A 40,411-nucleotide genomic window follows, 5' to 3' on the forward strand; every position below is an offset into this window, starting at 1 on the left:
CCGGGCCGGCGCCCCCGCGGCCCCCGCCCTGCCGCCGATCACCCCGCGCGACACGCCCCCGGTCACCTCCTTCGGCCAGGACCGGATCTGGTTCCACCACCAGCTCGACCCCGGCACCACGCTCTACAACCTCCCGATGGTCAGCCTGATCAGCGGCCCGCTCGACGTCGACGCCGTCCGCGGCATGTGGCACGACCTGATGCTGCGCCACGAGGTGCTGCGCTCCAACTTCGCCGAGGAGGACGACGAGCCGGTGCTGCGCATCCGCCCGGAGCCCGGCGACTTCTTCACCTTCCATGACGTCTCCGCGGATCCGGACCCGCTCGCCGCCGCCCGCGAACTCGTCCGGCAGGCCGCCGAGCACCGCTTCGACCTCGCCCACGACCCCCTGGTGCGGGTGCTCGTGGTCCGGACGGCCCCCGAGCAGCACGTGCTCCAGGTGACCATGCACCACGCCGTCAACGACGGCGCCTCACCGCGGATCTTCGAACGCGAGCTGCCCGAGCTGTACGCCGCCCGCCGCGAGGGCCGCCCGCACCGGCTCGCACCGCTGCCGGTCCAGTTCGCCGACTACGCGGCCTGGCAGCGCGAACTGGTGGCCGGCCCGGCCCTGGACCGCGAACTCGCCTACTGGTGCGAGACCCTGCGGGACGCGCCGGTGCTGCGGCTGCCCACCGACCACCCGCGCCCGGCCCGCAAGGACCACGCCGGCGACCTCGCGGTGTTCACCGTGGACGCCGCCCTGATGCGGGAGCTGCGGCGGCTCGCGGCCGACCGCTCCGTCACCCTCTTCGTGGTCCTGCTCGCCGGCCTCTACCTGCTGCTGGCCCGCCGCAGCGAGCAGGACGACCTGGTCGTCGGCATCCCGACCACCGGGCGCAACCGGCCCGAACTCGAAGGCCTGATCGGCTTCTTCAACAGCACCGTGGCGCTGCGCGCCGACCTGTCCGGCGCCCCGTCGGTGACCGCCTTCCTGCACCGGGTGCGCGCCGTGGTGCTGGAGGCCCTGGAGCACCAGGAGATCCCCTTCGACCGGGTCGTCCAGGCGCTGACGGACGAGCGCGATCCGGGCCGGAGCCCGCTGTTCGACGTGTTCTACGTGCACCAGGAGCTGCCGCCGATCCAGCAGATCGAGGGCACCTCGACCGGGTACTTCGACATCGGCCACAGCGCCGGCAACCTGTTCGGCGGCCTGCCGGCGGGCACCGCCAAGTTCGACCTCACCCTGATCACCTCCGACCGGGTCGGCGACGACGCCATGACCGCCTGCCTGGAGTTCAGCACCCAGTTGTTCACGAGCGAGACGGCGGCCGCGTTCGTCGAGGAGTACACCGAGCTGCTCCGTGAACTCGCCGCCGCCGATGGCGAGTTGCCGATCTCCCGGCTGTGGGCCGGGGCGCCGGCGGCCGTCTCCGCCGACGCGGTCCCGACCGCCCCCGCCGAGGTGCCGGCGGGCGGCCCGCCCGGGCCCGTCCGGCTCGACGTCCCCACCGACCGCCCCCGCCCGGGCCGCCCCGACTACACCGAGCGCAGCGTCACCGTCCCGGTCGACGAGTCGCTGCGCGGCGCGATCGCCCGGTCCGGCCCGCACCCCGACCGGGTGCTGCGGGCCGGCTGGCTGGTGCTGCTCTCGTGGATCTCCGGCCAGGACGAGGTGGCGGTCGGCCTGCCCGGCGGCGCCCTGCTGCGGGCCGACCTCGCCGACGAACCCGCCTTCACCGACCTGCTCGGACGGACCACCCCCGACGGGACGGCCGGCCCCGGAGTCGAGCCCCCGGTCCGCTCCCGGGGCGACAGCGACGGCGGTGGCGGTGGCGGTGGCCACGGCGTCGGCCCGCGCGGGGCCGAACTCGACCTGGGGTGGCGGGCGGAGAACGGCGCCGCCCCCACGGCGCTGACCGTGCACTACGCCCCCGAACTCTTCGATCCGCCGACCGCGACCGGCTTCGCCACCGGCCTGCGCGAGCTGCTGCGCGGCCTGCTCGCCGAGCCCGACCGCCCGGTCCACGACGTGGCGGCCGACTACGCCGACTACGCGGACCGGGCCGACTGCGCGGACCACGCCGACCACGCCGACGCGCCCGAGAGCGTGACCCCGCACTCCGACGACGACACCGTGAGGGCCCTGTGAGCAGCTCCACCGCCACCCCGCTCGACGCCGCCCGGCGTGCCGTCCTGCGGGACACCCCGTCCCTGCCCGCCGACTGCGTGGCGCGCCTGGTCCGCTTCGAGGGCCCGGTCGGGCCGGACCGGCTGCGCCGCGCCGTGGCCCGGGCCCTGGCCGAGCGCCCGGACCTGCACACCGGCTACCGCGCCGCCGCCGGGGGCGGCCGCGGCCTGCTCCGCCCGGCCGACCCGGCCCAGCCGCCCGCCGTCGCGGTGATCGACCTCGACCCGGAGGAACTGGACGGCTGGCTCGCCGCCGAGCTCGTCCGCCCGCTCGACCTGCTCGGCGGGCCGCTGGTGCGCCACGTGCTGATCCGCCGGTCCGACGGCGGGCTCAGCTGGTTCCAGCGCCACCACCGGCTGGTCGACGACGACGCCGGGCTGGCCGCGCTCGTCCGCCGGGCCGGCGAGCTGTACGCCGAGGACGGTGGGACGGCCCCCGCCTCCCTCGGCACCCCCGCCTCCCTCGGCACCCCCGTCCCCGCCCCGGACCCGGACGCCGACCGGGCGTACTGGCGGGAGGTCCTGGGGGCCGCCGGCCCCGAGCCCGCCGCCGCCCGCCCGGCCGGTGCCGTCGCGCCGCCGGCCGAACTGCCCTGGTTGCCGGTGGCCGACCCGGCCGCACTGGCCCGGGTCGCCCGGGCCGGCGGCGCGGGCCCCGCCGCGGTGCTGCTCGCCGCCGCCGCCGTCCACGCGCACCGGCTGACCGGCACCCGGGAGCTGCTGCTCGGACATTGGAGCCCGGCGCCCGGCCCGGGCGGCCGCGGCCTGGTCGTCCCGGTGCGCCTCGCCCCGGCCCCCGGGCTCAGCTTCACCGCCGTCCTCCGGCAGGCGGGCCGCGCCCTGCGCGCGGCCCGCCGCCACGGCCACCGGCCGGACCTCGACCTGCCCTGGGGCCCGTCCTCCGGGTACGGCCTGGTCACCGGGATCGCCGACAGCGCCGAGCGGGTGGCGTACGGCCCCGGTACGGTCGCCGTCCTGGCCCGCGCCTGGGGCGAGCCGCTGCCCGGCCTGTTCCTGCGCGCCGACCCCACCCCCGGCCCGGCGGACCCGGACGGGGCGTGGCGGGTCGCCGCCGGCGGCCACGGCGCCGACCCGGCGGCCCACCGCCGACTGGTCCGGCTGCTGGCGCGGCTGGCGGCCCGGCCCGACGAGCCCATCCACTCCTTCGACCTCGCCGGCGAGGACGAGCTCGCCCTGCTGCGGAAGGCCAACGCCACCGGACACGCGGTGCCCGAGACCACCGTGCCCGCGGCGTTCGCCGCCCAGCTGGCGCGGACCCCGTCCGCCGTCGCGGTGCGCGGCGGGGGCGAGGTGCTGGACTACGCCGAACTGGACGGGCGCTCCGAGCGGATCGCCCGGTTGCTCGCCGGTCTCGGCGTCGGCCGCGAGGACGTCGTCGCGGTGCTGCTGCCCCGCACGCCCGCCCTGGTCGCGGCCGTGCTGGGCGTGCTGAAGGCCGGCGCCGCCTACCTCCCGGTCGACCCGGGCCACCCGCGCGGCCGGGTGGAGTTCGTGCTGGCGGACGCCCGTCCCCGGGTGGTCCTGACCACGGCGCAGCTGGCCGCCGCCGTGCTTCCGGAGCCGGCCGCCGACGGCCCGTCCGTCGTCCTGCTGGACGAGCCCGCCGCCGTCGAGCCCGCTCCCGTCGAGACCGCCGGCGCCGCTCCCGCCGAGGCGAAGCCCACCGGCCCGCTGCCCGGCAACGCGGCGTACGTCATCCACACCTCCGGCTCCACCGGGACGCCGAAGGGCGTGGTGGTCACCCACCGGGCCGTGGCCAACCTCGCCGCCTGGGCGGCGGCCGAGCTCGGCCCCCAGGCCCTCTCCCGGGTGCTCGGCTCCACCTCGCTCTCCTTCGACCTGTCGGTCTTCGAGCTCCTGGTGCCGCTGTTCGTCGGCGGCAGCGTCGACCTGGTGGACAACCTGCTCACGCTGCTGGAACGCCCGGACTGGTCCGGCAGCCTGGTCAACACCGTCCCGTCGGTGTACCAGCAGGTGGCCCGGGCCGAGTGGGTGCGCGAGCGGGCGACGACCTACGTGTTCTGCGGCGAGCCGCTGCCCGCCGCGCTGGTCCGCCAGGTGCACGCCCGCAACCCGGACGCCCGGGTGTTCAACCTTTACGGCCCCACCGAGGCCATCGTGTACGCCACGGCCGGGGCGTGCCCGCCCGGCGCGGACGGGGAACCGTCGATCGGCGTGCCGATCGGCAACGTGCGCGCCCACGTCCTCGACCCGGCCCTGCGGCCCGCGCCGGTCGGCGTCACCGGCGAGCTCTACCTGGCCGGCGACTACCTGGCCCGGGGCTACGCCCACCGGCCGGGGGCCACCGCCGAGCGCTTCCTGCCCGACCCGTTCGGCCCGCCCGGCGCCCGGATGTACCGCACCGGGGACCTCGCCCGCTGGACCGCCGCCGGGGAGCTGGAGTACGCCGGCCGCACCGACCACCAGGTGAAGATCCGCGGCCACCGGATCGAACTCGGCGAGATCGAGGCCCGGTTGACGGAGCTGGACGGCGTCCGGCGGGCCGTGGTGGTCGCCACCGACGACGGCGAGGGCGACCGCCGCACGACGGCCTTCCTGGTCGCCGCCGAGGGTCGCCCGGCCGATCCGGAGGCCGTCCGGGCGGCGCTGCGCGAGGTGCTGCCCGCACCGGTCGTCCCGGCCGCCCTGGTCTTCCTCGACGACCTCCCGACCAACGCCAACGGCAAGACCGACCGCGGCGCGCTCGCCGCCCTGGCCGCCGGAGCCGCGCCGGGGACCACGCCCGAGCCCCCCGCCGTCCCGGCCGCCGGCCCCGTCGAGGTGCTGCGCGAGCTCTTCGCCGGCGTTCTCGGCCTGCCCGAAGTCGGCCCGGACGACAGCTTCTTCGCCCTCGGCGGCGACAGCATCCGCTCCATCAAGCTGCTCCGCCGGGCCCGGCGGGCCGGGCTGGCGCTCGCCCCGGAGGACGTGTTCGCGCACCCGACCCCGGCCGGACTCGCGGCCGTCGCCACCGTGCTCGACCCCGCCGACCAAGGCGCCGGCCGGCCCGCCGACGGCGAACTGCTCCCGCTGGACGCCGCCGAACGCGCCTGGTTGCGGGCCCGGTTCCCGGGCCACCGGGACGTGCTGCCGCTGACACCGCTCCAGGAGCGGCTGCTCTTCCCCACCCAGCACAGCCAGGGCGGCGGCGGGGCCTACGTGATGCGGCTGTGGATGCTCTTCGACGGGCGGCTCGACCCGGTGGCGCTGCGCCGCGCCGTCGAGGCGCTCTGCCGCCGCCACCCGAACCTGGCGGCCGGGTTCGTCCGCCTCCCCGACGGCCGACCCGTCCAGGTCGTCCCGGACCGCCTGCCGCCGTTCACGGAGCTGGACCTCAGCGGCCTCACGGCGGCCGAACAGGAGGCGGAGACCGAGCGGTTGGCCGCCGAGGCCAGGACCACCCGGTTCGACCCGGCCGACCCGCCGCTGATCCGCTTCACCCTGCTCCGGCTGGGCCCCGGAGAGGGCGTGGGAGCGCAGCGGTACCGGCTGGAGGTGGTCGCCCACCACACCCTGATCGACGGCTGGTCCAACCAGCTCCTCCTGCCGGAGCTGTTCGCCCTGTACCGCGACCCGGCCGGACTGCCCGAGCCGGTGCCGCTGCGCGCCCACTTGGCCTGGCTGGCCGGCCGGGACCACGAGGCCGCCCGCCGGGCGTGGCGCGAGGCCCTGGCCGCGCCGATCGAACCCACCCTGGTGACGCCGCCCGGGCTGCCGCCCGCCGACGGGTGGCCGGGCCGCCGCTACCGGCCCCTGGGCGAGGAGCGCACCGAACGGCTCGGCGCCCTCGCCGCTGGGCTGGGCATCACGCTCAACACCGTGCTCCAGGCCACCTGGGCGCTGCTGCTGGCCGAGCGGACCGGCCGCCCCGACACCGTGTTCGGGATCATCGTCAACGGCCGCTCGCCGGAGCTGCCGGGCTCCGAGTCCGTCATGGGCTTCCTGATCAACACCCTGCCGCTGCGGATCACCCTGCGGCCGGAGGAGCCGCTGGCCGGGCTGCTGACCCGGGTCCAGCGCGAGCAGGTCCGGATGATCGCCCACCAGCACCTGGGAATCCCCGCGATCCAGCGGGCGACCGGCCTCGGCGAACTCTTCGACACCGTCATGGTGTACGAGAACTTCCCGCAGTCCGGCGACCAGGGCGACGCGCTCCCGGGGGTGCGGATCACCGGCTCGGGCAGCGAGACGGCCGCGCACTACCCGCTGTCGCTGATGGCCATCCCGAGGGACGGCGGACTGGAACTCGACATCCTGCACCGGGAGGACGCCGTCGACGCCGAGGCCGCCGACGCCCTGCTCGTCCGGCTGCTGGGGCTGCTCGACACCCTCGTCGCCGAGCCGGACACCACCGTCGGCGCCCTCGGCCTGCTCGACTCCTGGCCCGCGACCGCCGGGCCCGCCCGCACCCCGCTCCCCGCCGACGCCACCGCCGACGCCGCCGAGCCCGCCCCGCCCGCGGACGGCCTGGAGTCCATGCTGGCCACCCTGCTGCCGCTGCGCTCGACCGGCACCGGCGCGCCGCTGTTCTGCGTGCACCCGGCCGCCGGGATCGGCTGGACGTACGCGGCGCTGCTGGGGCCGCTCGGCGACCGGCCGCTCTACGTCCTGCAGTCCCGCGGCCTCGACGGCCGGGGGCCGCTGCCGGCCAGCCTGGAGGAGGTGGCCGAGGACTGCGTGCGGGAGATCCGCGCCGTCCAGCCCGACGGGCCCTACCACCTGCTCGGCTGGTCGTTCGGCGGCCTGGTCGCCTACGCCGTGGCCGCCCGGTTGCAGGAGCAGGGCGCGGAGGTGGGCCTGCTCGCGATGCTCGACAGCTACGTGCTCGCCGACCTGCCCGCCCGCTCGGAGGCCGAGGTGCTCGCCGAGCAGGGCCACGTCCGCAACGCCCTGCTGCGGCTGACCGGCGTCGACCGCCCCGCCGACGCGCCCGCGCCGACCGCCGAGGAGTTCCTCGCCCTCGCCAAGGACTCCGACTCGCCGCTCTCCGTCTTCTCCGAACACCACCTGACCGCGCTCGCCGAGGTCTACGACAACAACGTCCGGCTCGGCCGGGCCTTCCGCCCCGGCGGGTACCGCGGCGACCTGCTCCTCATCGAGGCCGTCCCCGAGACCAGCGGGCCCGTCCAGGACCCGGAGAGCTGGCTGCCCCACCTCGACGGCGGCCGGCTGCTGCGGCACCGGACCGACCACGGCCACCAGGAACTCGGCGGCCCGGCCGCCCTCGTCGACCTCGCCCCGGCGCTGCTCGACCGACTCGGCGACCCGGCCGGGCCACAGGGTCCGCAGGGGCCGCACCAGCCGCACGAGCCGGAGAGGAGCTGAACCGGATGTCCGCCATGCCCGCCACGCCCGCCACGCCCGCCCGACGACGGCCGCTCACGGCCCCGCAGTCGGGAATCTGGTTCGGCCACGAGGCCGACCCCACCCGGCGGCGGTTCACCGCCGGCCAGTACGTCCAGTTCCATGGCGCGATCGACGAGGAGCTGTTCGAACGCGCGCTGCGGGGCGTGGTGGCCGGCAGCGAGAGCCTGCGGGCGCGCTTCGAGCCGACCGCCGACGGCGCCGTCCAGATCATCGAGGACGCCGCCGACTGGCCGCTGCACCGGCAGGACCTGCGCCACCACGAGGACCCGGCCGCCGCCGCCCGCGCGTTCCTCGCCGCCGAACTCGCCCACCCCTACGACCTGACCGCCCGCCCGCCCTTCGACCACTTCCTGCTGCGGACCGGCGAGGCGGAGTACCTCTGGTACCTCCGGATCCACCACATCCTGTGCGACGGCGTGGGCGGGGCCGGGCTGATGCGCCGGGTGGCGGCCGAGTACACGGCGCTGCACGCGGGCGAGCCGCCCTCCACCGGCGTGCACGACCCGCTCCAGGCCCTGCTGGACGACGACGCCGCCTACCGCTCCTCCGCCCGGTTCCGCACCGACGCCGCGTTCTGGGCCGAGGAGTCGGCCGGCCTCGGCGACCCGCCCCGCCTCGCGGGCGGGCGCAGCGCCCCGACCGGCTCGGGCCCGCGCCCGCCGGTCGCCGTCCGGACGGAGCTGTCCGCCGAACGCTGGGCCGCTGTCCGCGAGCGCGCCGGCGCGGGCTGGACGGCGCTGTTCCCGGCCGCGCTCGCCGTCGCGCTGCACGCCGACACCGGCGAGGGCACGGCGGTGATCGGCCTCGGCGTCCGTGGCCGGGACGCCGCGCTGGCCCGGCGGGCCCTCGGCATGACGGCGAACGTCGTCCCGCTGCGGCTCGCCGTCGACCCGGCCGCCACCGTCGGCGGCCTGGTGGCAGCCACGGCGGACCGGGTCCGGGCCGCGCTGCGCCGCCAGCGGTACCGCTTCGAGGACCTGCTCCGCGACACCGCCGCCGCCCGGGGCGACCGGCCGCTGATCGGCCCCACCCTGAACCTGCTGCCGCTCGACCTGGGCCTGCGGTTCGGCGGGATCCCGGCCACCGTGCACGAGGTCTCGCCGGGCCTGCCCGAGGACTTCGCGCTCGGCGTCTACGACAACGGCCGCGCCACCCTGCCGGTGTTCGCCGACGCGGTCGGCGACTACCCCGAGGACACCGTCCGGGCCCACCTGGACCGGGTGCTCGACCTCGTGACGGCGCTGGCCGAAGCCCCCGAGGGGCTCCCGGTCGGCCGGCTGCGCACCGGCAGCGCCGTCGCCCTGCCCGCGCCGCGGCCCGCCCCCGCGCCGGCACCGGACCGGACCGGCCAGGACGGCGACACCCTGGTCTCGCTGTTCGAGCAGCAGGCCGCCACCCGCCCGCGGGCACCGGCCGTGGTGCTGGGGGAAACCGTCCTCACCTACCGCGAACTCGACCTGCGCGCCGACCGGTTGGCCCGCCGGCTCGCCGCCCGGGGCGTGCGCCGCGGCGACCTGGTGGGCGTCGCCCTGCCCCGCTCGCCGGACCTGGTGGTCGCGCTGCTCGGCGTCCAGAAGGCCGGCGCCGGCTACCTGCCGCTGGATCCGGACTACCCGGTCGAGCGGCTGCGCGCGACCATCGAGGACGCCGCGCCCCGGCTCGTGGTGACGGACGACTCCGCCCGGGCGGCGCTGCCCGACGGCGTCGAGACCCTGCCCGTCGACGGCGCGGACGAGCCCGCCGACCGGACGCGGCCGCAGCGCCCCGGCCCGGACGGTGTCGCCTACGTCATCCACACCTCCGGTTCCACCGGCCGCCCCAAGGGCGTCCTGGTCACCCACCGCAACGTCACCCGGCTGCTCGCCACCACCGCCGACCGGTTCGGCTTCGGACCGGACGACACCTGGACCCTGTTCCACTCCTACGCCTTCGACTTCTCGGTCTGGGAGCTGTGGGGAGCCCTGCTGCACGGCGGCCGCCTGGTCGTCGTCCCCCGGGACACCGCCCGCTCGCCCGAGGAGTTCCTGCGCCTGCTCGCCGACGAGCGCGTCACGGTGCTCAACCAGACCCCCTCGGCGTTCACCCAGCTGGCCGCCGCCGACGCCGCCCACCCCGGCCCGAGCGCCCGGCTCGCCCTGCGGTACGTCATCTTCGGCGGTGAGCAGCTCGAACCCTGGCGGCTCGCGGACTGGTACCTGCGGCACCCGCAGGACGCGCCCCGGCTCGTCAACATGTACGGCATCACCGAGACCACCGTGCACGTCACGGCCGGCGACCTCGACGCCGCCGCCGTGGCCTCGGGCGCCGCCACCATCGGCCGCCCGCTGCCCGACCTGCGGGCGTACCTGCTGGACGCCGCCCTGCGGCCGGTGCCCGACGGCCTGCCCGGCGAGCTGTACGTGGCCGGCCCCGGCCTGGCCCGCGGCTACCTCGGCCGCCCCGCGCTGACCGCCGCCCGCTTCACCGCCGACCCGTACGGCCCGCCCGGCAGCCGGATGTACCGCAGCGGGGACCGCGCCCGCCGCCGCCCCGACGGCGAACTCGAACACCTCGGCCGCACCGACCGGCAGGTGAAGATCCGCGGCTACCGCATCGAGCCGGGGGAGATCGAGGCCGTGCTCGCCGCGCTGCCCGGCATCTCCGGCGCCGCCGTCCTCGCCACCGAACGGGAGCCCGGGCACAAGGCGCTGACCGCCTACCTGCTCGGCACCGAGGAGGCCGTCCGCGCGGCCGCCGACCACGCCCGCGCGTCGCTCCCGGACCACCTGGTGCCCGCGGCCTTCGTCGCCGTCGAGGCCTTCCCGCTGACCGCCAACGGCAAGCTCGACGAGCACCGGCTGCGGGCCCTGGAGGCCAGGGCGGCGGACGGCCGGGGCCGGGCGCCCAGCGGCGAGCACGAGACCCGGCTGCACCGGCTGTTCGGCGAACTCCTCGGGGCCGAGAGCTTCGGCGCGGACGAGAGCTTCTTCGCCCTCGGCGGCGACTCCCTCTCGGCGAACCGGCTGGTGGTCCGTGCCCGGGCCGAGCTGCCCGCCGAGCTGTCCGCCGGACTGACCATCCGGGACGTCTTCGCGACCCCCACCGTGGCCGGCCTGGCCGCCCGGATCGGCGCCCGTGGCGCCGCCCGCAGGGGTGAGGCGGCGGCCGGCCGGGAACTCCCGCAGCGCCCGCAGGCCGGCCCCCGGCCGGAGCGCATCCCGCTCTCCCACGCCCAGCGCGGCCTGTGGTTCCTGCACCGGCTCGGCGAGCAGGCGTCGACCTACCACATCCCGCTCGCCGCCCGGCTGACCGGGCCGCTCGACCTGGCCGCGCTACGGGCCGCCGCCGGCGACGTCCAGCAGCGGCACGAGAGCCTGCGCACCGTGTTCCCGGCCACCGACGGGCAGCCGTACCAGCGGATCCTCGACGACCCGCCCCTCCCGCTGACCGTCCGGCAGCTGGACCCCGCCGGCCTGGACGCGGCGGTGCACGAGGAGGTCCACCGGCCCTTCGACCTCGAACAGGGCCTGCCCTGGCGGCTGGTGGTGTTCACCGCCGGGCCCGGCACCCACCTGCTGCTGATCGTCCTGCACCACATCACCGCCGACGAGCAGTCGCTGGGCCCGCTGACCCGCGACCTCGCCGTCGGCTACGCCGCCCGGGCCCGCGGCCGGGCCCCCGAGTGGCCCCGACTGCCGCTCCAGTACGCCGACTTCACTCTCTGGCAGGGTCGGGAACTCGGCCCGGCCGACGAGCCCGACAGCCCGCTGGCCACCGAACTGGCGCACTGGCGTCAGACCTTGCACGGCGCGCCGGAGCGCACCGCGCTGCCGGTGGACCATGAGCCGCCGCCCGGCGCGGCCCTGCGCGGGGCCGCCGCCGAGTTCCAGTGGGACGCCGAACTGGTCGCCGCAGCGGCCGAATTGGCGGCCGGCCGGGGAGCCACCCTGTTCATGGTGCTGCACGCGGCCGTCGCCTGCCTGCTGGCCCGCTCCGGAGCGGGCGCCGACCTCGTCCTCGGCACGGTCACCGCCGGCCGCGCCGACCCGGCCCTGGACGACCTGGTCGGCTACTTCGCCCAGCCGCTCGCCCTGCGCACCGACCTCTCGGGCCGCCCGGGCTTCGCGGAGCTCGTCGACCGCGTCCGGCACGCCGACCTCACCGCCTTCGCCCACGACCAGGCGCCCTTCGACCGGGTGGTGGACGCCCTCGCACCCGACCGGGAACTCGGCCGCCACCCGCTGTTCCAGGTGATGATCACCCTGCACGGCGGACGCCGACCCGCGCTCACCCTGCCCGGACTGTCCGGCGCACCGCACCGATTCGAGCGGGTGATGGCCAAGTTCCCGCTGCTCTTCGAGTTCGCCGAACAGCCGGACGGCACGGTGCGCGGCGTCCTGGAGTACAGCACCGGCCACTTCCGTCCCGAGACCGCCGACCGCCTGGCGCAGGGCCTCGGCCGCCTGCTGGCGGCCGCCCTGGCCGACCCGGCGGCACCCGTCGACACCCTTGGCCCCCTCGACCTGCCCGGCAGCCTCGACCTGCCCGGCACCCTCGACCTGTCCGACACCCCGGGCCCGGCCGGCCGCCCGCTCCCGGCGTCCGTCGCCGCCCGCCCGCAGCCTGTCACCCGCCCGGAGGGCGGCTCGCCCGCCGAGGAGCAGTTGCGGACCCTGTTCGGCAGCGTCCTCGGCCGGTCGCGGCCCGGGCCGTCGGAGGGGTTCTTCCGGCTCGGCGGGGACAGCATCCTGGCGATCCAACTGGCCACCCGGGCCCGGTCGGCGGGCGTGCTGATCACGCCGAAGGACGTGTTCACCCACCAGACCCCGCGCGCCCTCGCGGCCGCCGCGGCCGTCGTCCCGGACGGTGTCCGTGCCCCGGCCGCCCGCCCGGCGGTGCCCGCGCCCCCGGGCGGGGTGCTGCCGCCCACCCCGATCGCGGACTGGCTGGCGGCCCGCGGCGGACCGATCCACGGCTACGCCCAGTCCCTGCTGTGCGAGGTGCCGCCCGGCGCCACCGAACACACCCTGAGCGCCGCCCTCCAGCAGCTCGTCGACCACCACGACGCGCTGCGGACCCGCCTGACCGGGGCCCCGGGCGAGCCGCTCGCCTTCGAGATCCGGTCCGCCGGGACCGTCCCGGCGGCCCCGCTGCTGCACCGGATCGACCTCGCCCGCGAGGGCCTGGCCACCGCCCCCGGCCGCGACCCGGCGCCCGCTCTGCTGGAACTCGTCGCGGAACAGCGGCACGACGCCCGCCGCCGCCTCGACCCCTACCGGGGCGAACTGCTGCGGGCGGTCTGGTTCGACGGCGACCAGGGCGGCCTGCTGCTGATGGTGATCCACCACCTCGCCGTCGACGGCGTCTCCTGGCGGATCCTGCTCGACGACCTCGCCCGGGCCCACCGGGCCGCCGCCGACGGCCACCCGGCCGACCTCGCCGCCGTCCCCGTCACGGCCGCCGACTGGGCCCGCGCGCTGCGGGCCGCCGAGGCCGACCCGGCGGTCGCCGCCGACCGCGACCACTGGCACGGCCTGCTGACCGCCGGCACCGGGACCATCGGTACCCGGCCGCTGGACCGCACCCGGGACACCGTGGCCGGGGCCGCGACCCTGCGCACCACCCTGGGCGGCGGCCCGACCGCCGCCCTGCTGACCGACCTGCCCGACCGACTCGGCGCCGCCGTACCGGAGATCCTCCTCGGTGCGCTCGCCGCCGCCCTGCGCGGCTGGCGCGCCCGCGGCGCCGACGGCCCGCTCCTGGTGGACGTCGAGGGCCACGGCCGCGACCCGGAACTCGCGGCCCTCGACGGCCTCGACCTCTCCCGGACGCTGGGCTGGTTCACGGTCATCCACCCCGTCCTGCTGGACACCGGCCCGGCCGGACCCGACACCGGGGGAGCGGCCCGCGCTGACGACCCAGCCCGCGTCGACGACCTCGCCCCCGCCGACGAACTGGCCCGCGCCGTCGCGGCCGCGCGGCGGCGCCTGCGCGCCACCCCCCACCGGGGCCTGACGTACGGGCTGCTCCAGCGGTCCGGCACGCTGCCCCACCGCCCGGCCCCGATCGCCTTCAACTACCTGGGCCGCTTCGACACCACCCGACGCGGCCCCTGGCAGCCCGTCCCCGGCACCCTGCGGGGCGAGGCCGACCCCACCCTGCCGCTCGCCCACACCCTCTCGGTCGACGCCTTCGTGGAGACCGGCCCGGACGGCCCGCGGCTGCGGGTCGAATGGGCCTGGCCGGCCGGCGTGCTGGCCGCCGACGCGGTGGCCGAACTCGCCGCCCGCTGGGAGCAGGCCCTCACTACCCTGTCGTCCGTCGGCCCGCCCCGGGCCGGGGGGCCCGCAGCCGCCGCCCAGCCCGAAGCGCCCGCCGAGGCGCCCGTCGAAGCGCCCGCCGAGGCCGCCGTCCTGCTGCCCGCCACGCCGCTCCAGGCCGGACTGCTGTTCCACTCCCGCTACGCCGCCCACGACGGCCGCCGCGACCCGTACCTCGTGCAGCTCGTCCTCGACCTCACCGGCGCGATCGACCCGGAGCGGCTCCAGGACGCCGCCCGGCGGCTGCTCGCGCGCCATCCGCAGCTCGCCGGGGCCTTCACCAGCGGCGAGTCCGGCCCGCCGCGGCAGGTCGTGCCGGTCGAGGTGACGCTGCCCTGGCGCACCGTGGACCTCACCGGGCGGGCGGAGGGGGAGCAGTCCGCCGACGCCCGGCGGCTCGTGGCGGAGGACCGCCGGCCGTTCTCGGTCGACACCCCGCCGCTGATCCGGTTCACCCTGCTGCGGCTGGCCGCCGACCGGTGGCGGCTCGTCTTCACCCACCACCACCTGCTGCTGGACGGCTGGTCGGTGCCGATCGTGCTGCGCGAGCTGCTCGCGCTGCACCAGGGCGTCGACCTGCCCCCGGCGCCGTCCTACCGCCGCTACCTCGACTGGCTGGCCGGGCGCGACGACGCGGCCGCGCGCGGCGCCTGGCGCGTCGCCCTCGCCGGGGCCGAGCCCACCCGGGTCGGCCGGCCCGCGCCGGCCGGCGGCGAGGGCGCCGACGACGGCCCGTCGACGAGCGTCTTCACCCTGCCCGCCGGGCTCACCGCCGGGCTGCGGGCGCGCGCCGCGCAGTGGGAGGTGACCCTCGGCTCCCTGGTGACGACGGCGTGGGCGCTGGTGCTCTCCCACCTCACCGGCCGCGACGACGTCCTGTTCGGCACCACCGTCGCCCAGCGCCCGGCCGAACTGCCGGAGGCGGACCGGCTCGTGGGCCTGCTGATCAACACCGTGCCGGTCCGGGCCCGGCTGCACCCGGGCGAGCCGCTGCGCGAGCTCGCCGCCCGGCTCCAGCGGGAGCGCACCGCGTTGCTGGACCACGAGCACCTGGGCCTCACCGAGGTGGAGGAGGCCGCCGGTGCCGGGCGGCTCTTCGACAGCTCACTGGTGTTCGAGAACTACCCGCTGGACGAGGCCGGGTTCGTCGAGCCCGCGCCGGGCCTGCGGATCGGTGCCGTCGAACCGTTCGACGGCACCCACTACCCGCTCTCGCTGGTGGTGCTGCCGCGCCGGGGCGGCCTGGACGTGCGGCTCCAGCTGCGGCCCGCCGAACTGGACCGGTACCTCGACGCGGACCGGCTGCGCACCTTGCTGACGGCCGCCTGCGCCGCCCTGGCCGGCTCTGGCGCGGACGCGCTGACCACCGGCCGGGTCGACCTGCTGCCGCCCGTCCAGCGGGCGGGGCTGCGGGCCTGGGGCACCGGCCCGGCGGCCGACGCCGAACCGGTGTCGGTGGGCGCGCGGTTCGAGCGGCTGGCGGCCGACCACCCGGAGCGGATCGCCCTGCGCCACGTCGACGGCGCCACCGCGAACGCCACGGGTACCGCCACCACCACGTACGGCGCGCTCAACGCCGACGCCAACCGGCTGGCCCACCACCTGGCCGGCCTCGGGGTGCGGCCCGGCACCCGGGTCGCCGTACGGCTGCCGCGCAGCCCGGAGGTGCCGGTGGCGATGCTGGCGCTGGCCAAGCTCGGCGCCGTCTGCGTCCCGCTGCACCCGGGGTTCCCGGCCGAGCGGCTGCGCGCGCTCGCCGCCGAGGCGGGCACCGAACTGCTGCTGGACGCCCAGGTGTTGGCGGCGGTCCGGCGGGCGGGCGGGAGCGCGGGCAACCCCGGCGTGGAGGTGCCGCCCGGGCAGGTCGCCCAGTTGCTGTACACCTCGGGCTCGACCGGCCGCCCCAAGGGCGTGGCGGTCACCCACCGCAACATCCTCGCCCTGGCCGACGACCCGCTGTGGCACGGCCCCGACCACGACCGGGTGCTGTTCCACTCGCCGCACGCCTGGGACGCCATGGTGTACGAGCTGCTCATGCCGCTGCTGACCGGCCGTCAGGTGGTGGTGGCCCCGCCGGGAGAGCTGACCCCGGCGGACTACGCCCGGGCCGTCGAGCGCGGCGGTGCCACCGCGGCCTGGCTGACGGCGGGCCTGTTCGACCTGCTGACCGAGCAGGTCCCGGCGGCCCTGGCCCGGTTGCGCCTGATCTGCACCGGCGGCGACGTCGTCCCCCCGGCGGCGCTCGCCCGGGCCCGGCGGGCCGCGCCCGGGCAGCGGCTGCTGGACCTGTACGGGCCGGTGGAGAGCACGACCTTCGCCCTGGGCCACGAAGTCCCGGCGGGCCCGGTCCGCGAGGGCGAGGCCGTCCCGATCGGCCGCCCGCTCGCGGGGACGAGGGTGCTGCTGCTGGACGCCGCGCTGCGCCCGGTGCCGCCGGGCGTCCCCGGCGAGATCCACCTGGGCGGCGAGGGCCTGGCCGCGGGCTACCACGGCGCCCCGGCCCGGACGGCCGAGCGCTTCGTCGCCGACCCGTACGGCCCGCCGGGCGGCCGGCTGTACCGCACCGGGGACCTGGGCCGGTGGGACACCGAGGGCCGGCTGCACTTCCTGGGGCGCGCGGACCGGCAGGTGAAGATCAACGGGTTCCGGATCGAGCCGGGCGAGATCGAGGCCGCGCTGTGCGCCGAGCCGGAGGTCACCGCCGCCCGGGTGGTGCCGCACGGGGCGGGCCCGGCGGGCCGCTCGCTGGTCGGGTACGTGGTCGCCGACCGGCCGGTGGCCGCCGGCGAACTGCGCCGCCGGCTCGCCGGGCGGCTGCCGCGCCACCTGGTGCCCGCCGTGCTCGTCCCGGTCGACGCGCTGCCGCTGGACGCCAACGGCAAGGTCGACACGACCGCCCTGGGCCCGCCGCAGCGGTCGGCCCCGGGGCCGACCCGCTCGCCCCGCCGGGAGGTCCTGGCGGCGCTGTTCGCGGAGGTGCTGCGGGTGCCGGCGGTCGCGCCGGAGGACGACTTCTTCGCGCTCGGCGGCAACTCGATCGCCGCGATGCGGCTGGCCGGGCGGATCCGGTCCACCCTGGGGGTCGACGTGCCGCTCGGCGAGCTGTTCGACGCGCCCACGGTGGCCGGGCTGGACCACCGGCTCGACCGCGCCGCCCGTACCGGCGGCAGCGGCGGCAGCGCCCCGGCGCTCGGCGACCGGACGGCCCGGCCCGACCGGCTGCCGCTCGCCCCCGCCCAACTGCGCCTGTGGACGGCCAACTACCTGGGCGAGCACCGCCCGGACTACCTCACCACCCTGGCCCTCGACCTCACCGGCGGGCTCGACCCCGCCGCGCTGCGGGCCGCCCTCGGCGACCTGGTGGCCCGGCACGAGGCCCTGCGGACCGTCCTGCCGTACGGCCCGGACGGCCCCGAGCAGCGCATCCTCGCGCCCGCCGATGCCCCGCCCGGCGCCCCGCCCGCCGACGCCGACCTCGCCGAGGCCTTCCTCGTCGCCGTCCCGTCCGCCGCGCCCCGCTTCCTCGACGTCCCGCCGGAGCGGCTGGACGCCTGGATCGCCGCCGAACTCGACCGCGGCTTCGACCTGTTGACCGAACCGCCGCTGCGCACCGCCCTGCTGCGCAGCGGCCCCGACCGGCACACCCTGCTGCTGGTGCTGCACCACGCGACGGTGGACGGGCACGCGCTCGAACCGCTGCTGGCCGACCTGCGGTCCGCCTACCGGGCCCGGGCGGCCGGCGGGGCGCCGCGCTGGCCGTCGCCCGCCGTCCAGTACGCCGACCACGCCCTGTGGCTGCGGCGGCGGCTCGGCGACGAGGACCGCCCGGAGAGCCCGGCCGCCCGGCAGGCCGCCTACTGGAAGGGCGCGTTGGCCGCCCTGCCGCCGTGGCGGGGCCTGCCGGACGCCACCGGCGCCCCGGGCGCCGGGCCGGGCGCGGCCGGCACCGTCCGCTTCGCCCTGGACCTGCGGGAGCACCGCCGGCTGGCGGCTGCCGCCCGGGCCTGTTCGGCCGGCACCGGGATGGTGGTGCAGGCGGCGTTCGCGGCCGCGCTGGGCGACCTCGGCGCGGGGCACGACCTCCCGATCGGAGTGCCGCTGGCCGGCCGGGACGACGAGGTGCTGGACGGCGTGGTCGGCTGCCTGGTCAACACCGTGGTGCTGCGGGTCGACACCTCCGGCGCCCCGACGGCCCGCACCCTGGTCGGGCGGGTCCGGGAGCGGCTGCTGGCCGCCCACGCCCATCAGGACCTGCCGTTCGACCGGGTGGTGGAACTGGTCAACCCGGCCCGGCAGGCGGGCCGCCAGCCGCTGTTCGGGGTGGCGCTCTCCCATCTGGTGCGGGCCGAACCGGCCGACGGCGGGCGGTGGGCCGACGCCGTGACGGTCGCCGAGCGGCCCGTCCCGGTAGCCCGCACCGCCGTCGACCTGCTGCTCCAACTGGTGGAGCGGCGGACCGCGGACGGCGCACCCGGCGGGCTGGAGTGCGCCCTGGTACACGCGCTGGACGGCTGCGACGAGCCGACCGCCCGGCGGGTGGTGGCCGCCTTCCGACGGCGGGTCACCGAGTTCTGTGACGAGTTGAACAACGAGTCGAACGACGAGGTCGACGGCGAGCTCGACGACGAGCCGGCCGACGAGTTGAACGACCTTGCCCACGTGCACGACCACAACCATGAAGTGAGGGCTCGATGAGCAGCACCAACCCCTTCGACGACGAGCAGGGCGCGTTCCTGGTCCTGGCGAACGAGGAGAACCAGCACGCGCTCTGGCCCGCCTTCGTCGACGTGCCCGCCGGTTGGCGCAGCGTGTTCGGCGAGGAATCCCGGCAGGCCTGCCTGGACTACGTCGAGAAGAACTGGACCGACCTGCGTCCGCGCAGCCTGGCCGAGGCGATGGACGCCCGCGTCGACTGAGCGCGATCGGCCGGTCCATCAGGGCTGTTCCGCCCTGGCTTAAGGATCTTCCGTCCCCCGCAAGTGAACTGACAGCATGTCAGAGACGGGCGCGGGGCCGGCCCGCAGGAACGAGTGCGGCGCGCCTGGGTTTCCCCCACGCCCGGCCGCGCCGCCGGCGAGCCGGCCCCGGAGCCCCGCAGGCACCCGATTGCCGCCCGTCCGGACCGCAGCGGCACCGCCCGTTGTCCGAAGCCCTCACGAGGAGTCACCGATGAACGCTGTCACCCCGCGCCCCGCCGAGCGCACGGCCCGGCCCCGGCACTACCTGATGTGCCGCCCCAGCCACTTCGAGGTCACCTACGCGATCAACCCGTGGATGGACCCGGCGAAGCCGGTCGACACCGGGCTCGCCGTGGCGCAGTGGGAGCGGCTGTACGCGCTCTACCAGGAGCTCGGCCACCGGGTCGACCTGATCGACCCGATCCCGGGCCTGCCCGACATGGTCTACGCCGCCAACGGCGCCACCGTGGTGGACGGCAAGGTGCTCGGCGCCCGCTTCCGCAACGCCGAACGCGCCGCCGAGGGCCCCGCCTACCTGGAGTGGTTCCGCGCCAACGGCTACCCCGAGCTGCACGACCCGGAGCACGTCAACGAGGGCGAGGGCGACTTCCTGGTCACCGCCGAGTACGTGCTCGCCGGGCGGGGCTTCCGCAGCACGCCGGCCGGCCACGCCGAGGCCCAGGAGTTCTTCGGGCGCCCGGTGATCGGCCTGGAGCTGATCGACCCGCGCTACTACCACCTGGACACCGCGCTGGCCGTCCTGGACGGCGACGAGATCATGTACAACCCGGAGGCCTTCTCCGCGGGCAGCCGCGAGGTGCTGCGCCGGCTGTTCCCGGACGCGGTGCTGGCCGACGCCGGCGACGCCGCCGTGTTCGGCCTCAACGCGGTCAGCGACGGCCTGCACGTGTTCCTGCCGGAGGCGGCCACCGGCCTCGCCGACAAGCTGCGGGAGCGCGGCTTCGAGCCGATCGGCGTCGACCTGTCCGAGCTGCTCAAGGGCGGCGGCAGCGTCAAGTGCTGCACGCTGGAGCTGCGCCACCGCGCCTGACCGCTGCCCGTCCGCCCGTCCGCCCCTTCGCCCGCCTCCGTGACGCCGGGGGCGGACGAACGGGGCGGACGCGGGCCGTGCGACCACCCCGTACCAACGCGACGGGCCGCGCGGGCCTCCCCCCGAGGAGGTCCGCGCGGCCCGTCGGCGTCGCGCCCCGGTGCCGCCGCCCGACGACGGCGGCCCGGTGGCGGCTCAGTCCGGCCGCCCCGCGCGCGGCGGCCCGCTCTCGGCCCAGCGCTTCAGCAGGGCGGCCGCCGCGCCCGAGTCGACCGCCTCGGCGGCCCGGGGCAGCACGGCCGCCAGCCGCTCGACGACCGGCCGCTCGGAGGGCGTCAGCGCCGCCAGGCCGGCCGCCGCGGACAGCAGGACGGCGTCACGGACGGGGCCCTGCTCGCCGTCCAGGACGGCGTGGACCACGCCCGCGTTGTGGGCCGCGTCGCCGCCGCGCAGCGCGTCCGGGGCCGCCGTCGCGATCCCGAGCTCGCGCGGGTCGAGCCGCTCCTGCACGAACCGGCCGGTGGTCGCCGTCCAGACCGTCGAGGTGGTGGAGACGGACAGTTCGTCGAGGCCGTCGTCGCCCCGGAAGACCAGCGCGTCCACGCCCTGGCGGGCGAACACGGCGGCGATCAGCGGGCCCAGCCGGGGATCGGCGACGCCGACCGCCATGGCCGTGGGCGAGGCCGGGTTGGTCAGCGGGCCCAGCGCGTTGAACGCCGTCGGCACGCCCAACTCCTTGCGGGCGACGGCCGCGTGGCGGAACGCCGGGTGGAAGGCCGGGGCGAAGCAGAAGCCGATCCCGACCTCGCGCACCGAGCGGGCCACCTCCTCGGCCGAGAGCTCCAGCGCGATGCCGAGCCGCTCCAGCACGTCCGCCGAGCCGGAGGCGGAGGAGGCCGAACGGTTGCCGTGCTTGACCACCCGGGCCCCGGCGGCCGCCGCCACGATCGCGGCCATGGTGGACACGTTCACGGTCTTCGCGCCGTCCCCGCCGGTGCCGACGATGTCCAGTGTCGGCCCCGGCACGTCGACCCGCACCGTGTGCTCGCGCGCGGCCCGGACCAGCCCGTCGACCTCCTCGGCGGTCTCGCCCTTGGCCCGCAGCGCCACCAGGAACCCGGCCAGCTGCGCCGGTGCCGCCTCGCCGCGCATCACCCGGTCCATCGCCCAGGCGGTGTCGGCGGTGCTCAGGTCCGTCCCGCCGATCAGCGCCGTGAGCAGCTGCGGCCAGCTGCGCGATTCACCATTCCCTGTCACTGGTCACCCATTTCCGCTCGTCGGTTCCGATGTGCGTGCGGTCAGCGCCCGGCGCCGACCGCGAGGAAGTTCTCCAGCAGCTGCATGCCGCCGGTGGTGGTGATGCTCTCGGGGTGGAACTGCACCGACTCGATGGGCAGGCTGCGGTGCCGCATGCCCATGACGTAGCCGTCGTCGTCGGCGGTCGCGGTGAGTTCGAGGTCCTCGGGCAGCGGCTGGGTGACGATCAGGGAGTGGTACCTGGTCGCGGTGAGGCTGTTGCCGAGGCCGGCGAACAGGCCGCGCCCGTCGTGCGTCACGGTGCTGGTGCGCCCGTGCATCAGCCGGTCGGCGACCTGGACCCGCCCGCCGAACGCCAGGCCGATCGCCTGGTGGCCCAGGCACACGCCGAGCAGCGGGACCTTCCCGGCGAAGTGGTGGACGAGCTCGACGTGGCCGGAGGCCGCCGGGTGCCCGGGGCCGGGGCCGAGCACGACCGCGTCGGGCGCGGTCGCGGCCAGCTGCTCGGGGGTGCGGGTGTGCGAGCGGACCACCTCGGTGTCCGCGCCGAGCGCCCGCAGGTACTGGTCGATGATGTGGACGAAGCTGTCCCGCGCGTCCACCAGCAGAACCTTCACGCCGTCAACTCCTCACCCGTCAGCGCCCAGTAGGCGGCGCCCAGCTTCGCCAACGTCTCGTTCCACTCGCCCTCGGGGGTCGAGTCGGCGACGATCCCCGCGGAACTCTGCACGGAGTACACCGCGCCGTCGTGCGCGATCGTGCGGATGCACAGCGCCAGTTCGCTCCAGCCGCCGACGTCGATCAGGCCGACGGCACCGGCGTAGGCTCCGCGCGGCTCCCGCTCGATCTCGTGGATGATCTCCATGGCGCGCAGCTTCGGCGCGCCGGTCATGGTGCCGGCCGGGAAGGTCGCGCACAGCGACCGCCACACGTCGGCGTCCTCCTCCAACTCGGCGCTGACCGTGGACACCAGGTGGAAGACGTGCGAGAAGGTCTCCACCACCATCAGGTCGTCGGCCGTCAGGGTGTGCGGCTTGCAGACCCGGCTGATGTCGTTGCGGGAGAGGTCGACCAGCATGACGTGCTCGGCCTGCTCCTTGGTGCTCGCCAGCAGGGCCTTGATCCGCCGCTCGTTCTCCTCCTCGTCCTGGTCGCGACGGGTGGTGCCGGCGATCGGGCGCATCACGATCCGGCCGTCCTCGATCCGGAACAGCAGCTCGGGGCTGGCGCCGATCAGCGTGCCCTCGCCGTTCGGGAGCAGGTACATGTGCGGGGAGGGGTTGCGCGAGCGCAGCCGCCGGTAGACCTCGACCGGCGTCAGCGCGGTGCGGACGTCGATCCGGTGGCCGACCTGGATCTGGTAGATGTCGCCGACCCCGATGTGCTCCAGGCAGCGCCGGACCCAGCCGTGGAAGGTGTCGCGGTCCACGCTGTCGTGCACGGACTGCGGGCGGACGGCCGGCGGGCACGCGGCCTGCGGCTCCTGCCCGGCCGCTTCCCGGGCCGCGCCCGCGAGGTCGTGGCGGCCGTGCTCGCCGAAGGCCGGGCTGTCGGCGGTCCGCAGGACCGGCGCGCCGTCGGTGCCGTAGTGCACGCTGTCGCGGAACAGCGTCAGCACGGCGTCCGGGCGGGCCGGCGGCAGCGCCCGGACGGGCAGGTCCTCCATGTGCCAGGCCGCGTCGTAGCCGAACCGGGCCAGGAAGCCGAAGTGGAAGCGGTCGCCGGGCAGGCCCGGCTCCAGGCCGAACAGGCCCTGCGCGCGCCGCAGGAACTCCCAGACGCGGGCCGGCTCGGGGGCCTCCAGCCGCGCGGGGGCGTCCGCGGCGGGGGTGAGGCCCGCCGCCTCGGCGGTCGCCCGCAGCACCGGGGCGAGCTCCGCGATCCCGTCGATCTCCAGGTACGAGCCGTACAGCCGGATCTCGGCGAGCGGGCCGCAGCCGAGCACCGCGGGCCCGCCCTGCCGGCCGGACTCGGTCAGGCTCTCCAGCAGGTACACCTGCTCCGCGCCGAGCCGGTCGCCCAGCCGCGTGTACAGCTCCAGCGGGTCGTGCGGCGGCAGCGGCTCGGTGCCGAGCCGGACGGCGAACGGAGGGTGCGATGGCGCGTCTGGCATCGGAATCCTCATCATGAATGGCCGGCTGGGTACGGCCGGTGAACCAATGGCCTCCAGTCAATCCGTTCGTCCCGGAAGGCGGTCAGACCAGTTCTCCGGTGCGGGAGCAGGCCAATTCGCGGACGCTTGACCTTCTTTCCGCGGCCGGGCTGCAATGAGCGGGCCAGCGATTTCCGTTCCCATCCGAGGGCCGTGATGAATCGAATTCCGCAGACCGGAGCACCTGCCGCCTGGCGTTCCCTGCCGGCGGCCCAGCAACCGCAGTGGCCGGACCAGGCGGCGCTGCGCGAGGTGGTCGCCGACCTGTCGGCCGCCCCGCCCCTGGTCCTCGCCGAGGAGTGCGACCGGCTGACCGACCGGATGGCCGCCGTCGCCGCCGGCGAGGCCTTCGTCCTCCAGGGCGGCGACTGCGCCGAGACCTTCGGCGGGCTCACCGCGGACGCGGTCACCGCCAAGCTGCGCACCCTGTTGCAGATGGCGGTGGTCCTGACCTACGCGAGCGGCGTCCCGGTCGTGAAGATCGGCCGGCTGGCCGGGCAGTACGCCAAGCCCCGCTCCCAGCCGGACGAGACCCGCGACGGCCTCAGCCTGCCCTCCTACCGGGGCGACGCGGTCAACGGCCCGGAGTTCACCGAGGCGGCCCGCCGCCCGGACCCGGCGCGGCTGCGGCGGATGTACGAGGCGTCGGCGGTCACCCTCAACCTGGTCCGCGGCTTCGCGGCCGGCGGCAGCGCCTCCCTCTACCAGGCCCACCAGTGGAACCGCGGCTTCCTGGAGGACTCCGCCGAGGCCCGCCGCTACGAGGAACTGGCCGACGGCGTGGACCGCGCACTGCGCTTCCTGCAAGCCTGCGGCTGCGACCCGGCCGGGCTGCTGGAGGCCGAGTTCTTCGCCAGCCACGAGGGACTGCTGCTGGACTACGAGCAGCCCCTCACCCGCACCGACCCGCGCACCGGGGCGCACTACGCCACCAGCGGGCACCTGCTCTGGGTCGGCGAGCGGACCAGGGGCCTGGACGACGCGCACATTGCGTACTTCGCCGGGATCCACAACCCGATCGCCGTCAAGCTCGGCCCCACGACCACCGCGGACGAGGTCCTCGGCTACGTCGACCGCCTCGACCCCGACCGCCGGCCCGGCCGGCTGACCTTCGTGGTGCGGATGGGCGCGGGCCGGGTGCGCGAACTGCTGCCGCCGCTGGTGGAGAAGGTCACGGCGGAGGGCGCCCGGGTCGCCTGGATCTGCGACCCGATGCACGGCAACACCGTCCAGACCGACGACGGCCGCAAGACCCGCCGCTTCGACGACATCCTGGGCGAGGTCGCCGGCTTCTTCGAGGTGCACCGGGAGCTGGGCACGCACGCCGGCGGCATCCACGTCGAACTCACCGGCGACGACGTCACGGAGTGCCTCGGCGGCGGCGACCAGGTCCGCGCCGAGGACCTGCACCAGCGCTACGAGACGGCCTGCGACCCACGGCTGAACCACCGCCAGTCCCTCGACCTCGCCTTCCGGGTGGCGGAGCTGATGAAGGCCTGAGAACCGCCCCGGGCCGCGGTTGGCCGGATCGGTGCGCGCCGATCCGGCCAACCGGCTTTTCCGCGCCGATTCCCCGTCGGTCACCCGGGGGCGCGGACGCCGATCGCAGTCCGTCAGGCGGCGTCTTTTGGGGAGAACTGAATATCGTTGACCCATTGACCGGGCCGTCCTTAGAGTGCCTTGCGATCCTGCGCCTATTCCTCTGGGGGGAGTGGAAACGGTGGGGTACCGACCTGGTTCCGGCATACGCCACGACGGCAGTTCCTCACCCGTGCCCCGGGTCGAGTACCGCATTCTCGGCCCGCTCGAAGCGCTCGTCGACGCCAGGCCGCTGAACCTCGGCGGGATCCGGCAGCAGACGGTGCTCGCCGCGCTGCTCCTCGACGTCAACCGGGTGGTCAGCGTGGACCGCCTGGTCCGCGCCCTCTACGAGGAGGCCCCGCCGGCCACCGCCCGCGCGCAGTTGCAGATCAGCGTCTCCGCCCTGCGCCGGCTGTTCGCCGTGCACGGCCTCTCCGACGTCATCACCACCCACCCGCAGGGCTACATGGTGAAGGCGGCGGACGCCCAGCTCGACCTGCTCCAGGCCCGCGACCTGGTCGGGAAGGCGCGGGCGCTGCGCGACCGGAAGGCGGCGGACCGCGACCGGACGGCGGAGGACCGCGACCGCAAGGCGGAGGCCGCCGCCCTCTTCCGGCAGGCGCTCGGACTGTGGCGCGGCGACCCCCTCGGCGGCCTGCCCAGCGAGGCGCTCCGGTCCGCCGCCGGCCAGCTCACCGAGCAGTGGGTCGGCGCCACCGAGGAGTGCGTCCAGCTCGAACTCGCACTCGGCCAGCACGGCGCGGCCGTCGGCGAACTCATCGGCCTGGTCGACGAGTTCCCGTTACGGGAGCGGCTGCGCGGCCAGCTGATGCTGGCGCTCTACCGCTCCGGGCGCCAGACCGAGGCGCTCCAGGTCTACCGCGACACCCGTCAGTGGATGATCGACGAACTCGGTGTCGAACCCGACCCCCGGCTTCAGCGGCTCGAACTCTCCATCCTCGCCGGCGACCCCCGGCTCGACCTGCCCGACGGCCGTCCGGCCGCCGCCCACGCCACCCCGGCCGCCGAGTCCGCCGCCGCGCCGCCCGTGGCCACCGCCGCCCCCGTCACCGTCCCGGAGATGCTCCCCGCCGACCTCGCCGACTTCACCGGCCGCGAGCACCTGCTCGCCGGCCTGCGCGAACGGCTGCTGCTCTCCTCCCACGACCAGTCCCGGCTCGCCGTCCCGATCGTCTCCGTCGTCGGCAAGGCCGGGGTCGGCAAGACCGCCGTGGCTGTCCACGCGGCCCACCAGATCGCCGCCGAGTTCCCCGGCGGGCAGCTCTTCGCCGACCTGCACGCCGGGGCCCCCGACACCGTCGGCCCGGCCCAGGTGCTGGAGCGCTTCCTGCGCGCCCTCGGCGTCAACGGCACCGCCATCCCCGACGGGCTGGAGGAGCGGGCCGAGATGTACCGGGCCCTGCTCGCCGAGCGCCGGGTGCTGATCGTCCTCGACAACGTCGCCACCGAGAGCCAGATCACCCCGCTGCTGCCGGGCAAGCCCACCTCGGCCGTGATCGTCACCAGCCGGCGGCACATCGGCAGCCTCGCCGGAGCCGTCCGGGTGGACGTCGACACCTTCGACCCCGACCAGTCCGCGGAACTGCTCGGCCGGATCGCCGGCCCCGCGCGGGTGGCGGCCGAACCGGAGGCGGCGAAGGCGCTGGCCGAACTCTGCGACCACCTGCCGCTGGCGCTGCGCATCGCCGGCGCCCGGCTCGCCGCCCGGCCGCACTGGGAGATCACCGAACTGGTGGAGCGGCTGGAGGACGGGACCCGCCGGCTCGACGAGCTCAAGTACGCCGACGTCGGCATCAGGGCCGGCCTCTCGCTCACCTACGAGAGCGTCAGCGAGGACGCCCGCCGGCTGCTGCGGCGGATCGCCCTGATCGACGAGGGGCCGTTCTCCACCTGGGTCGGCATGGCGCTGCTCGACCTGCCCGAGTACCAGGTCCAGGACCTGATCGACGAACTCTCCGACGCCCAGCTGCTGGACGCCGTCGGCACCGCGCCCGGACGCCACACCCAGTACCGGCTGCACAACCTGGTCCGGGTCTTCGCGCGCGAACGCCTCGTCGACGAGGAGAGCGTCGAGGAGCGGGAGTCCGCACTGGCCCGGGTGATCGGCTGCTTCCTCTACCTGCTGATCGAGGCGAGGCAGCGCGAGTACGGCCGCGACGTGCTGATCCGCGGCCGCGGCACCGCCCTGCACCCGCTGCCCGCCCGGACGGTGGACCGGCTGCTGGCCGAGCCGCTGCGGTGGTTCGCCCGGGAGCGGCCCATGCTCGTGCCCCGGGTCAGACAGGCGGCCATGATGGGCCTCACCGCGCACTGCTGGGAACTCGCCGTCACCGCCGTGACGTTCCTGGAGACCCACGGCCGGCTCGACGACTGGCGCGACACCCACGAACTCGCCCTCGCGGCCGCCCGCAAGGGTGGCGACCGGCTCGGCCAGGCCGCCGCACTGCACTCCCTCGGCTCGCTCGCGCTGACCCGGCAGAACTTCGCCGCCGCCGAGGAGCGCTTCCGCCAGGCCGCCGGGATCTTCACCGACCTCGGCGACGACCTCGGCTCCGCCCTCACCGCCCGCGGCCTCGGCTACCTCGCCCGGGTGGACGGCCGGATCGACGAGGCGACCGCCCACTACCAGGCCGCCCTCACCGTCCTGCGGGCGAGCGGCGGCTCCGTCGCCGTCGCCTACGTGCTGCACAACCTGGCCCAGCTCAAACTGGGCGAGGGCGACGAGGAGGGCGCCGGAGAGCTCCTCGACGAGGCGTTGCGGCTGAGCCGGGAGGGCCGCGGCCGGCGGGTCGAGGCCCAGGTGCTGCACCGGATGGGCCAGAGCCACCTGGAACGCGGCGGCTACGACCGGGCCCTGGAGGCCTTCTCCCGCGCCCTCGACGTCGTCCGGCTGATCGGCGACCACACCGGCGAGATCTACGCCCTGCACGGCATCGGGGCGGCCCGCCACCGGCTCGGCGAGAGCGGCGAGGCCGCCCACGCCCTGCACCGCGCCCTGCTCCTCGCGGAGGGCTCCAACGAGCGGCTGATCATGGGCCGGATCCTCGTCACCCTCGGTGAGTTGGCGCTCGGCACCGGGGAGGCCGACCTGGCGGTCCAGCACCTGCGGCGGGCCCGGCTGGTGTTCCGCCTCATGCGGACCCCCGCCGAGGAGGCCCGCACGCTCGACCTGCTGCGCTCCGCCCGGCTGGCCGCCGGCGACCCGGAGCCCCCCGCAGGCCCGGGTCCACCTTCCTAGTCGGCGATGAAGGCCACCGCGTAGTGGTTCAGCGAGAGGGTGAGGCTCACCCGGTGCCCCGACTCGCCGTCGGAGACCCGGAAGGTGGCCGCCACCTCGGGGTGCACGGTGAACAGGCCGAGCCCGCTGAAGTACCGGTCGACGTCGAACACCAGCCGGTAGAGGCCGCGCCCGCCGTCCGTCCCGCCCCACTCCTCGATCCGGCCGCTCGCGTCCGTTCTGCGCTCGACCACCGGCACCCACTCGTTGTCGACCAGCGACTCCAGTCTCGCGTCGAGGCCGACGGCGGTGCGCCCGTGGACGCTGTCCAGCGCTTCGACGATGACCCTCGCCATCAGCCCACCCGCCCCGGGCGCGGTAACCGGGCCGGCGGACGTTCCTCGGACGGGATATCTCGCATGAAAACCACTCCTTGCCTCAGTACACGATGCATTGGGAAAAGGGCGCGTCAAGCCTATTGTCAGGGGTCCCGCTATCGGCCCGCCATCGAATGATTATTTGTTCGAAAAGTCTTGACGGGCAGTGATTCCGGACCAGTAAAGTCACCGCTGCCAGCCACAATCCTCCGCCGCCGCACACCGCGACCTCCCGTCCGGTCGCCCGTCCGGCGGCGTTCCCGAAAGAGGCGGAAAATCCATGTCTCCGAAATCCGTCCCCACCGCACGGCGGCTCCGGGTATTCGACTCGACACTGCGCGACGGCGAACAGGCCCCGGGCAACGCGATGAACCCCGACCAGAAACTGGAGCTGGCCCTCGCCATCGAGGCGACCGGCGTGGACACCATCGAGGCCGGCTTCCCCAGCTCCTCACCGCGTGACTTCGAGGCGACCAGACTGATCGCGGGCGCGCTCACCACCGCCAAGGTGGCGACTCTCAACCGGGCCGTCCGCGCGGACATCGAGCTGGCCGCCGAGGCCGGCGGCGTCGAGCGCCACCAGGTCCAGATCATGGCCACCGGCAGCGACGTCCACCTGGAGCACAAGCGCGGCCTCACCCGGGCCGAGGGCCTGCACGAGATCATCGACAGCATCCGGTTCGCCCGCGAGCTGGGCTTCACCGACATCACGCTCGGCATCGAGGACGCGAGCCGGGGCAGCGACGACCTGCTGCGCCCGATGATCGAGGCCGGCATCGAGGAGGGCGCAGGCACGGTGGCGCTCGCCGACACCACCGGCTGCCTGATCCCGGCCGAGTTCGGCGCCCAGGTGGCGCGGGTCCGCTCCTGGATCCCGGACCACATCATCCTGTCCACCCACTGCCACCAGGACCTCGGGCTCTCCCTCGCCAACGCCCTGGCCGGCGTCGAGGCGGGCGCGGACGAGGTGCAGGCCACCATCGCCGGCATCGGCGAGCGCGCGGGCAACACCCCGCTGGAGGAACTGGCGGCGGTACTGCTCTACAAGGGCGAGCAGCTCGGCCTGACCAGCCGGCTGCGCACCGAGAAGTTCTACGAGGCCTACCAGCTGCTGGCCCGGATCATCGGAATGTCGACGCCGCGCAACAAGGCGATATTCGGGGAGAACGCCTTCGCCACCCAGGCCGGAATCCACCAGGCCGGAATGCTGCGCAATCCGGTGACCTACGAATACGTCGAGCCGCACAGCTTCGGCCGGGAGCGCGGAATTCTCATCGGCCGGCACTCCGGGCGCAATGTGGTCCGCAACCTGTTCGACCAGATGGGAATCGGCGCCGAGCGCGACCTGCTCGACGAGATCTACGAGACCTACATCGCGGGCCGCGCCGACGGCACCTGCATCGAACTGGGCGAGCTGCGCGAGATCATCGCCGAGCGCCTGGAGCGCACCAGCGAGATGGCGGTGGCCAGCTGATGGGCGGCACCGAGCGCAACCTGATCGAGAAGGTCTGGCAGAGCCACGTCGTCGACCAGGCACCGGGCGAGCCCGACCTGCTCTACATCGACCTGCACCTGCTCCACGAGGCGAGTTCCCCGCAGGCCTTCGACGGCCTCCAGCTGGCCGGCCGCCGGGTCCGCCGGCCCGACCTCGCGCTCGCCCTCGAGGACCACAACGTGCCCACCAACACGCTGCTGGTCAAGGACGCGATGGGCAGCGCCCAGCTGGAGCGCCTGCGCGAGAACTGCGAGGAGCAGGGGATCGAGCTGTTCTCGCTCGGCGACGACCGGCAGGGCATCGTGCACGTGGTGGCGCCCGAACTGGGCTTCGTGCGCCCCGGCATGACCGTGGTGTGCGGTGACAGCCACACCTCCACGCACGGCGCCTTCGGGGCGCTCGCCTTCGGCGTCGGCACCAGCGACGTCGAGCACGTGCTCGCCACCCAGACGCTGGCGCTCCAGCGCCCCCGGACGATGTCCGTCGAGTTCGTCGGCGAGCCGCCGGCCGACGTCACGCCGAAGGACCTGATCCTCGCGGTGATCGCGCACATCGGCGCCAACGGCGCCAACGGCTACGCGATCGAGTACCGCGGCAAGGCCGTCGAGGACCTCTCCATGGAGGGGCGGATGACGGTCTGCAACATGAGCATCGAGGCGGGCGCCCGCGCCGGCCTGATCGCCCCCGACGACACCACGCTCGCCTACCTGCGCGAGCGCTGGGACCCGGCCGCCGAGGCCGACTGGGACGAGGCCGTCCGCTACTGGCAGTCCCTGCGCACCGACGAGGGCGCCGCCTTCGACCGCGTGGTCGAACTGGACGTCACCGGGCTCAAGCCCTTCGTCACCTGGGGCACCAACCCCGGCCAGGCCGTCCCGCTGGACGCCGCGGTGCCGGCGCCCGAGACCTTCGCGACCCCCGCCGAGCAGCAGGCCGCGCGCCGCGCCCTGGAGTACATGGGCCTCGAACCGGACGTCGCCCTGCGGGACGTCGAGATCAACACCGTCTTCCTCGGCTCCTGCACCAACGGCCGGATCGAGGACCTGCGGGCCGCGGCCGACGTGCTGCGCGGCCGCAAGGTCTCCGACCGGATCACCATGCTCGTCGTCCCCGGCTCGATGGCCGTCCGGGCCCAGGCCGAGGAGGAGGGCCTGGACCAGGTCTTCCTCGACGCGGGCGCGCAGTGGCGGCTCTCCGGCTGCTCGATGTGCATGGGCATCAACGCCGACCGCCTCCAGGGCATCCAGCGGGTCGCGTCCACCTCCAACCGCAACTACGAGGGCCGGCAGGGCACCCACGCCCGCACCCACCTGGTCTCGCCCGTCGTCGCCGCCGCCACCGCCGTGGTCGGCCGCCTGGCCGCGCCGACCGAGCTGTGACCGCGCCCGCCGGGCACACCCGCCCGACCCGTTCCACCCGACCGGCCTGTTCGACCCGTTCGACCGACCGCAGCCAGACCGACCAGCAGGGGGCAGAGGCATGAGGGAGCCGCTCACGGCGCACACCGGACAGGCCGTGGCCCTGTCCCGGGACGACGTCGACACCGACCAGATCATCCCGGCCGAGTTCTGCAAGCGGCTGACCAAGACCGGCTACGCCGACACCCTGTTCGGGCACTGGCGCAAGGAGCCCGGGTTCGTCCTGAACCAGCCGCAGCACCAGGACGCGAGCGTCCTGGTGGCGGGCCACAACTTCGGCACCGGCAGCTCCCGCGAGCACGCTGTGTGGGCCCTGCGCGACTGGGGTTTCCGGGCCGTCATCGCCACCAGCTTCGGCGACATCTTCCTGCGCAACGCGCTGAAGAACGGTCTGCTGGCCGTCGCCCTGCCGGTGCCCGTCGTCGCCGACCTCGCCGAACGCGCCCAGGCCGACCCGAAGTTCGAGATCACCGTCGACCTGGAGCAGCTGACCGTCGGCACCGACCTCGGGACCTGGGAGTTCGAGGCCGACCAACGCGCCCGCTGGCTGCTGCTCAACGGCCTCGACGACATCGACGTCACCCTGCGCAAGGCCGACGCGATCGCCGCCTTCGAGCAGGGCCGCCCGGCCTGGATGACCAGCATCACCCGCGGCGCCTTCTCCTCCCCGGACACCGCGAAGCAGCGCCGGGCCTCCTGACGACCGCACCCCCCGGCGCAGCTCCCAGGGCCGCGCGGCGGTGACCCTGCCCGACGCCCCCGGCCCGGCCGACCCGACCCACACCCGGCCGGCCCCACCCCAGAAACGGTGAGAGACCCATGACCAAGACAGTGACCGTCATCCCCGGTGACGGCATCGGCCCCGAGGTGACCAAGGAGGCCCTGGAGACCATCGAGTCGCTGGGCCTGGACCTCGCGGTCGACGTGCTCGACCACGTCAACGCCGACACCTACCTGCGGACCGGGGTCTCCCTGTCCGACGAGGACTTCGAGCGGATCAAGGCGAGCGACTCGGTGCTCTTCGGCGCCATCGGCGACCCCCGCGTGAAGACCTCGGACTACGGCCGCGGCGTCCTGCTGCGCCTGCGCTTCGACCTCGACCTGTACGTCAACCACCGCCCGGCCACCCTGCTCCAGGAGCGGCTGAGCCCGCTGCGCGACGCCCGGACCCGCGCCATCGACGCCGTGATCGTCCGGGAGAACACCGAGGGCCTCTACACCGACATCGGCGGTGTGCTGCGCGGGAACACCGTGCACGAGATGGCCGTCGACGCGGACGTCAGCACCTACATGGGCGTCTCGCGGGTGATGGAGTACGCGTACTCGATCGCCGAGCGCGGCGTCTGCATGGTCGACAAGTCCAACGCCGTCCGGCACGGCGGCCAGGTGTGGCAGCGGGTGTTCCGCGAGGCCGCCGCGAAGCACCCCGCCATCAGCTCCACCCACCTCTACGTCGACGCCGCCGCGATGAAGCTGATCTCCGACCCGTCACAGTTCGACGTGATCGTCACCAACAACTCGTACGGCGACATCCTCAGCGACCTGGCGGCCATGCTGGCCGGCGGCCTGGGCAACGCGGCCTCGGCCAACATCAACCCGGACACCGGGTTCGGCCTCTACGAGCCGGTGCACGGCAGCGCGCCCGACATCGCCGGCCAGGGCATCGGCAACCCCTTCGGCGCCATCCTCAGCTCCGCGCTGATGCTGGAGCGCCTGGGCTGGGCCGCCGAGGCGAAGGCGATCCAGCTGGCCGTCGGCACGGCCGTGGCCGAGGGCGCCTGCACGCCGGACCTCGGCGGCTCCCTCACCACCGAGCAGGTCGGCGCCGCGGTCAGGGCGGCCCTCGCGGCGGCCTGACGGCATGACCCGCCCCCACCCCCCCAACCGCCGCCGTGGTCGCCCCACCGACCACGGCGGCCGGGTCCGTCCTCCCCGACACCGCCCGGCGGGCGGGCGTCCGAAGGCGGACCCAGGCCGCTCAGCCCCAGGGATTGTGCTCGTGCGATTCGCTGACCGCGGTACGGAACGTGGTGTGCTCGATCATCTCGTACGGACTCCAACTCCTGGACGGTGCGGCCGGTCGGCAGCGGTTGAAAGGATGGCTGAAGCCTGGCAGCTCCGGCCATCGGCCCACTATCGACGCCCGCTGTCGACGCCCGCCGGGTACGCCCGCTGTCGACGCCCGCGCCCGGCCGGACGGCACCGGGTTCGGCGCCGCCGGGGCGGCGGGGCCGGCTCGGTAGGATCCTGGCATGGGTGCGCAGGAAGAGGCGTGGGACACGGACGCGGCGGAGCGGGCGGTCGCGGTGCTGAAGGCGGTCGCCGACCCGTCCCGGTACCGGCTGCTCTGGGCGCTGACCCGGCGGGAGCTGCCGGTCAGCGAACTGGCGGAGCTGCTGGGCGCGCACGTGGCGGCGACCTCGCAGCACCTGGCCAGGCTGCGGGCGGCCGGGCTGGTCGTCTCGCGCCGGGAGGGCACCCGGATCTTCTACCGGGCCGCCGAGGTGCGCGGCCTGCTGACGGAGGCGGCGCTGATCGCCAACGACCTGCCCGGGCGCGGTGACGGCGGTGACGGCGGCGGTACCGGCCCGGCCGCCGCGACGGCCGAGCAGCCGTTCGCCCGCGCCGTCCGCTCCGCCCGCCGCCGCCCGGCCACCGGCCAGGCCTGAGGCCCGTCCTAGGGCGTCTCCTCGTCGAGCCGGTACTCCCGCAGGGCGGCGTCGTAGCCGAACAGCCCGGCGTAGCGGCCCCAGTCGGTGGCGGTCTCCAGCTGCCGGTCGACCTGTTCGCTGGTGTAGTGGTGGGCGAGCAGGTCGCGGAAGAAGCCGGCGTGCACGGCGGTGCCGGGGCGGCCGCGCAGGCCGTTGGTGATCAGCCGGACCAGCGGGACGTCCACCGCGGCTCCGGCGAAGATGGTCCGGGACTCCTGGACGTCGGCTCCGGCGAAGGCGGTGCCGGCCTCGGTGAGCAGCAGGTCGTCGCCGTGGATCTCGGCGAAGCCGAGCAGGTCGAGGGCGTCGAGCTGGGGGAGCATGTCGTCGATGTCGAGGCCGAGTTCGTCGGCGAGGTCGGCGAGGTCGCAGCAGCCGCCGCGGTGGGCGATCATCGCGGCGAGGCCGGCGAGGCCGTCCACGCTGGCGGTGGGCAGCGGGGTGTTGGCGACGGTGCGCCGGTCGGGCCGGGCGCCGTCGGCGCGGCCGGGCAGGCGGGTCTCCTTGGGGCGTCCGGTCATGATCCGGTAGACCCGGTCGACGAGTTCGTCGAAGGCGGCGGCGTCGCGGTCGCGGGGCCGGTCGAGGTCGACCTCGACGGTCTCCCGGATGGTGCCGTACGGGCGGGAGCCGAGGACGACGATGCGGTCGGCCATCAGGACCGCCTCCTCGATGTTGTGGGTGACCAGCACGACGGCGCGGGTGGGGAACTGGCCGGACTCCCACAGTTCCAGCAGTTCGCCGCGCAGGTTCTCGGCGGTGAGGACGTCCAGCGCCGAGAAGGGCTCGTCCATCATCAGCACGTCCGGTTCGACGACCAGGGCGCGGGCGAAGCCGACGCGCTGGCGCATGCCGCCGGAGAGCTCCTTGGGGTAGGCGGACTCGAAGCCGGCCAGGCCGATCAGGTCGATGGCCTGGACGGCGGCCTCGGCGCGCTCCCGGGGCGGCACGCCGCGGGCCTCCAGGCCGAGTTCGACGTTCTGCCGGACGGTCAGCCAGGGCAGCAGCGCGAAGGTCTGGAACACCAGGGCGCTGCCCGGGTTGGCGCCGGTGAGCGGGGTGCCGCGGTAGGCGACGGTGCCGGAGCTGGGCGGGATCAGTCCGGACAGGCAGCGCAGCAGGGTGGACTTGCCGGAGCCGGAGCGGCCGAGCAGGGCGACGATCTCGCCGGCCCGGACGGTGAGGTCGATGCCGGACAGCACGGGCAGCGCGCCGTCGGCGCCGGCGTAGGCCTTGGTGAGGCCGACGGTCTCCAGCAGGATCTCGCCGTCGGCGGGGGAGCCGGGGAAGTCGGGGGAGTCGGAGGAGTCGGAGGAGTCTGCGGGGGAGAACACAGCGGCGGTGGGCGGCGCGGTGCGGGCGGCGCGCGGGAACGGGAAGCGCATGCGGGGACCTCCGGGGCGGGGAGCGGGCGCGGGTCAGAGCGAGTAGCGGCGCTCGGCCAGGCGGTAGAGGCGGCGCCAGAGCAGCCGGTTGAGGGCGACGACGTACAGGCTCATCACCGCCACCCCGGCGAGCAGGTGCGGGTAGTCGCCGTGCTCGGTGGCCCGCGCGATGTACGCGCCGAGGCCGGTGGCGGTGAGCGTGGTGCCGCCGAAGGTGACGACCTCGGAGACGATGGAGGCGTTCCAGGCGCCGCCGGAGGCGGTGAGTCCGCCGGTGACGTAGGCCGGGAAGATCCCGGGGATGATCAGCCGTCGCCAGCGCTGCCAGCCGCGCACGCCCAGGTCGTCCATGGCCTCGCGCAGGTCGGTGGGGATGGCCATGGCGCCGGCGATGGTGTTGAACAGGATGTACCACTGGGCGCCGAGGGCCATCAGCAGGACGCCGCCGAGGTCGATCGACAGCCCGGTCCGCAGCAGAAGCCAGACGACCAGCGGGAAGAGGAAGTTGGCAGGGAAGCTGGCGAGCACCTGCACCAGCGGCTGGGCGATCCGGGTCAGCCGGGGGGAGAAGCCGATCCGCACGCCGACCGGCACCCAGACCAGGGTGGCGACGGTCACCAGGACGACGACCCGGGCGAGGGTGGCGAGGCCGAGCAGCAGCGGTTCGCCGAACACGCCGAGGCCGGTCGCGCCGTGCAGGTAGCGGCCGAGGTCGATCAGGCCCCAGAGCACGAGGCCGCCGGCGACGGCGGCGAAGGCGGTGTCCCCGGCGCGCCGCCGCCCGGGGTCGACGGCCAGCGGGCGGTCGTCGGTGCCCAGCAGGCGCCCGGCCCGGGAGAGCGCCCGCCACCCCGGGCGCAGCAGCCGGCCGAGCAGCCCGGGCCAGTGGGAGCGGCGCAGCAGGTCCAGCACGACGGAGCGCTGCACCTCGGTGGCCTCGGACTGCTCGTTCTTGAAGCGTTCGGCCCAGGCGGTGAGCGGGCGCCAGAACAGCAGGTTGACGCCGACCACCAGGACGGCCATGGTGGCGATCGCCCAGCCGACCCGGCCGAGGTCGCCGGCGGCGATGGCCGCGCCCGCGTAGGAGCCGACCCCGGGCAGCGCGTAGCGCTGGTTGTCGACGCTGATCGCCTCGGAGGCGACCAGGAAGAACCAGCCGCCGCCGAAGCTCAGCATGCCGTTCCAGACCAGGCCGATCATGCCCGAGGGCAGTTCGACCTTCCAGAACCGCATCCACCGGGTGAAGCGGAACGAGCGTGACAGCTCGTCGAGTTCGGGCGGCAGCGAGACCAGCGAGCAGTAGAAGCCGAAGGTCATGTTCCAGGCCTGGGAGGTGAAGATGGCGAACACCGCCGCGCACTCCAGGCCCAGTACGGAGCCGGGGAACAGGGCGAGGAAGCCGGTCACCGCGACGGTCAGGAAGGCGAGCACCGGTACCGACTGGAGGATGTCCAGGGCCGGGATCAGGACCCGCTCCAGCCGGCGGCTGCGGGCCGCGGCGTAGGCGTAGCCGAAGGTGAAGACCACCGACACGGCGAGCGCGGCGAACATCCGCAGCAGCGAGCGGGCCGCGTCGTACGGCAGCCGGGCCGGGTCGGTGTCGACCGCCGCGTTCCGGCCGGTGGAGAACCGGACGGTGGTGCCCTGCCCGACCCGCAGCGCGAGGTAGAGCAGCACCAGGACGGCGGCCGCGACGAGCGCGTCCACCCAGGTCATCCGGGCCAGGCGGGCGGCCGTCCGGGACGGCAGTGAGCCCCGGGCGGCGCCCGGGGCCGGCTTCGGCAGGGTCATGGGGTGCACCTCCGGCGCGCACCCGGGGCCCCGGGGTCGGGAGAGGTGCGTGCGACGTCAGCGGGATCGGGACGAACGCCGCGTCCCCCCGGGCCGTTGCGTCAGGCGCGCGGTCGGGCGTGGGGGAGGCGGCCGGTACGGCGGCGCGTACTGGGAGGGTCTTCGCCCATGGCCGCCTCCTCCGGTGGTGTCGTCTGGTGTCGTCCCGGCCCGTCCTGCGGGCCCCGGGCAGTCTGCTCCTCGGGTACGTCCGTAGGCAAATGGATCCGGGGTTCCTCCGCGCGCCGGCTCAGGCCGCTTCGACGAACTCCAGCAGGTTGCCGACGGGGTCGGTGGTGTAGAAGCGGCGCCGGGGCGGCAGGCTGTCGTCCCACACCACGAGCGCGCCGAGCTCGGACAGCCGCGAGGCGAAGTCGTCGATCTCGGAGACCGCGATCCCGGGGTGGGCCTTGGTGCTGGGGCGGAAGCGCTCCTCGATGCCGAGGTAGAGCCGGACCCGGCCGCCGTCGGCGGCGAACCAGCAGCCGCCGCCCGCGGTCAGCGGCCGGGGCTTGGGGATCTCGGCCATCTGTAGGACGTCGCCGTAGAAGGCCCGCAGCAGGGCCTCGCTGCCGGGGGGTGCGGAGAGCTGGACGTGGTCGAGGGCCGTGATCACTGCGGCCTCCTCTCGGGAGCGGTGTGGTGCCGGGCCGCGGTGACCAGCAGCCGGGCGGTCGGGGTGGACAGGTCGAGGTGGTGGGCGATCCACTGGGGGTCGTGCCCGTGGGTGGCGAACACCCAGGCGGTGTAGAGCCGGTTCAGGCCGGGGGCGCCGGGCGACAGCAGCAGCGGTCGGACCTGCTCCATCGGGAACCCGTCCAGGGAGCGGGCGCTGAACCACTGGGTGTCGTCCTCGTCGGGGGCGGCGGGTCGGGCGGTGCCGCGCCCGCTGCGGGCGAGCAGCAGGGCGAGGAGCAGCCCGGCCGCCGAGGCGCCGATGAGCACGCCGGAGAGGAAGATCCGCAGCCGCCCCGGGGCGACGCCGACGGCGATCCCCTGGAGGGTGAGGAGGAGCAGGACGCCGCACAGCGCCGTCCCTCTGCTGGTCCAGGGGAACAGGGCGGTTCTGGTCACGACGGTGTCCTCCTTCGGTGGGGTGGCGGCCGGCGGGTGATCGGGCCTCGGTCGGTGCGATCGGTCGGCGGTCAGGCGACGCGGGTCAGGCGGGGGTCGTACTTGTAGCCGATCTGGCGAACGGTGGCGATCGCCTCCCGGTGGCCGGGGCCGAGCTTGCGGCGGATCCGGGCGATGTGGGTGGCGATGGTGCGGGTGTCGCCGGTGTCCGGTCGGCCCCAGACCGTCTCCATCAGCTGGCGGCGGGAGTGGACCCGCAGCGGGTTGTCGACCAGGTGCGCGAGCAGCTCGAACTCCAGGTAGGGGAAGGTCAGTTGCTGCCCATCGACGGTGACGGTGCGCTGTTCGGGGTCCACCACCAGGCCGGTGTCCGGGTCGACGGGGGGCCGGGGGGCCGGGGCGGGGCGCGGACGCCGGGGCGGGGCGGCGGCGGTGTGGTCCGAGAAGATGGCTTCGAGCCTGGGGTAGCGCACGGCCATGGCGGATGCTCCTTCGGCGGGTCGGTGCGGATCTGTACGCATCGGTACGGGTGGTCAGCGGGCGGGGTGCCAGGGGTGCCAGGAGGCTTCCAGCCGGGCGGTGCCGTCCGGGGCCGTGACGGTCCGCCAGCTGGCCCGCAGCCGGGCGGGGCGGTCGGCGGAGGCGGCGGCCGGGGCCGGGGCCGTGACGGCGTGCAGGACGGGGCTGTCCAGCGGGCTCTCCGCCAGGCGTCGGCCCACGGCGGCGAGCGCGGCGCGCAGGCGGCCGCGGCCGGCGGACGGGAGGGAGGGGTGGAACGCGGCGACGATGGACATGGCAGGTCACCTCCGTGACGGGGCGGCGGGTGGAGGGGGTGCGCGAGGGCGCGGGTGGTGCGGTCGGCGGGGCGTCAGCCGTGCGGCCGGTGGCGGGCGGCGGCGCGGCTGAGGCGGCGCGCGGCGGCCGGCGGGAGGTCCGCGAAGTCGGCGAGCCAGTCCGGGCGGTGGCCCTGGCGGGCCAGCAGGTAGGCCAGGTGCACGCGCGGCTCGTACGCGGAGGCCCGGGTGTTGGGCGTGCCGGAGTGCGGGCAGGCGCCGGGGTCGTCGAGGCGGTAGTCCCTCTCGACGCCGTCGTGCAGGGCGAGGCGGACGCGCGGGCAGTGGTGGTGAAGGGCGGTGCGCATGGCCGTACTTCCTTCCTTCCCCGGGTGCGGGGCGGTCGAGGTTTCCGGGTTGGGGCCGGGGCGGCGGCACTGTCGGGCGCCGCCCCGGCGGCGGCTCAGTGGTTGAGCGCGGTCTGGACGATCTTGATGATGACCATCACCATCGCGACCAGGAGGTAGGCGCGCAGGGCGCCCATGCCGACCTTGCGGGCGGTGGACATGACCGGCTTGCCGAGGGTCTCCAGCGGGGGCATCCGCCATTCCTCGCGGCCGGTGCGGTCGATCGGGTCCTCCTTGGTGGCGGTGCGGCCGAAGGTGAAGAAGTACCCGGCGACCAGGACACCGGCCACGCCGCAGCCGGCCATGATCCACAGGATGGCCTGCGAGCTGATGTCGGGCCAGACCACGGCGGCGGTCAGGATCAGCGACAGCATCACCAGGACCCCGACCACGGCGGAGGTGAAGGCGTTGGTCTTGGGCCCGTTGACCCACGGCCCCAGGACGGCCTTGTCGTTGCAGAGCAGCAGCAGGAACACCGTCGCCGAGGGCAGCAGCACACCCGCCAGTACCTGGACGAACTGCGTCATCAGGCCCTGGGTGTAGCCGGTGGACAGCAGCGTGATCACGGCCGCCGCGACCACCAGACCCGCGTAGATCGCGTAGAAGCCCCTGGCGCCCTTGACGCCCCGGTGCAGCGAGTGCCTGATGCCGAACACGTCGCCGATCGCGTAGGCGGTCGACAGCGACACCGCGAAGGCGCCGATGATCGAGGCGTCCAGCAGCGCGATGGCGAACAGCACGCCCACCACGTGCCCGGCCTTGTCCTCAAGGCCCTTGGCGACGGCGGCCGCGTCGGAGAACTGGCCGAAGCCGTCGGTGCCGGCGAAGGCCGCGGCGGTGAAGCCCAT

General features: G+C 75.5%; 24 protein-coding genes (1 of these 24 cut by a window edge). 12 read left to right on the forward strand and 12 right to left on the reverse strand.

All coding sequences use genetic code 11. The annotated features are described in order from the left end of the window. From ACIOGZ_RS04665 to ddaH, 5 genes are all read left to right on the forward strand, one after another. Nucleotides 1-2,131, forward strand: the 3' portion of a protein-coding gene (locus ACIOGZ_RS04665; RefSeq protein WP_400984833.1) for a condensation domain-containing protein. 2,489 nt of this gene lie to the left of the window's left edge; the window shows 2,131 of its 4,620 coding nt (coding positions 2,490-4,620); the start codon falls outside the window, past its left edge; its stop codon occupies nucleotides 2,129-2,131. Further along, nucleotides 2,128-7,515 carry an amino acid adenylation domain-containing protein gene (locus tag ACIOGZ_RS04670; RefSeq protein ID WP_400984835.1) on the forward strand — a complete coding sequence of 1,796 codons (5,388 nt, stop codon included), beginning with the start codon at nucleotides 2,128-2,130 and terminating at the stop codon, nucleotides 7,513-7,515. Before ACIOGZ_RS04665 ends, ACIOGZ_RS04670 begins: the two co-directional genes overlap by 4 nt. Before the next feature lie 5 nt (nucleotides 7,516-7,520). Then, on the forward strand, nucleotides 7,521-18,551 hold the full coding sequence (locus tag ACIOGZ_RS04675; protein WP_400984837.1) for an amino acid adenylation domain-containing protein: 11,031 nt from the start codon (nucleotides 7,521-7,523) through the stop codon (nucleotides 18,549-18,551). After that, on the forward strand, nucleotides 18,548-18,772 hold the full coding sequence (locus ACIOGZ_RS04680) for an MbtH family protein (protein ID WP_063349723.1): 225 nt from the start codon (nucleotides 18,548-18,550) through the stop codon (nucleotides 18,770-18,772). Before ACIOGZ_RS04675 ends, ACIOGZ_RS04680 begins: the two co-directional genes overlap by 4 nt. A 253-nt stretch (nucleotides 18,773-19,025) precedes the next feature. Next, entirely contained in the window at nucleotides 19,026-19,865 is an 840-nt protein-coding gene (gene ddaH, locus ACIOGZ_RS04685) for a dimethylargininase (protein WP_363585092.1), read from the forward strand. 195 nt (nucleotides 19,866-20,060) lie between these two features. On the opposite strand, the gene trpD is transcribed toward ddaH, so the two are convergent. The 3 genes from trpD to ACIOGZ_RS04700 are packed head-to-tail and all read right to left on the reverse strand — an operon-like array spanning nucleotide 20,061 to nucleotide 23,235. Further along, a complete protein-coding gene (trpD, locus tag ACIOGZ_RS04690; RefSeq protein WP_363585090.1) occupies nucleotides 20,061-21,122 on the reverse strand; it encodes an anthranilate phosphoribosyltransferase in 1,062 nt (353 codons plus the stop codon). A 41-nt stretch (nucleotides 21,123-21,163) separates the two neighbouring features. Beyond that, nucleotides 21,164-21,739, reverse strand: a complete 576-nt coding sequence (locus ACIOGZ_RS04695) for an aminodeoxychorismate/anthranilate synthase component II (RefSeq protein ID WP_063349726.1) — start codon at nucleotides 21,737-21,739, stop codon at nucleotides 21,164-21,166. Then, complete coding sequence (locus tag ACIOGZ_RS04700) at nucleotides 21,736-23,235, reverse strand: anthranilate synthase component I family protein (protein WP_400810049.1); 1,500 nt, start codon at nucleotides 23,233-23,235, stop codon at nucleotides 21,736-21,738. Before ACIOGZ_RS04700 ends, ACIOGZ_RS04695 begins: the two co-directional genes overlap by 4 nt. Nucleotides 23,236-23,430: 195 nt before the next feature. Between ACIOGZ_RS04700 and ACIOGZ_RS04705 the strand changes: the two genes are divergently transcribed. Beyond that, nucleotides 23,431-24,774: a class II 3-deoxy-7-phosphoheptulonate synthase gene (locus ACIOGZ_RS04705; RefSeq protein ID WP_063351485.1), complete on the forward strand. Its 1,344-nt coding sequence runs from the start codon at nucleotides 23,431-23,433 to the stop codon at nucleotides 24,772-24,774. A 220-nt stretch (nucleotides 24,775-24,994) separates the two neighbouring features. Then, nucleotides 24,995-28,114, forward strand: coding sequence for an AfsR/SARP family transcriptional regulator (locus tag ACIOGZ_RS04710; protein ID WP_400984840.1), 3,120 nt, complete (start codon nucleotides 24,995-24,997; stop codon nucleotides 28,112-28,114). Here the strand turns inward: ACIOGZ_RS04710 and ACIOGZ_RS04715 are convergent. Continuing rightward, the gene (locus ACIOGZ_RS04715) at nucleotides 28,111-28,449 is read right to left on the reverse strand and encodes a hydroxyisourate hydrolase (protein ID WP_363585084.1); all 339 of its coding nucleotides are present in this window, start codon (nucleotides 28,447-28,449) and stop codon (nucleotides 28,111-28,113) included. The two genes, ACIOGZ_RS04710 and ACIOGZ_RS04715, sit on opposite strands and share 4 nt — an antisense overlap. A 301-nt stretch (nucleotides 28,450-28,750) precedes the next feature. Here ACIOGZ_RS04715 and ACIOGZ_RS04720 point away from each other — a divergent pair, with 301 nt between their 5' ends. The 5 genes from ACIOGZ_RS04720 to ACIOGZ_RS04740 all read left to right on the forward strand — a co-directional run bounded on the left by ACIOGZ_RS04720 (nucleotide 28,751) and on the right by ACIOGZ_RS04740 (nucleotide 34,052). Continuing rightward, entirely contained in the window at nucleotides 28,751-29,944 is a 1,194-nt protein-coding gene (locus ACIOGZ_RS04720) for a pyruvate carboxyltransferase (RefSeq protein WP_363585082.1), read from the forward strand. Continuing rightward, nucleotides 29,944-31,344, forward strand: coding sequence for a 3-isopropylmalate dehydratase large subunit (leuC, locus tag ACIOGZ_RS04725; RefSeq protein ID WP_400984843.1), 1,401 nt, complete (start codon nucleotides 29,944-29,946; stop codon nucleotides 31,342-31,344). The genes ACIOGZ_RS04720 and leuC overlap by 1 nt, the downstream gene beginning before the upstream one ends. A 100-nt stretch (nucleotides 31,345-31,444) precedes the next feature. Next, nucleotides 31,445-32,083, forward strand: coding sequence for a 3-isopropylmalate dehydratase small subunit (gene leuD, locus ACIOGZ_RS04730; RefSeq protein WP_363630447.1), 639 nt, complete (start codon nucleotides 31,445-31,447; stop codon nucleotides 32,081-32,083). Between the two features lie 119 nt (nucleotides 32,084-32,202). Continuing rightward, nucleotides 32,203-33,240 (forward strand): isocitrate/isopropylmalate family dehydrogenase, encoded by a 1,038-nt coding sequence (locus ACIOGZ_RS04735; protein WP_363585077.1) that lies wholly within the window; start codon nucleotides 32,203-32,205, stop codon nucleotides 33,238-33,240. Between the two features lie 395 nt (nucleotides 33,241-33,635). Beyond that, nucleotides 33,636-34,052, forward strand: coding sequence for a metalloregulator ArsR/SmtB family transcription factor (locus ACIOGZ_RS04740; RefSeq protein ID WP_063349734.1), 417 nt, complete (start codon nucleotides 33,636-33,638; stop codon nucleotides 34,050-34,052). Nucleotides 34,053-34,060: 8 nt separating this feature from the next. Here the strand turns inward: ACIOGZ_RS04740 and ACIOGZ_RS04745 are convergent, their stop codons facing one another. The 8 genes from ACIOGZ_RS04745 to ACIOGZ_RS04780 all read right to left on the reverse strand — a co-directional run. After that, the gene (locus ACIOGZ_RS04745; RefSeq protein WP_400984847.1) at nucleotides 34,061-35,479 is read right to left on the reverse strand and encodes a nitrate/sulfonate/bicarbonate ABC transporter ATP-binding protein; all 1,419 of its coding nucleotides are present in this window, start codon (nucleotides 35,477-35,479) and stop codon (nucleotides 34,061-34,063) included. A gap of 33 nt (nucleotides 35,480-35,512) precedes the next feature. Continuing rightward, nucleotides 35,513-37,270 (reverse strand): ABC transporter permease, encoded by a 1,758-nt coding sequence (locus ACIOGZ_RS04750; protein ID WP_400984849.1) that lies wholly within the window; start codon nucleotides 37,268-37,270, stop codon nucleotides 35,513-35,515. Nucleotides 37,271-37,559: 289 nt separating this feature from the next. Continuing rightward, nucleotides 37,560-37,925 (reverse strand): glyoxalase, encoded by a 366-nt coding sequence (locus ACIOGZ_RS04755; RefSeq protein WP_363589663.1) that lies wholly within the window; start codon nucleotides 37,923-37,925, stop codon nucleotides 37,560-37,562. Next, nucleotides 37,922-38,383: a hypothetical protein gene (locus ACIOGZ_RS04760; RefSeq protein WP_363589661.1), complete on the reverse strand. Its 462-nt coding sequence runs from the start codon at nucleotides 38,381-38,383 to the stop codon at nucleotides 37,922-37,924. The genes ACIOGZ_RS04755 and ACIOGZ_RS04760 overlap by 4 nt, the downstream gene beginning before the upstream one ends. A 71-nt stretch (nucleotides 38,384-38,454) precedes the next feature. After that, nucleotides 38,455-38,862 carry a winged helix-turn-helix domain-containing protein gene (locus tag ACIOGZ_RS04765; RefSeq protein WP_400984851.1) on the reverse strand — a complete coding sequence of 136 codons (408 nt, stop codon included), beginning with the start codon at nucleotides 38,860-38,862 and terminating at the stop codon, nucleotides 38,455-38,457. A 54-nt stretch (nucleotides 38,863-38,916) separates the two neighbouring features. Beyond that, a complete protein-coding gene (locus ACIOGZ_RS04770) occupies nucleotides 38,917-39,177 on the reverse strand; it encodes a hypothetical protein (protein WP_400326295.1) in 261 nt (86 codons plus the stop codon). A gap of 74 nt (nucleotides 39,178-39,251) precedes the next feature. Beyond that, on the reverse strand, nucleotides 39,252-39,524 hold the full coding sequence (locus ACIOGZ_RS04775; protein WP_363375417.1) for a hypothetical protein: 273 nt from the start codon (nucleotides 39,522-39,524) through the stop codon (nucleotides 39,252-39,254). A gap of 95 nt (nucleotides 39,525-39,619) precedes the next feature. Beyond that, nucleotides 39,620-40,411 (reverse strand): divalent metal cation transporter (locus ACIOGZ_RS04780; protein ID WP_400984854.1); only part of this gene is annotated, 792 nt, incomplete at its 5' end.

It is taken from the genome of Kitasatospora sp. NPDC088160 (genome assembly GCF_044741445.1).
Taxonomy (GTDB): Bacteria; Actinomycetota; Actinomycetes; order Streptomycetales; family Streptomycetaceae; genus Kitasatospora.

Excerpts from the sequence above, each read along its gene's own strand:
- ACIOGZ_RS04705 (WP_063351485.1), top strand. The coding sequence starts at position 23,431 with ATGAATCGAATTCCGCAGACCGGAGCACCTGCCGCCTGGCGTTCCCTG.
- ACIOGZ_RS04740 (WP_063349734.1), top strand. The coding sequence starts at position 33,636 with ATGGGTGCGCAGGAAGAGGCGTGGGACACGGACGCGGCGGAGCGGGCG.
- ACIOGZ_RS04680 (WP_063349723.1), top strand. The coding sequence starts at position 18,548 with ATGAGCAGCACCAACCCCTTCGACGACGAGCAGGGCGCGTTCCTGGTC.
- ACIOGZ_RS04775 (WP_363375417.1), bottom strand. The coding sequence starts at position 39,524 with ATGCGCACCGCCCTTCACCACCACTGCCCGCGCGTCCGCCTCGCCCTG.
- leuD (WP_363630447.1), top strand. The coding sequence starts at position 31,445 with ATGAGGGAGCCGCTCACGGCGCACACCGGACAGGCCGTGGCCCTGTCC.
- ACIOGZ_RS04745 (WP_400984847.1), bottom strand. The coding sequence starts at position 35,479 with ATGCGCTTCCCGTTCCCGCGCGCCGCCCGCACCGCGCCGCCCACCGCC.
- ACIOGZ_RS04765 (WP_400984851.1), bottom strand. The coding sequence starts at position 38,862 with ATGGCCGTGCGCTACCCCAGGCTCGAAGCCATCTTCTCGGACCACACC.
- ACIOGZ_RS04700 (WP_400810049.1), bottom strand. The coding sequence starts at position 23,235 with ATGCCAGACGCGCCATCGCACCCTCCGTTCGCCGTCCGGCTCGGCACC.
- ACIOGZ_RS04720 (WP_363585082.1), top strand. The coding sequence starts at position 28,751 with ATGTCTCCGAAATCCGTCCCCACCGCACGGCGGCTCCGGGTATTCGAC.
- ACIOGZ_RS04715 (WP_363585084.1), bottom strand. The coding sequence starts at position 28,449 with ATGGCGAGGGTCATCGTCGAAGCGCTGGACAGCGTCCACGGGCGCACC.
- ddaH (WP_363585092.1), top strand. The coding sequence starts at position 19,026 with ATGAACGCTGTCACCCCGCGCCCCGCCGAGCGCACGGCCCGGCCCCGG.
- leuC (WP_400984843.1), top strand. The coding sequence starts at position 29,944 with ATGGGCGGCACCGAGCGCAACCTGATCGAGAAGGTCTGGCAGAGCCAC.
- ACIOGZ_RS04675 (WP_400984837.1), top strand. The coding sequence starts at position 7,521 with ATGTCCGCCATGCCCGCCACGCCCGCCACGCCCGCCCGACGACGGCCG.
- ACIOGZ_RS04770 (WP_400326295.1), bottom strand. The coding sequence starts at position 39,177 with ATGTCCATCGTCGCCGCGTTCCACCCCTCCCTCCCGTCCGCCGGCCGC.
- ACIOGZ_RS04735 (WP_363585077.1), top strand. The coding sequence starts at position 32,203 with ATGACCAAGACAGTGACCGTCATCCCCGGTGACGGCATCGGCCCCGAG.
- ACIOGZ_RS04750 (WP_400984849.1), bottom strand. The coding sequence starts at position 37,270 with ATGACCCTGCCGAAGCCGGCCCCGGGCGCCGCCCGGGGCTCACTGCCG.